Genomic DNA, 57022 nt, shown 5'->3' with positions numbered 1-57022 from the left:
GACCGGGTCCGCGAGCTCCCGGTACAGACCCAGGGCCGTCAGGTGGTGCGCCTCGGCTCTCGCCCAGCACTCCTGATCGTCCGTGGCGACAGCGAGCTTGCGCAGGGTGAGCGCGAGGGCGTGCAGGGAACGGGCGCGGCTCAGCCGGCCGACCGCGCTGTCGTCCCCCGAGCTGAGGCGAACGGCCCTGTTGAGCGGCCCCACGGCGATCTCGTACTCGGCTCGCCGCCAGTGGGTGCCCGCCAGCATCCGGTACACCATCGCCCGGTCCACCGGCGTCGCCCCCTCGAAGCGCTCGACGGCCTCCCGCGCGGCGCCGAGCCCTTCCAGGGCGGCCGTGAGGTGGTGGCGGCGCCACTGGTAGGCCACCAGCACCATCGGCAGCAGCCACACGTAGCGCTCCGCGCCTCGCGCGATCGCCAGCCCGATGCAACCGCGGACCGTGTCGTACTCGGTGTCGAGCAGTTCCATGGCCCGGTCCTGGCCGCCGGGTTCGGCCACCGTGACCTCGTCCGGTTCCCCCACCGGCAGCGTCCGTCCCGCGTCGAGCAGCCGGTCGCAGGCCCGGACGTTCTGCAGCTGGTGTTCCAGGACCTGGCGCACCGTCGCCTCCTCCAGCTCCCGGCACGGGCCGGGGGGAAGGGGCTGGATGCGGTAACGGGCGAAGTTCCTGACCAGGTCGTGCAGCCGGTAGCGGTCGTCACGCAGTTCCACGAGGTTCGCCGCGGCCAGTTCCTCCAGGGCCCGGTCGGCACGGATCGACTCGCCGGCCAGACCGAGGTCCATCACCGCGCCCCAGCCGATGCTGGGGCCGGGGTGGATCGCGAGCTGCCAGAGCAGCCTCCGGGCTTCTTCGGACAGTGCCCTGACCGAGAGGTTGAGCGCCGGCTCGAAGGAGAGATCGCCCTGCGGATCGCACAGCACCTCCATCGTCCGCCGCTCCTCCTTGAGCTGCCTGGCCAGTTCGACGACCGCCCCGAGCGAACGCTCCTCCAGGCGCCCGGCGATCACGGTGAGCGCCAGGGGGTGGCCGGCGCAGGACTTCACCAGGTCGGCGAGCGGCTGCGTGTGGGCCGCACGGTTCCGAGGGTCGATCGGTTCCTGGAGCAACGCCATGGCGCTCTCCTCGTCCAGGCCCTCGATCTGACAGAACTGCACCTCGTGCTTGGCCCGCAGGTCGCGGAGCTTGCTCCGGCTGGTGACGATCACCGTGCTGATTCCCACGCCGGGAAGCAGCGGCACCACCTGCCGGGCGTCACGGGCGTCGTCCAGCACCATGAGCACCGACCGGTGGGCGAGGGCCGACCGCAGTGCGGCGGCCTTGTCCTCCGCGGTGGCCGCCCGGGTGTACGGCGGCAGTTCCGGCAGGAAGCGGTCGAGCACGTGCTCCGGGTCGGCGGGCGGTGTCGCCTCTCCGGCGAAACCGCGGAGCTCGGCGTACAGCGCACCGTCGGAGAACCGGTCCCGGAGCCGCCCCGCGAGTTCCAGGGCCAGGGTGGTCTTGCCGATGCCGGCCATGCCGCTGATCACGATCACCGTCCCGCGCCCCGCCGCCTGGCGTGCCAGCACGAGTTCCACGGTCGAGCGGATCAGATCGCTCCGGCCGAGGACCCGCCGTCCCGGGGCCGGCAACTGGTTCGGCCCTTGGGCCGACCCGGCGATCGACGGGCTGGGGACTTCCCCCCGCACCCAGTCGATGACCCGCTGCAGAGCCGTTCCCGGCGTCCCGAACCGCCCCGTCCACTGTTTGACGATCTTCTCCAGTTCCATCGGCGGCAGCTCCCGGCCGCGGGCCAGTAAGTAGTAGTGGAACGGCCAGTCCTCGTCGGGCAGGCTCCGGTACCACCGCTCGGCCTCGCCGCCCAGCAGCTTCCAGTCCTGCGCCTGCCACGCGGCTTCGAGCTGCCGCCGGACGGCGGCCAGTCGGGCCGCACCCAGCTTCAGCCGGAGGGCGGCGAATGCCTTCCCCGGGATTCCCCTGAGCGGCTCCTCGTCCGAGAACTCCGCCAGGGCACGGCTCAGCACCTCGACCTGTTCCGGCCAGGGGAGCCGTTCGGCCCGCTCCAGCGCGTCGAGGAACCGGAGGTAGTCCACGCTCTCGCGCGGGACCCGGAGAACGCAGAAACCGGAGCCGGTCTGCGGAAGGTGCTCTTCTCCCAGCACCTTCCGCAGGTCGGACATCGCCCGCTCCACCAGTTGGCGGCTGTAATCGGGCCGTTCGGGCCACAGGAAACCGAATACCTCCTTGCGGCTGCACCGGAGGTCCGTCGAAGTCACCAGCAGCCCGAACAGCGCCGCCGGCTTGGTCGGACCGAAGATCCTCTTGCGGCCCGGAACTTCAAGGTTGACCACGCCGAGTACGCGCCCGTCCACGCCCGCCCCTCCCTCATCACCCATCGACGGCGGCCACTTTCGCGGTGCCCGTCGGATTCTGCGCACACCCGGCGCCCGGCCCGCACGAATTCACTCCTTCACGCCCCCTCAGTACCGCCTCAGCTCCTCCTCAGCTTCGGCTCCTCCACCGTGCTCGACAGCCGGGCACGATTGCACCAGCCGCTCCCCGGGAGAGGCAGAGAACCCTTCACGCAGAAAGGCGCGTCCATGGGCAACCGTCAGCGCAACCGTCACCAGTTCCGCCGCAAGCGGCCTTCCGACTACCCGCCCCTCAAGCACCGTTCGACCGGAACGGCCGAGCCGGAGACCATCGCGGAACCGCCCGAGGTCGAGCCGGAGGCGCCGTCGCCCGCCGGCGGCTGAGCCCCTGACCGCCGGGTGCCCTCTTCCGGGCGGGCACCCGGCCGCGGCGGCCGCGGTCCGCCCGAGTACCGGGCGGACGCGGTCGTGCCGTACCGCGCCATGCCGAAAGCACAGCAACTCCGTACAAAAGTGGGGCGCATGGGGCAGCTTCCCGCAATGCCCCTTATTGCCGGTATGCCCGAATCCAGATGCCCCCGCCCCTTCCCGATCCCCTCACCCTCAGTGAAGCGAGAAAGGACAGCAATGACGGCTGTCGCTCCCAGCAGCGTGTTCGCTGCCGTGGCCAGGTACTTCGCCAACCCCCGCGCCCAGGAGGACGTGCGGCTGACGGTGCCGTCACCCGATGCCGGCGGACCCCCGCTCTCCCTCACCCCCGACGACGCCCTGGCCGCTCTCTACGGCCCGGCCCCGGAACCCGAGCCGACCGCCGCGATCTGGCGGGCGGCGGTACTGGCCGCGGCCACCGACACCGGGGCGACGGGCGGTCACCGGCTCCTGCTGGTCTGGCTGATGCTGCCCCGACTCTCCCCCACCGCCTACCGCATCTGCCGCCGGCTGCGCGCGGACCGGGCCGACATCGAGGCGGAGATGGCGCTCACCCTGCTCGCCGAACTGCGCACCGCCGACCCCGCCGCGCCGCCCCCCGCCGAACAGCTCCTCAAGGCCGCGCGCGGCAACGCGTGGCGGCTCGCCCGCACCGGTCTCAAGGAAACCGCTTCCGCGTTCCTGGAGAACCTCGGGGACGACTCCCGGCTGACCCCGTACGAGGAACCCGAGCCCCCGGCGCGACACAACGGCACGGAGGTGGAGATCAGCCGCCCGGACGGACCCGCCGGCCTGCGCACCCCGCTGCGCTTCACCTTCCCCGCCGACCACCTCGGTCGAGAGGCTCTCCGCCGCCTCGCCGGCGGGTCCGCCGCACCCGAGAACCGGCACCCGCGCCAGGCACCCCGCCCCGCGTCCGTCATCACCGCGTCCGCGCGCCGTACCGGGAGGCACTGGTGAGCACCGGCCCGCGGAGTCCCCTCAGCTTCGTCGAGATGTTCGAGCTGCCGACCGTGGTGGACGTGCGAACGGCGGCCCGTGCGCTCGGTGTCTGCCCCGCCACCGTCTACCGGATGCTCCGGCGCCAGGTCTTCCCCTGCCCCGTGCTGCGGGTGGGCGGGCGCTACCGGATCCCGACCATCGAACTGATGCGTGCGCTCGGGGTGGACGAACACCCGGTCTACTCCATGGAACTCCACCGGCCGGCCGAATGCGTCCAGGAGGCGTTCGCGTTCTGAGCGGGCGCGGACGCGGGCGCGGCCGTCCCCCTCCCGCGCGATGCCGACTCCGCCCGCGACACCCCCGGGCACCACGTCGGCCGGCGGCACCCGTCCTCGCTCCTCCCCAGCCCGGAGGGCCCCGGCTCCTACCGCGCCTGGCCGCGTTTCACCGCCGCCGCCCTCGGCTTGCCGCGGGACGTCGACGCGGGGAGGGCTCCCCTGGTAGCCGCCTCCACGACCGGCCGGATGTCACTCGAAGGGCTGGCCCGACACCCGAGTCCGTTCATCGGACGGCCGCGGTGATCCGCTCGCGGCCGGACGCTGCCGGGAACGCGCCGCCCACTACACGGGTGCCTACGGCGGCCACCAGGACATCACCATCGACGGACTGCCGGATCCGCTGCCGCAGCTCGTGCGGGCCGACCCCGTCCACGACGGGGACCACGAACCGCTGCTCCCCGCGGTCGGCGGGGCGGACGCCGTCGTCCGCCCCGACCTGTTCGCGCGCTTGTGCACCGTCATCGGCCCCGCTCGCGGCCGAGTCGGTACCGGTGTCCAGCACGCACCGGTGTCCCGCGGCGACGGCCTGCCTTCCGGGCCGCACTTCCCTCGGACACCTGCCCGCCGGGCACGGGCCGGCCTGCCCTCCGATCCGGCCGGGGTGAAGGGCATCGTGTGGAAGGGGCAGGAGGCGGAACCGGCACCGGAGCGCGGAGGACCCGGCCGACGTCCGGGCCGGCGGTTCCGCGGGTCTAGATGTAGCCCTCGCGGAGGGCGTAGGCCACCGCGTGGGCGCGGTTGCGGAGTTGGAAGCGGGTGGTGACGGTGTGGATGATGTTCTTGATGGTGCGCTCCGAGTAGAGGAGTTTGACGGCGATCTCGCCGGTGTCCATGCCGTCGGCGACGAGGCGGAGCACGTCGACCTCGCGGGGGAGCATGCCGTAGTCGGCGGGGCCGGTCTCCGGGGTGTCGCCGGTGCGTTGGCGGCCCATGCAGCCGATCAGTTTGCCGAGCAGGTCGGGGGGCAGGTCGCCGTGGCCGCGGGCGGCGGTGCGGACGGCCTGGCGGAGGCGTTCGCCGGTGACTTCGCGGCGCCACAGGATGGTGGTGACGCCGAGTGAGACCACGTTGAGGAGTTCGGGTTCCTGGATCCGGTCGAGGACCAGGACCACCCGGGTCCGGTCGGCCTTGACCAGGCGGGAGAGGCCGGCCAGCGCCGCCTCGTCGAAGGTGTCGGCGACCAGCAGGGCCACCCGGGTGCCGGCCGGCTGGTCGTCGTCGTCGAGGAGGGTGATCTCCGGACACTGCCGGAGGTGGCTGACGACTCCGGCCCGGGAGAGCGGGTCGAGGGCGTGGACGGCGACCGGGATCGGCCGGGCGGTCTGCGCCTGGACCGTTCGGGCGGTCTGCGCGGGGACCTTTCGGGCAGTCTGGTTCGGGATCGTTCGGGTCGTCGTCGCGCGGACGTCGTCGGCGTACTGAAGCACGGCGTGGATTCCTTTCGTTGCGCTCGACGGGGCTCCGCCGCCCCCCACAGGCGGCGGCGCACCGTCTTGAACCGGTCGGCTGGCGTCGTCCGCACACGACGCCGTCTCTCCTCCTCCTGCGGCCCGGCTGGCACCGCGGGAGCTCCCGTGTCCGCCGGAGGGCCGGCGGACCTGTGCACCGGGGGCCACGCTATCCGCCTCCGGTCAATAAAAGATTGACGGACGCATACGCACCTCATCGGTTCCCGTGCGGGCGGGCGGATTTTTCTTATTCCGGCCCGGCGGGGGCGATCCGCGGCGCGGCGGAATCGAATGCGGGCGGAGCGGCGGAGGGCGGGATCGGGCCCCGGCGGTGGAATTGCACCCGCCCCGGCGCACCGGTCCGTTACCGGGGACCGCTACCGTCTGACGATGACGGAAATCGGAGAGCCCCGCGGTACGTCGGTCCCGGAACCGGACGGCGGGGAGCCGCTGCGGCTGGGCCTGCTGGGGCCGGTGCAGGCCTGGCGCGGGGAGCGCGAGTTGGAGCTCGGACCGCCGCAGCAGCGGGCGCTGCTGACCGCGCTGGCGCTGCGGGCCCGCCGGATCGTGTCGGTCGACGAGCTGCTCGACGCGCTGTGGGAGGAGCCGCCGGCCCGGGCGGCGACGGTGGTGCGGACGTACGTGTCGCGGCTGCGCCGGGTGCTGGAGCCGGCCCGGGCGGCGGACCGGGCGCAGCCGACGGTGCTGGTCTCCTCGGGCAGCGGCTACGTGCTGCGGCTGCCGGCGGACCGGGTGGACGCCGAGGTGTTCGAGAACCGGGTGGCGGCGGCGGGCCGGGCCCGGGCGGCGGGGGATCCGGCGGGGGCGCTCGGGCTGCTGCGGGAGGCGTGCGGGCTGTGGCACGGCGAGCCGCTGGCCGGGCTGCCGGGGCCGTTCGCCCAGGCGCACCGGGCGCGGCTGGTGGAGCGCCGGCTGAACGCCGTCCAGGCGTGGCTGGAGGCCGAGTTGGAGGCGGGGCGGCACGCGGACGTGATCGGCGAGCTGACCGTCTGGGTCAGCCAGTACCCGCTGCTGGAACCGATGCGCGAGCTGCTGATGCTGGCGCTGTACCGCAGCGGGCGGCAGGCCGAGGCGCTGGGCGTGTACGCGGACGCCCGGCGGACGCTGGTGGAGCAGTTGGGGGTGGACCCGGGGCCGCGGCTGCGCGAGCTGCACCTGGGGGTGCTGTCGGGTGACCCGCGGCTGGCGGCGCCGGTCGCGGAGCCCGCGCCGGTGTTCGAGCCGGGGGGCGGTGCGGGCGGTGCGGGCGGGCCGGGGGGCGGTGCGGCCGGGGTGGTGCTGGTGCCGCCGGCCCAGCTGCCCGCCGACATCTCGGACTACACGGGCCGGGACGAGCTGTGCGCGGCGCTCTGCGCGGACCTGGCGCCGGACGGTCCGACGATGCCGGTGGTGGGGGTGTCGGGCCTGGGCGGGGTGGGCAAGTCGACGCTGGCGGTGCACGTGGCGCACGCGGTGGGCGGGCAGTACCCGGATGGCCAGCTGTACGTGAACCTGCGCGGCGCGGGGGCGTTCCCGGCCGATCCGGGCGAGGTGCTGGCGGGTTTCCTGGGCGCGCTGGGGGTGGCCGACGCGGCGGTCCCGCAGGGGACCGCGGAGCGGGCCGCGCTGTTCCGGTCGCGGCTGGCGGGCCTGCGGGTGCTGATCGTGCTGGACGACGCGCGGGACAGCCGGCAGGTCGGTCCGCTGCTGCCGGGGAGCCGGTCGTGCGCGGTGCTGGTGACCAGCCGGGCCTGGCTGGCGGGGATGCCGATGACCCGGCAGGTCGGGCTGGAGCCGCTGTCGGCGGAGGAGTCGGTGCGGCTGCTGACGGCGATCGCCGGGGAGGCCCGGGTGGCGGCCGAGCCGGCGGCGGCCCGGCGGGTGGCGGCGGCCTGCGGGTTCCTGCCGCTGGCGGTGCGGACGGCGGCGTCCCGGCTGGCGGCCCGGCCGGCCTGGCAGCTGTCGCACATGGCGGACCGGCTGGCGTCGGAGCGGCGGCGGCTGGCCGAGCTGGCGACCGGGGAGCTGGCGGTGGCGGCGTCGTTCCGGCTCAGCTACGACCAGTTGGACCCGGAGGCGGCGCGGGCGTTCCGGCTGCTGTCGCTGGCGGACGGCCCCGGGGTGTCCTCGGCGGCGGCCGCGGTGCTGCTGGAGCTGCCGGAGCCGGCGGCGGAGCGGCTGGCGGAGTCGCTGACCGACCTGGGGCTGCTGTCCTGCCCGTTCCCGGGCCGCTACCAGTACCACGACCTGCTGCGGCTGTTCGCCCGCGAGCTGGTCCGGGAGGTGGACGGGGAGGCGGCCGGGCGGGCGGCCGTCGAGCGGCTGCTGCGGCACTACCTGGCGGCGGTGGCGGGCCTGTACCGGGTGGTGCGGCCGGGCTACCCGTTCCCGGACCTGGTGGCGGCGGAGGTGCCCGAGCCGGAGTTCGCCGGGCCCGCCGAGGGGCTGCGCTGGATCCGGCAGGAGGTCGCCGCCGTGCTGGCGGTCGCCGGGCAGGCCGTCCGGGACCCGGAGGGGCCGCTGGCGGTGGTCGCGGACCTGACGCTGGTGCTGATCCAGCTGATCGACCTGGGCATGGCGGTGCCGGAGCTGTGCGAGCTGGCCGGGCGGGTGGCCGGGGCCGCGCAGGCGGCGGGCCTGGCGGAGGCCGAGGTGCGGGCCCGGTACACGCTGATGTGGGCGCAGCGGGAGTTCCAGCGCACCAGCCAGGCGCGGGCCGAGGCGGTCCGGGTGGTGGCGCTGGCCCGGCGGACGGGGCAGGCGGCGCTGCTGCCGGGCGCGCTGATCGTGCTGGCGCTGACCGGGATCCCGCACGGCGCGGACGAGGAGGTGGCGGCCCGCTGCGAGGAGGCGGTGGCGTTGAGCGCGGAGCTGGGCAACCCGTCCGCGCACGCCTTCGTGGAGGGGATGGCGGCGCTGGCGGACCTCGCGGTGGGCCGGGCGGAGTCGGCGCGGCGCCGGGCCGAGCGGAGCCTGGCCGCGTTCAAGGGGCTGGGCGACTTCGTCGGGCAGGTGCACATGCTGTACGCGCGGGCGACGGCGCTGCACGAACTGGGCCGGTTCGAGGCGGCGTGCGAGGACTACCGGGAGTGCCTGGCGGCGCTGCGGACGCTCGGCGCCTGGGACCGGGTGCCGGGCGTGCTGGTGGGCCTGGCCGAGTCGTGCCGGGCGGCGGGGCGGCCGGAGCAGGCGCTGGAGGCGGCCGAGCAGGCGCTGGCGATCGCCCGGAAGGTCGGCCTGGAGCACCGCCGGGCGAACGCGCTGGCCGCGATCGGGCGGGCGCTGTTCGACCTCGGGGAGCACGACCGCGGGCGGGCCTGCCTGGCGTAGCGGGGGCGGGCCGAGGACGGGTCGGGGGCGGGTCGGCTGGCCGGGTCGGCGGGCGGGCCGGGGGCCGGTCGAATTCGCGGGCGGGTGCCCGTCGCGAACAACTCCGCCGCAAATCCGTTATCTTCCCGAGATATCCGCCGCAGGCTGTGCAACGATCATCACGGATCTATTTCGACGGGGGCGGCCAAGTCTCGAATAGCCGTTCAGTGGATCAATCGACCGGAACGGGTTCGGGTTCACCGGACTTCGGTCGCGGAAGGCGGCCCGGACCGGGCGCGGACGAATACCGGCCGGATTCCGGGCGGGCCGGGCGCCCCCGGGGCTCCCCGGCGCTCCCCGGGACCGCCGGAGCGGGGCCGGCTGCCCCATCGGGCAGTGTCGGCGGGCGGCGGGGACGGGCCGCGGGCGGTTCGTTGACACTCCCCTTGTGGTCTAGTCCACTGTGAGGTGACCAGGCCCTCCACGCTGCCGCCGCGGCCGCCCCTCCCCGCTCGACCGCCGGGCGCCGCCCCGCATCTGACGATCAGACGGAGATTCCCACACCATGCAACGAGTCTGCCTCGCCCTGCCCACCATGCGGGCCTGTCCCGGCACCATCGTGGACCTCGCCGAGGAGGCGGCCTACGCCGTCGAGACGTTCGGGGCCGAGGTCCACCTCCTCGTCCTGGACACCACCGTGGACGCCGAGTTCGCGAAGAACGCGGACGCGGTGGCCGCGCTGGTCCCCGCCCCCGGCGTGTTCGTCCACCACCTCGGCAACGAGGCGCAGCGCGCGTTCTTCCTCGACGTGGCGCGGCGCTCGGGCAGCGCCGACCCCGAGCTGATGCTCGACCTGATGCTGCCGTCGGACGTCGCGTACGGCTCCTGCGTCAACCGGATCTTCCTGGGCGCGGCCGCCCTCGGCTGCACCTCGGCGCACCTGCGCAACGACGACTTCGACTACCAGGTCGTCGACGGCGCGAAGATGTTCCCGATCCACCACGAGCTGCTGTCGCTCGGCAAGCCGGCCGGCGAGGCGCTGGCCGGGGTGGCCCGCTCCGAGCTGGACCCGGCGGACGCGGAGAAGCCGGTGATGCTGGTCAGCGCGTCCTTCATGGGCGAGCTCAACGTGGACATCGGCGAGATCAACGAGCTCGACCCGGAGGTCTACCGGGACCTGGTGCGGCTGTGGACCCCGCGGGTGTGGACCCGGGAGCAGCAGGACGCGATGGTCGAGATCTCCTTCAAGGGCGCCGAGCACGACTCGTTCGACCCGGCGGACTCGGTGCTCGGCGTGCCGGACATCTGGGACGTCTACATGTGCAACGTCGCCATCGACCACCGGGGTTACGAGGTGCTGCCGCTGGTGCCCTCGCTGCGCACGATCGGCGCCGACTACGCGCTGCTGCACGCGCTGGTGCACGCCAAGCTGCCCGCCGTCATCCACAAGCGGCACATCGTCAACTACTACACGCCGGAGCGCCGGGTCGGCGCCGGGTTCGTCTCGTACCAGCTGCGCTTCGTGAAGATGCTGCTCTCGATGCTGTACCTGTACCCGGTCTACGGCCAGATGATCGACCTCGGCCGCGACCTGCTGGACGAGCGGCACGAGCTGCGGGTCGAGCCGATCCTCGGCCTGGTGCGCAGCACCATCGACCTGGAGCGGGACACCAACGAGCAGTGCCTGGACGAGGTGGACCGCCTCTACCGCAAGCTGGGCGGCAAGTACGCCGAGCTGGCGGACGTGGTGGCCGGGCAGCGGCAGCAGCTGCTGGACGAGGCGCGCGAGGACGCGATCCGCTGGGCCGCGCTGATCGAGGGCTGGGCGCCGATGGTGGCCGCCGCCCGCGAGCGGGGGCTCGCCGGGTGAGCGGGGACGGGGAGTTCCTGATCCGGCGACTGGCCGACGGGGACTGGGACGCCGTGGTCGCGCTGGAGCACGACGCCTACGCGGCCGACGGCCTCTCCGAGGGCGAGCAGGCACTGCGGTCCCGGGTCGCCTGCTCGCCGGAGACCTGCTTCGTGCTGGAGCAGCGCGACACCGGCGCCGTCCGCGGCTACCTGCTGAGTCTGCCGTACCCGCCGCTGCGCTGCCCGGACCTGGCCGTCGCGGAGGCCGGGGCGTTCGCCTCGGACAACCTGCACGTCCACGACCTGGTGCTGGCCGAGGAGCTGCGCGGCCGGGAGCTGGCCGCGAACCTGATGGAGCACGTGCAGGCGCGGGCCGTGGAGGCGGGCTTCGCGCAGGTGTCGATGGTCGCGGTGCGCGGCTCCGACATCCTGCTGCGCTTCTACGGCTACCGCGCGCACCGGGAGGTCGCCGTGCCGGCGTCCTACGGGCGGCGGGCGGTCTACATGTCGAAGCCGCTGGCGGACTGAGCGGCCGCTGCGGCGCGCAGGAGCCCGACCGGTTCGCCGGTCGGGCTCCTCGTCGTGCGGTCGGGCGGGGGTCAGGACCAGTGGTGCCGGCGGACGGTGAACGGGCGGTCCCCGTCGGCCGCGACCGCCGCGCGGAACGGGCCGGGCACGGGGACGTCGGCGAGCCGGAGCGGGCCGGGGCCGAGCGGTCCCGGGTCGGCCAGCCGCAGCGGGGAGGGGCCGGCCAGCGGGAGGCCGAGGCCCTGGGCGAGCCGGCCGCCGTACACCTTGACGCAGGCCTCGCGGCGGCACCAGAGCCGGGTGAACTGCTCGGCGCCGTCGGCCGGGTCGGCGGCGTCCAGGACGAGGGCCGCGTCGGCGGGCGGGAAGTGGCGGCGGGCGATCCGGGCGCCGACCCCGGGCGGGCGGAGCTGTTCGACGTCGGCGCCGACCCGGCGGCCGGTGGCGACGGCGAGCAGGCCGAGGGCGCCGGAGGCCGACCAGTTGACGTCGAAGCCCCCGTCGGCGGTGACGGGGGCGGGTCTGCCGTGCGGGCCGCGCCGCCAGACGAGCGCCTCGGGCGGGACGGCGAGCCGCTCGGCGACCAGCAGCCGGACGGCGCCGCGGACCACGGCGAAGCGCTCGCCCTGCCGGGGGTCGCGGGCCCGGTCGGCCCGCTCGCGCTCCTCGGCGTCGAGCAGGCCGTACAGCCGGCGGACGACGGCCGGGGGCTGGTCGGTGGGGATGCTCCAGACGTCGATGACGTCGGTGACGTCGGGAGCATCGGTGGTGGCGGGGTGTACGGCAGGGTTCACGGCAGGGTGAGGGTGCTGAGCCGGCCGAGCAGCGGGTCGTGGTCGGCGAGCAGCAGCGGGCCGGCGGGCCCGGGGGCCGCGAGGCGGTCGGCGAGCAGGCTCCAGAGGCCGGTGAAGGGCTGTCCGGGGCGGGCCGCCTCGACGCCCGCGGCCTCGACGCCTGTGGCCTCGGCGTCGCCGTGCGCGGCGAGGCCGGCGGAGAGCAGCAGCCGGGCGTCCGGGCCGAGTCGGCGGTGCCGGTCGAGGACGGTGCGCAGCGCCGCGGCGCCGTCCGGCTGGTCCTCGCCGTGCGGGCGCAGGCCCGGGCCGGGCGCCTCCTCGCAGACCAGCAGGACGGCGCGGTGCTCGGCGGGCAGTTCGACGGGTGCGGCGGGCCGGTAGTGCAGGGCGCTCTGTTCGGCGAGCACGATCACGGCGCGCCGGCAGCCGCCGGTGCGGTGGTGGGCGGCGGCGATCCGCAGGGCGGTGAAGGCGGTGGCGCTGCCCTGGTCGCAGACGGCGAAGGCGGTGGGCTGGCCGGGGCAGTGGCGGCTGAGCTGGAGCGAGGCGGGCGCGGCGGGCCGGACGTCCGGGGAGGAGAAGGCGAGGATCAGCAGGTCGGCGGGTTCGCCGTCGGGCAGTGCCCGGGCGAACAGGCCGGCGGCGAGCTCGGCGTAGTCGTGTCCGGCGCCTTCGGCGAACAGGTCCTCGCGCAGCGGCAGGCCGTACGGGCGGACCAGGTCGGCGGTGTAGGTCCGCAGGTCGGGGTGGAGCGCGGCGGCGGCGTGGCCGTCGGCTCCGGTGGCGACCGCCCTGGTCACGCGCAGGCCGCGGGTCTCGGCGGGCATCGGGTCAGTCCTCGTCGACGTGGTGCCCGACGACGTAGTCGGTGAGGCTGTCGACGGTGCGGAGGTCGTCGATGGCGAGGTGCTCGACGTCGACCTGGATGGCGAGCGTCTCCTCGATGTCGAGGACGAGTTCGACGATGCCGGAGGAGGTCAGGCCGTAGTCCTCGAAGAAGCAGGCGTTCGCCGGGACCTCGGCGAGTTCGACGCCCAGGACGCGCGGCAGGACGTCCTCGATGCCGCGCCGGATGCGGTCGCGCACCTCGGGGTCGGCCGGCGCGGCGGCGGGCTCAGCGGCGGGCAGGGCGGTTTCTGGCATGGCGGGACCGTCCGGTGATGGTGGTGGAGGAGGGGAGGAGCGGGAGCGCGGCGGCGGGTCAGTGCTGGAGGACCATGGCCGCGAAGGTGGCGCCGACGCCGGCGGCGGCGATCAGGTAGTGGTCGCCGGGCCGGAGCGTGCCGCCGGTGGTGGCGGTGTGCAGGTTGACGAAGGCGTCGGCGGCGAAGCTGTGCCCGACCGAGGCGACGTTGCCCAGGACGACCCGTTCGACGGGGTGGCCGAGCTGTTGGCAGATCAGCCGCCAGGACGCCTGGTTGACGTTGTGCGGGAGCAGCAGCGCGAGGTCGGAGAGTTCCAGGCCGGCCTGGTCGAGCGCGGCGTGGATGGTCTCGATCATGGTGGGCTGGTACTCGCGCTGGTAGCGGAGCATCAGTTCCGGGTCCTCGGCCGGGCGGCCGTAGAACTCGGGGCGCTGGCGGACGGTGTAGGAGAGCACCCGGTCGTGCGGGCCGTCGGCGCTGACCAGGCAGGCGGTCGCGGCCTCGGCGAAGATCGTGGTCTCCGGGAGGAGTTGGGCGTCCCGGGTGAAGGTCTTCTCGCCCGCGACGACCAGCGCCAGCGCCGTCGGGTCGCCGTCGTCGGCGAGCAGCCGGCCGGCCAGGTCGACGGCCAGCAGCGAGGCGGCGCAGGCCTGTTGGGTGACGGTGAACGCCTCGGCGTTGGTCAGGCCGAAGCGTTCGCGGAGCTGGTGCAGGGGGTTGAGCGGGTAGGGCACGGCGACCGGTGTGTTGCGGGCGTGCAGCAGGTACCGGATCCGGTGTTCGTTGCCGCGCAGTTCGGGCAGGGCCCGGACGGCGGCGTCCAGCAGGTCGAGCAGCGTCCCGTCCGGGTCCAGGCGCACCTGGTCCAGGCCGTGGAAGCGGCGGAAGAGTCGGAGTTGACGTGGGGTAAGGCCGATCCTGGCGCCCACGTCCTCGATCGGTTCGAGTCGCGGGGGGAGGTGGACGGCCACTGCCTCCAGTGCGGTCACCCCGGTTAGTATTCCCACGCTCCGTGGGTCGCACAAGCGATCACCGATCCGGAGCCCCCTCCCTCACCCCGTTGCCGTCGAGCCGGTGGAGCCTTCCGATGACTGATTCCCAGCCTTCCTTCGTGCACCCAGCATCCGCTTCCGGGCTGCCCTCCGTGCCGCCCGCCGGGCCGTCCGGCGCCTTGGACGCCGGTCTGCTGGCCGCGCTGGCGGAGGCCGCCGACGCTCTGCCCGAATGGGCAGAGTCGCTCGCCCCCGCGGACCGACTCGACGGCGATCTCGCCCTGGACGAAAGCGAGTTCGCCGTGCTGGACGTGCTGCTGCGGGAGCGCTTCGGCGCCGACCTGGCCGGGCTGCGGGCCGGTCTGGACGTGGCCGGGCTGGCCGCGCTGACCGTCGGCGACCTGGCGGAGCTGGTGCGCCGATGAGCCGCTTCCTGCTGGCCGTGCCGCCGCTGGCCGGGCACGTCAACCCGGCGGCCGGGATCGCCGACGAGCTGGTCGCGCGCGGCCACGAGGTGGCCTGGACCGGCACCGAGACGATGCTGCGGCCGCTGCTCGGCCCGGACGCCCGGGTCTTCGGCACCGGCAACCGGATGTTCCGGGCGATGGGCGGCCACGGCCTGGCCTCGCTGCGCTCGCTCTGGGAGGGCTTCGTCGTCCCGTACGCCAAGTTCACCCTGAAGCCGCTGGACGCGGTGGTGCGGGAGTTCCGGCCGGACGCGCTGCTGGTCGACCAGCACACCCCGGCGGCCGCGCTGGTCGCGCACCGGTACGGGCTGCCGTGGGCGACGCTGGCGCCGGGCGCGCTGGAGCTGGGCCGCCCGTACCGGCACCTGCCGGGGGTCGAGGCGTGGACGGCGGGCCTGCTGGCCGGGCTGTGGGAGCGGGCCGGGCTGCCGGCGGACGAGTTCACCGACCCGCGCTTCTCACCGCACCTGGTGCTGGCCACCACCGGCCGGCCGCTCCTCGGCGACCTGCCGCAGCGCCCGGAGCACGCCCTGGTCGGGCCGGTGCTGACCCCCCGTCCGAAGGACCCGGCGTTCCCGTGGGAGCGGCTGACGCCGGGGCGGCGCACCGTACTGGTCACCATGGGGACGATGTCGGACGCGGTCGGCGCGGACTTCCTGCACCGGACGGTGGCGGCGCTGGGGCAGCTCGGCGACGGCGTGCGGGCGGTGGTGGCCGCGCCCCGGGGGGCACTGCCGGCTGCCCTTCCGGACTCCGTCACGGTGGTCGATCGGGCACCGATCCTGGAGCTGCTGTCCGGCGGCCGGTTGGACGCGGTGCTCTGCCATGGTGGGATGAACACCGTGGTCGAGTCGCTGGCGCACGGTGTCCCCGTGCTGGCGGCGCCGATCCGCAACGACCAGCCGTTCGTGGCGCGGCGGGTCGCGGAGGCCGGGGCCGGCCTGCGCGTCCCGTTCGCCCGGGTCAGTCCGCCGGTGATCGCCGAGCGGCTGCGGCGGGTGCTCGACGAGCCCTCCCACCGGGCGGCCGCCGAGTCGATCGGTCGTCAACTGCTGTCCGGTGGCGGGGCGTTGGCCGCCGCCGACCGGATGGAAGCACTGGTCACCAGCTGACCCCCTCTGCCCCTGATACCGCCGCGCGTCCGCCGACCCCCGTCCATCAGCGGGGATCGGCGGGCGCGGGCCCCCGCACCCCATCCCAGCCCGGGAGCTCTGGTTGATCGAGACCAAGGGACTTCGCAAGTCCTACCCGTCCGGAAAGCACGGCCGCACCGTCGTCGACGCCGTCCGCGGCATCGATCTGGACGTCCAAGCGGGCGAGATCTTCGGCTTCCTCGGCCCGAACGGCGCCGGGAAGACCACCACGCTGCGCATGCTCGCCACGCTGATCCGCCCGGACGGCGGCCGGGCCCTGGTGGCCGGCGCCGACCTGCTGGCCGACCCGGCCGAGGTCCGCCGCCGGATCGGCTACGTCGCCCAGGGCGGCGGCACCGCCGACGCGGTCAGCGGCCGGGAGGAACTGGTCATGCAGGCCCGGATGTACGGCCTGCGCAAAGCCGACGCGCTGCGCCAGACCGAGGACGCCCTGAAGGCCTTCGAGCTGACCGAGTTCGCCGACCGCCACTGCGGCACCTACTCCGGCGGCCAGCGCCGCCGGGTGGACATCGCGCTCGGCGTGATCCACTCCCCCAAGGTGCTGTTCCTCGACGAGCCGACCGTCGGCCTCGACCCGGCCAGCCGCGGCCAGGTCTGGGCCGAGATCAAGCGGCTGCGCACCGAGGGCATGACCGTCGTGGTGACCACCCACTACCTGGACGAGGCCGACGCGCTCTGCGACCGGGTCGCGATCGTCGACCACGGCGAGGTCGTCGTCGAGGGCACGCCGGAGGCGCTCAAGCGCGAGATCTCCGGCGACGTCGTGCTGCTCGGCCTCGCCGCGGGCGACGCCGAGCCCGCCGCCGACGCTCTGCGCGGGCAGCCCGCCCTGCACCGGCTGGAACGGAACGAGGACGGCCTGCGGCTCTACCTGGACGACGGCGCGGCGGCGATCCCGCAGCTGCTGAGCGTCCTGAACGGGGCGGGCATCGTCCCCGGCACGGTGCAGCTCCAGCGGCCGAGCCTGGACGACGTCTTCCTGGCCCGCACCGGCCGCTCCATCGAACAGTCCTGACGAGAAAACCCTGGGGTTCCTTCCGTGAAGCTCGCCCGTGACACCTGGCTGGTCTTCCAGCGGCAAGTGCTGCTGATGTGGCGCACACCGATCTGGATCGTCATCGGCATCACCCAGCCGGTCTTCTACCTGCTGCTCTTCGCCCCGCTGCTGAAGAAGGTGCTCGCCCCGATGGGCGCCACCACCTACGCCGAGGCGTACCAGATCTACGTCCCCGGCCTGCTGGCGGTGCTCTGCATCTTCGGCGGCCTCTACACCGGCTTCAGCCTGCTCGGCGAGCTGAAGGCCGGCATCATCGAGCGCTCCCGGGTGACCCCGGTCAGCCGGCTCGCCCTGCTGCTCGGCCGGGCCCTGCGCGAGACGCTCGGCCTGCTCGTCCAGGCGGTCATCATCACCCTGGTCGCGCTGCCGTTCGGCCTGCGGGTCGACGTGCCGAGCCTGCTGCTGGCGTACGTGCTGCTCGGCCTGCTGGCGCTGATGACCTCCGCGATCTCGTACGGCATCGCGCTGGCGCTGCCCAACGACGCCGCGATGGCGCCGGTGGTCAACACCATCGCCCAGCCGATCGGCCTGCTCTCCGGCGTGCTGCTGCCGCTGGCGCTGGCGCCGGTGTGGCTGCAGCGGGTCGCCGAGTGGAACCCCTTCTACTGGGCGGTGGAGGGCATGCGGGCGCTGTTCTCCGGGCACCCCGGCGACAGCGTGGTCTGGCAGGGGCTGCTGATCGTCACGGCGCTGACCACCGCGGCGGTCTGGTACTCGGCCCGGCTGTTCTCGGCCCGGATCCGGTAGCCGCGCGCACCGAGAAGAGGGGGGAGGGGCCTCGGCCCCTCCCCCCTCCGCCGTGTCCGGGCTCAGCCTGCGGCGGCCGCCGACCGGATAAAGGCGGCCAGCCGGGCCACGCCCGCCTCGATCTGCCGCGCGCCCAGCGCGCTGATCGACAGCCGCAGCCGGTGCTCGCCGCCGCCCGCCGGGTAGAACGGGGCCATCGGCGTCCAGAGCACCCCGTGCTCGCGGGCGCAGCGCTCCATCGCCGCCTCGTCGGCGGTGAACGGCACCCGCAGCACGGCGAAGAAGCCGCCCTCCGGCTCGTTCCAGGAGACGCCGAGCGCGGCCCGCTCGGCCGGCGGGAAGTGCCGCTCCAACTCCCCTAGCAGGACGGTCATGTTGGCCGCGTAGTGGGCGCGGGCCGGGGCGTTGGCAGCCCGCAGCCGGCAGTCGTGCCGCAGCAGCATGCCGCCGATCACGGCCTGGCTGAGCGCCGGGGTGTTGACCGTCGTCATGCTCTTCAGTTTGGCCAGCTCGTCGGCGAGCAGCGTGCTCCGGCCGTCCGGGGCGAGCACCCGCTGGTCGGCGACGACGTAGCCGAGCCGGGCCCCCGGGAAGCAGGTCTTGGCGAAGGAGCCCAGGTAGACGACCTGGGCGCGGCGATCGAGGGCCTTCAGCGTCGGGCGCCCGCCGGGCCCGGCGTCCTCACGGGTGAAGAAACCGTACGGGTTGTCCTCGATCACCAGCAGCCCCTCCTCGGCCGCCGCCTCCAGCAGCCCGGACCGCGCCTCGACCGGCATGCTGGTGCCGGACGGGTTCGCGAAGTCCGGGACGACGTACAGCGCGCGCGGGCGGCGCCCCGAGGCCCGGACGGCGCGGGCCGCCTCGCGCACCGCCCGCGGGTCGGGCCCGCCGGCCGGGCCCTCCGGGACGGGCACGGTCGCCAGGTCGAGCAGCCGGGCCGCGCCGGTGACGCCCACGTAGCAGGGCGAGCTGACCAGCAGCACGTCCTCGGGCGTCGCGCAGAGCGCGCGCAGCACCAGCAGCATGCCCTCCTGGGCGCCGACCGTGAGCACCAGCGACTCCGGGGCGACGCGCAGGCCCTCGTCGTTGGCGAGGGTGCGGGCGACCAGGTCGGCGATGATGCCCTTGGTCGGGCCGTACTGGAACAGCGCGGTGCGCACGGCGCCGCCGCCCAGGCCGCGTTCGGCGAGGTGGGCGAGGAAGGTGTCCAGGTAGCCGTGCACGTCGTCGGGCTCGAAGAAGCCCTCGTGCGGGCGGCCGGGGGCGAAGGAGAGCGCGGCCGGGTAGCGCTCGGTGACCTCGTTGAGGAAGGTCATCGCGTCCAGCAGCGGATCGGCCAGGCTGGCGTGCAGGTCGCCCAGCGGGAGGGTGGTGGTGGCCTGCTCCGCGGTGGTGGTCGCGCCGGTCTCGGTGGTCGTGGTCATCGGAGGGCCTCGCGGAGTCGGTGGGCGGCGTACTGCTGGGCGTCGCGGCCGTCGTCCAGGACGCCCGCCATCGCGAAGAAGCCGTGCGGCATGCCCTGGTAGCGGCGCAGCTCGACCGGGACGCCGGCCGCGCGCAGCGCCTCCGCGTACGCCTCGCCCTCGTCGCGCAGCGGGTCGTACTCGGCGGTGATCACGGTCGCGGGCGGCAGGCCGGCCAGCGAGGCGGCGCGCAGCGGGGAGGCCAGCGGGTTCGCGCCGTCGGCCGGGTCAGTCAGGTAGTGGCCCCAATACCAGGCCACCGAGCGGCGGTTGAACAGCAGCGGGTCGTCGTGCTCGCGGACGGACGGGGTGTCCGCGGCGTGGTCGGTGTTGGGGTAGACCAGCAGCTGGTGCCGGAGCGCCGGGCCGCCGCGCTCCCGGGCGAGCAGCGTCAGCGCGGCGGCCAGGTTGCCCCCGGCGCTGTCGCCCGCCACCGCCGTCCGGGCCGGGTCGGCGCCGAGTCGGGCCGCGTGCGCGGCGATCCACTCGGCGGCGGCGGCCACGTCGTGCACGGCGGCCGGGAAGGGGTGCTCGGGGGCGAGCCGGTAGCCGACCGAGACGGTCAGGCAGCCGACCTCGTTGGTCAGCCGGCGGCAGATCGCGTCGCTGGTGTCCGGCGAGCCGAGGGTCCAGCCGCCGCCGAACAGGTAGAGCAGGACCGGGAGTTCGGCTCCGGCGCTGGTGTCCGGGCGGTGCAGCGGGCGGTAGATCCGCAGCGGCAGCGGGCCGCCCGGGCCGTCGACGGCCAGCTCCTCGACCGAGCCGACCGGCTCCGGGTTCCCGGCGGCGGCCCGGATGTCGGCGAGGTCCGCGGCCCGGGCCTCCGCGAGGCTACGGGTGTACAGCGGCGGCGTACCGGCCGCGGCGCGCTGCTGGCGCAGGGCCTCGGCCTGGGGGTGCAGTGGCAAGGGAGCTTCCTGGGTTCGGGCCGCGCCTCGGTGGCGGCGGCGGAGGGGTGGTGACGCGGGAGGGTCGGGTGCGCGCGGCGGCGGCGGATCGCCCACGGCCCGCCGGGCACCGGCTCTCGGCCTCCGGCCTCCGGCCTCGGGTCGGCGCCGGAGCGCGGGGGGCACGGCGCTGCGGGCGGGATGTGCTCGCAGCCGGATCCGACGCGCGGACCGGCGCGGGCGCGGCGCGGTGGGCACGAGGCTACGGGGTGCGGGCCCGCCCGGGGGTCGGGGGTCCGGGCCGGTGACGAGCCGGCGAAGGGCCGGTGACGACGGGTCAGGGGTGGGTGACGGCGGTGGGGTCGAGGTCAGCGAGGCGGGGGCGGCCGAGGAGGGCGAGGGTGTCGTCGAGTTCGGCCTTGAGGAGGTCGAGGGCCTGGGCGACGCCGTTCTCGCCGTCGGCGGCGAGGGCCCACAGGATCGGGCGGCCGAGGAGGACGGCGCGGGCGCCGAGGGCGACCGCGAGGGCAACATCCGTGCCCGTGCGGACACCGCCGTCCAGGAGGACGGGCAGGTTCGGGGGCGCGGCGGCGGCCACTTCGGGCAGGGCGGCGAGGGACGGGAGGGCACCGTCGAGTTGGCGGCCGCCGTGGTTGGAGACCAGGACGGCGTCGGCGCCGTGTTCGGCGGCGAGGCGGGTGTCCTCGGCGGTGAGGATGCCCTTGAGGACGATCGGGAGGCGGGTGCGGTCGCGCAGCCAGGCGAGGTCGGCCCAGGTCAGGGTGGGGTCGAACTGCTCCTTGGCGTGGTCGGCGATGCCCGAACTGCCGTGCTCGGCGCGGTGGCTGGCGGCCATCACGGCCTGGTCCACGTTGACGGCGCGGACGTGCGGGGGGATCGCGAAGCCGTTGCGGGCGTCGCGCAGGCGGCGGCCGATCCGGGGGGCGTCGACGGTGAGGACCAGGGCGCGGTAGCCGGCCGCTTCGGCGCGTTCGACCAGGGCGGCGAGGGCGTCGCGGCGGCGCAGCCAGTAGAGCTGGAGCCAGAGCGGGCCGGTGGCGGCGTCGGCGATGGATTCCAGGGTGCGGCTGGCGAAGATCCCGGCGACCAGGAGGGCGCCGGCCCGGCCGGCGGCGCGGGCGGTGGCGACCTCGCCCTCGGGGTGGAACAGCTGGTGGTAGGCCATCGGGGCGATGCCGATCGGGGTCTCCAGCCGGCTGCCGAGCAGAGTGAGGCCCTGGTCGGTGGCGGAGACGTCGACCAGGGCGCGGGGGCGCAGCCGGCACTGTTCGAACCGGGCCCGGTTGGCGGCGAGGGTGCGTTCGGCGCCGCTGCCGCCCTGGACGAAGTCCCAGACCTCGGCGGGGAGCCGGTCGCGGGCCGCGCGTTCGAAGTCCGCCAGTTCCAGTGCTTCCAAGGGTCTGCCTTTCCGGGCAGGCCACGGTCGGGCCCGCTCCGGCCCGGCAGCGTAGGAGGCCACCCCCCTAATGGTCTAGACCTTGCTTCGGCTCGAACGCCTGTGTAATCGTCAGGAAGCCGAAGCGGCCACGTCAGCCGTGCCCGGCGTCCTTGCAACCTCCCCTTCGTGGAGTGGTGTTGACCGGATCTCCTTCTCCCATCCCCCAGCCGTACGAGGCTCCGCACGACTGGGTGGACCGCTACCTGCTGGCCGGCCCCGCCGACCAGGAGTGCCTGCGCTTCGGCGCCCCGGTGGACCGGGCCGCGCTGCGCGCGCTGGTCGCCGAGCAGGCCGCCCGGCTGTCCGCCGCCGGCCTGCGCCGGGGCGGCACGGCCGCGCTGCGACTGGCGCCCTCGCTGGGCTACACCGCCGCGCTGCTGGCCTGCTGGCAGCTGGGTGCGCAGGCCGTCCTGCTGGACCACCGGCTCACCGACCACGAGGTCGCGCTGGCCGTCGAACGGCTGGCGCCCCAGGTGCTGGTCGAGTCGGCGCACGGCCCGGCGGCGGCGATGCGCGGCTTCGCCGAGACCGACCCGGTGCCGGTGGCGCTGCCCGGCGGCCGCCCGGCGGCGACCGGGCACGCCCTGGTGCAGCTCAGCTCGGGCTCGACCGGCCCGGCCAAGGTGATCGCCCGCACCGCCGCCGACCTGCTGCGCGAACTCGACTGCTACGCACGGCTGGAGGCGTTCCCGAAGGCCGGCGAGCGGGTCGTCCTGCTCTCCTCGGTGGTGCACGTCCTCGGCCTGGTCGGCGGACTGCTCAACAGCCTGTACGCCCGGGTGCCGCTGACCGTCCCGGCCCGGATGACCACGGCCGGAATCCTGGCCGCCGTCGCCGCGGACGACCGGCCGACCACCGTGATCGGCGTCCCGTTCCACGCCGAGCTGCTGGCCGGCGCGGCCGACCCGCCGCCGCTGCCGCAGCTGCGCCGGATGATCGTGGCCGGCGAACTGGTCCGCCCGGGCCTGCCCGCCGCCTTCACCGGTCGGTACGGCGTGCCGCTGGGCACCATGTACGGGATGACCGAGCTCGGCGTCATCGCCACCGACCTCGACGGCGACCTGCACCCCGAGGCCGCCCCCGTCCACGGCATGGACCTGCGCGAGGACGGCGGCGAACTGCACATCGCGATGGCCGCCTCCCCGTACCCCGGCCTCACCGACCCGACCCGCTGGTCGGACGGCCGACTGCACACCCGCGACGCGGGCCGGGTCGACCCGGCGACCGGCCGGATCACCGTGCTCGGCCGGCGCGACTCGCAGGTCTCGATCGGCGGCCTGAAGGTCGACCTGAACGAGGTCGAGCACACCCTGGCCGCCCTGCCGGAGGTCCGCGAGGCCGTGGTGGTCTTCGCGGACGGCGCGATCGAGGGCTACCTGACCGTCGAGGAGAGCGGTCCCGGCGGGGACGCCGAGGCCGCCGTCCGGGCCGCGCTGGTCCGCGAGCTGGCCGCCTTCAAGCGGCCCCGGCAGCTCTCCTTCCTCCCGGCGCTGCCGCGCACCGCCACCGGCAAGCTCGTCCGCGACACCGCCGCGCTGCGCGCCGCCAGCGCGGCGGCCGGCCCGGCCGCCGCGTCCTGAACGACCGCACCGCAAGCACCCCGACCGCACCCGCACCCGCACCGACCACCCCGACCCAGCACGAGGAGCACACCATGCAGCAGCGCATCCAGGAGTTCGTCATCGCGGCGCTCGCCGAGATGAACTACGACACCGACGAGGTCACCGGCGACACCGACCTCGGCCCGGCCGGCCTCGACCTGGAGTCGCTGGCGCTCGCCGAGCTCTCGGTCCAGGTCGAGGACGAGTACGGGATCAAGTTCGAGGTGGAGGAGATGGAGAGCACCGCGCTGATGACGCTCGACCAGTTCACCGCCGACGTGGCCCGCCGGGTCGCCGCCAACTCCGCCGCCGCCACCGCCGGGACCGCCGCGTGAGCAGCACCGTGCTGCCGGGCCGGGCCGAGGTCGTCGCGATGCTCGCGGCGTTCGGGCAGCGCGCCCCGGAGAGCGTGCCCGACAGCCTCGGCTCGCTCGAACTCACCTGGCTGACCGCCGAGTTCGAGCAGCGCTACGGCATCGAGCTGGACCTCTCGGACGAGCAGTTCGCCGCCGTCCGGACGGTGGACGACGCCGTCGCGGTGCTGGGCGCGGCCGTACTGGCCGCCCTGCCCGAGCGCGGGACCGCGCCCGAGCCCGGCGGGGTCGCCCGGTCATGAACAGCAGCGCACCGCCGGCCGGGGGGCCGGTGTTCACCGGCCTCGGGGTGCTCAGCGCCTTCGGCGCCGGGCTCGCCCCGCTGGCCGAGGCGACCGCGGCGGGGACCGGCACCGGCTTCGCCGAGGTGACCCGGTTCGACACCGCCCGGCGCGGCACCCGGCGGGCGGCCCTGCTGGCCGGTCCGCCGCCGCCGCTCGCCGACGCGGTGCTCGGCGCCGTCGCCGACGCCTGCACGCAGGCAGAACTCACCGACGGCGCACCGCTGTTGCTCGCCCTGCACAGCGACCAGCACACCCGCGGGACCGCCGCGAAGGTGGCGGCCGGCGCCGCCGCGCTCGGCCTGGCCGGGGTGGCCCGGGTCTACACCGGCGCCTGCGTGGCCGCCGCCACCGCGGTGGCCGACGCGGCCGCCCTGGTCGGCTCCGGCCGCCACCCCCGGGTGGTGGTCGCGGCCGGGCACCTGGTGGAGCCGGGCGTCTTCGCGGCCTTCGACGCGGGCCGGGCGCTGGCCCGCGACGGCGTGCTGCGGCCGTTCAGCGCCGGGCGCGGCGGCACCCTGCTCGGGGACGCCGCGGCGGCCGTGGTGGTCGAGGCGGCGGACGCCGCCGCCGGGCGCGGCGCCCGTCCGCTGGCCCGGCTGGCCGGCTGGGGCCGCTCCGGCGACGCGTACCACGTGTGCCGGCCGCGGCCGGACGGTTCGGGCGTGGCCCGGGCGGTCCGGTCGGCGCTGGCCCGGGCCGGGGTCGCCCCGGCCGAGGTGGGGTACGTCAACGCCAACGGCACCGGTTCGCCGATGTCCGACCTGGCGGAGGCGCGGGCGCTGCGCGAGGTGTTCGGCGACGCGCTGGCCGAACTGCCGGTCAGCTCCAGCAAGTCCGTCCACGGGCACGCCCTGGAGGCTTCCGCGCTGCTCGAACTCGCCGTCACCATCGGCGCGTTGGGCAGCGGACGGCTGCCGGTCAACGCCGGCTGGCTGGGCCCGGACCCGGAGGTCGAGCTGAACCTCGTGCTGCCCGGGCCGCGCCCGGGCGCCCGTCCCCGCTACGCGCTGAGCCTCAACTCGGCGTTCGGCGGCGCCAACACCGCACTGCTGGTGGGTGCCGCGTGAACCCGCTGCGCACCCTCGCCACCGCGCGCTGGAACCCCGGCGACCCGCCGCCCCCGCCGCTGCCCGGCTTCACCGCCTCGACCTTCAACCCGCTGGTCGCGGCCGTGGCCGACCGCTGCCTGACCGCGCACCACGGCGCCCCCGGCGCACCCGGCGAACCCGGGACGCCCGGGGAACCGCGCCGGACCGGCCTGCTGCTGGCCAGCGCCTCCGGCGACCGGGCCACCGCGCTGGCCATCGACGCCGGTGCGGAGCGGCACCGGATGCCGCCGCTGCTGTTCTTCCAGTCCAACCCGAACGCCGTCCTCGGCCACGTCGCCGCCCGCTGGGGCCTGACCGGCCCGGTGGTCGCGATCAGCCCCCTCGCGGCCGCCGTGCCCGGTGAAGTCCCGCCGGACGCGCTGGAGTTGGCGGCCATGCTGCTCGCGGACGGCGACGCCGACCAGATCCTGGTGATCGCCGCCGAACAGGCCGAACCCGCCACCGAACAGGCCGGACAGGACGGGCAGGCCACCGGGGAGGCCCCGGGCGCCGACCACGCCACCGCCGTCCTGGTCACCACCGCCTGAGCCCGCCGCGCACCGCCCTTCCGCCCACCCCCGCCCCCGTCCACCCCCGTCCGTACGCGTCCCCGGACGCCGCACCGCACCCGCATGGTCAGCACCATGGGAGGGATCCATCACCGTGAGCATCCGCAGCATCCGCAGCCTGCTGGCGAACGACCCGGCCGTCGGCGCCGGGAACGCGCTGACCAGCAGGATCGCCCTGGGCCTCGGCCTCGACGACCCGCGGCTGACCTTCGACACCCCGGTGGACGGGCACCCCGCCGGCCAGGCGCTGACCCTGCGCGAGGCCGACCGGGCCGTCCGGGCCCGGGCCGCCGCGCTGCACGCGCTAGGGATCGGCGGGCGGGACGTGGTGGTGGTGTACGCGACGGCGGCCGCCGACCAGGTGCTGTCGTTCCTGGCGCTGGCCCGGCTCGGCGCGATCCCGGCGCTGCTCAACCCGGGGGTGGAGGGCGAGCGGGCGGCCCGCTACATCGCCCGGCTCGGCGCGGCCGGGATCCTCACCGACCCCGCGCACCGGGCCGAGCTGGCCGGGCACGACCCGGCGGCGCCGGTGCTGGCCGACGCCGCCGACCTGGGCGCGGCCGACCCGGACGCGGCGCCCGAGCCGTACCGGCACCACGCGGACGACCCGGTGGCGATCACCCACTCGTCCGGGACCACCGGGATGCCGAAGGCCGTGGTGCACTCGCACGCCAGCCTGTACGCGTCGATCCGGCACCGCGCCGCGCTGCCCCGTCCGCAGGGCATCGACCGGGTGCTGAGCGTGCTGCCGGCCGCGCACGCGGCGACGCTGATCGCGCTGAACCTGGCGCTCAGCTTCGACTCCCAGCTGCACCTGATCTCGCAGCAGACCGGCCCGGCCGTGCCGGACACCATCGAGCGCTGGCGGCCGCAGAGCGTCTTCGGCTTCGCCACCACCTGGGCCGACCTGGCCCGGCAGGACCTCGCCGCCCGCGACCTGTCCTCGGTCGGCCTGTGGTGGAACACCGGCGACTGCGCGCACGAGGCGCACATCCGCCGGCTGATCGCCCAGGGCTCGCGCGAGACCGTCACCCGGGAGGGCCGCGGCCGGCTGGCCGGCTCGGTGTTCGTCGACGGCCTGGGCTCCTCCGAGATGGGCCACTCGCACTTCCACATCACCCACGCGCCCGGCACCGAGAAGTACGGCCGCTGCGTGGGCCGCCCGCACACCTTCGTCGACTGCGAGGTGGTCGGCCCGGACGGCGCGCCGCTCGGCCCCGGCGAGGTCGGCGAACTCGCCACCGCCTCCCCGACGTTGGCGCTCGGCTACTGGAACGACTCGGTCACCACCTACCGGACCAGGCTGCGCGGCCGGTTCCTCACCGGCGACCTGATGTACCGGGACGAGGAGGGCTACTACTACCACGTGGACCGGCTGGTCGACGCGGTCGACCTCGGCGGCGGGCGGCGGCTGTACACCGCGATGTCCGAGGAGCGGGTGCTGGCCGACGTCCCCGGCGTGCAGGACTGCACGGTCGTCGCGGTGAAGGACGGCGACCGGGTGGTCACCGACGTGCTGCTGCTGCTCGCGGCCGACGCCGAGCGGGGCGCCGACCGGGACGCCGTCCGGAGCGCCGAGGTGCTGGCCGCGCTCGACCCGGACACCGCGGCGACCGTCCGCTCGGTCCTGGTGGTCGACGAGGCGGACATCCCGCTCGGCCCGACCGGCAAGGTCCGCAAGGTCCTGCTGCGCGAACGCCACCTGGACGCCATGGCCAGCGCGGCGGCCGCGGCCCCGGCGACCGCCCGATGACCCGGGTCGGACGGCCCGGCTCCGTCGTCACCGGCATCGGCCTGGTCACCTCGCTCGGCCGCAAGCCCGGCGAGGTGTTCGAGGCGCTGGCCTCCGGGCTCAGCGGCATCACCGCCGTCCCGGCCGACCACGTCGCGCACGGCTGGCTGCCCGCCGCCGGGATCGCCCCGCACGTCGACGGCCGCGAGGTGCTGCCGCCGACCGAGACCCGCTGCGTGGACCGCTTCGCGCTGCTGGCGATGGCCGCCGCGGACGACGCGCTGGCCGACGCCGGACTGCTCGTCGGCCGGGACGTCGACGCCCGCCGCACCGCCGTGGTGATCGGCACCGGCGGCGGCGGCCTGGAGACCTACGAGCAGCAGGCGACCCGCCGCCAGGAGCGCGGCCGTCCCGGCGTCAGCCCGTACATGCTGCCCGGGATGCTCTCCAACATGGCGACCGCCCGGATCGCCATCAAGCACGGCATCCGCGGCTTCAGCACCGCGATCGTGACCGCCTGCGCGGCCGGCGCGCAGGCCGTGGCCGAGGGGCTGCGGCTGATCCGGGCCGGTGACGCGGACGTGGTGGTGTGCGGCGGGACGGACGCCTCGCTGCACCCGACGATCGTCTCCGCCTTCACCAACGCCCGTGCGCTGGCCCAGGGTTGGGACGACCCGGCGCAGGCGTCCCGGCCGTTCGACACCCGCCGCAACGGCTTCGTGCTGGGCGACGGCAGCGCCGTGCTGATCCTGGAGAGCCCCGAGCACGCCGCCGCCCGCGGCGCCGCCGGGTACGCCGAGCTGATCGGCTGGGGCTCCAGCACCGACGCCCACCACCCGACCATGCCCCGCCCCGACGGCACCGGCGCCGCCGACGCGATGCGCACCGCCCTGGCCAACGCCGGGCTGGAGCCGTCCGCCATCGGCTACGTCAACGCGCACGGCACCGGCACCAAGCTCGGCGACGCCGCCGAGTCGGCCGCGCTGAACGCCGTGTTCGGCGCCCACCGGCCCGCCGTCAGCTCCACCAAGGGCGCCACCGGCCACCTGCTGGGCGCGGCCGGGGCGGTGGAGGCCGCCGTCACCGCGCTGGCCGTGGCCCGCGGCCTGCTCCCGCCGACCCTCAACCTGGACGAACCCGACCCGGCCTGCGACTTGGACCACGTCCGCGGCGCCGCCCGGCCGGTCCGGGTGCGGGCCGCGCTGAGCAACGCGTTCGCGTTCGGCGGCCACAACACCAGCCTGGTCTTCGGGCCGACACCCACCAGCACCGCCAAGTAGGCCGTCCGGCCCCGCGCCCACGGCCGTCCGGCCCCGCTCTTGAGGCGGCCGGGCCGCCGTCGACGAGGCCGTCGCGGCCCGCCGCCCCCGCTCGCCACTCCACTTGCCAGGGAGCCCCGCCTTGTCCATCCAGACGATCACCCACGTCGAGTACCACTGCGCGGACGCCGCGCTGACCGCCGCCGAACTGCAGGACCGCTTCGGCTTCCGGCGCGACGCCGACCAGCCCGAGTGGAAGCCCGGCGTGCGGGCCGTCCACCTGCTCCAGGGCAGCATCCGGCTGCGGCTGCTCTCCAGCGAGCTCACCGACCACCCGGTCGCCGACTACGTGGAGCGGCACGGCGAGGGCGTCGCCGTGCTGGCGCTCGGCTGCGCCGACCCGGCGGCGGCGCTGGAGCGGGCCGAGCGGCACGGCGCCGAGGTGCTGGACCGGGCGGGCGCGCTGATCGCCGGGTTCGGCGACACCGCGCTGCGCTTCGTCCCGCTGCCGGAGGCCCCGGAGCCGGTCGGCGGCGAACTGCTGGACGCCCTCGACCACGTCGCGATCTGCGTGCCCGCCGGGCGGCTCGCCGAGTCCGTGCGGTTCTGCGAGGCCGCGCTCGGCATGCGGCTGATCTTCGGCGAGTACATCGAGGTCGGCGAGCAGGCGATGGACTCCAGCGTGGTGCAGAGCCCGTCCGGGGACGTCACCTTCACCCTGATCGAGCCGGACACCAGCCGCCGGGCCGGCCAGATCGACACCTTCCTCGCCGACCACGACGGCGCGGGCGTCCAGCACCTGGCGCTGCGCACCGACGACATCGCCACCGCCGTCCGCACCGCCCGCGCCAACGGCGTCGAGTTCCTCTCCACCCCCGGGACCTACTACGACGGCCTGGCCGAGCGGCTCGGCGGCACCGCGATCCCGGTCGAGACGCTGCGCGAGCTGGACGTGCTGGTCGACCAGGACCACGGCGGCCAGCTGTTCCAGATCTTCGCCCGCTCCACCCACCCCCGGCGGACCTTCTTCCTGGAGGTCATCGAGCGCCAGGGCGCGGGCACCTTCGGCACCGCCAACATCAAGGCGCTGTACGAGGCGGTCGAGCGCCAGCGCGCCGCCGCCGCGCTCTGACCCGGCACCGCCTCTCCCGCCAGGCCCCGACCCGACCGCCCTCCGAGGAGGACCGCCCCATGACCGTCGCCCCCGAGTTCGTGCTGACCCCGGCCGAGACCGCCCTGCTGCCCACCCCCGAGGAGGTGGCCGGCTACCGCGAGCACGGCTGGTACCTCTCCGGCAAGCTGTTCACCGACCAGGAGCTCGACACCCTCCAGGCCGCCACCGACGACTACTACGAGGGCCGGCGCGACCGCGACCTCGCCGTCCGGCCGCCGCGGCTGGCCGCCTGGGAGCCCGCGCACGGCCCGGTCCAGCGGCACAACGACTACGTGCACTACGAGAGCGACCCGATCGGCGCGATCCTGCGTAAGCCGCTGATCGGCGCGGTCGCCGCGGTGCTCGCCGGGGCCGAGGAGATCCGGATCTTCCAGTCGACCCTGATCTTCAAGCCGCCGGTGCCGGAGGAGCCCTCCAACCAGGTGCCGTGGCACTTCGACAAGCACTACTGGCACACCTCCACCTCGGAGGAGATGCTGACCGCGTTCATCCCGTTCCACGACTGCGGGGTGGAGAACGGCACCATCACCATGGTCGACGGCAGCAACCGCTGGGAGGAACTGCCCTCGCAGGAGGACGCCACCCGGCACTTCGCCCAGCGCGACCGCTCCGAGCTGGAGTCGATCCTCGCCGCCAACGCGCACCACAACGGCGCAGAGGTCCGCAAGGTGCCGGTGGTGATCCCGCGCGGGCACGTCAGCTTCCACCACTGCCGGACCTACCACGGCAGCGGCGCCAACCTGGCCGACTTCCCGCGCCGGGCGATCTCGCTGCACCTCCAGGACGGCGCCAACGAGTACCGGTACGCCACCCGCCCGGACGGCAGCGCCGCCTCGTACAACCACGACGTGCTGGTCCGCCGGACCGCCGACGGCCGCCCCGACTACGCCGACCCGGAGATCTGCCCGGTCATCTGGCGGGGAGCCCGGTGACGGGCCTGCCCGGCCCCGACACCGGCCCCGACGGCACCGGCCTCCGCTCCGACGCGCCCGACCTCGACGCGCCCGACGCGCCCGACCTCGACGCGCCCGACCTCGGCACGCTCGCCGGGCGCTACCGGATGCTGCGGCTGATCCGCGGCTTCGAGGAGCTGGCGCTCGGCCTGGTGAAGGCCGGCGAGATCACCGGCGGCATCCACCCGTACATCGGGCAGGAGGCGGTGGCGGTCGGCGTCTGCGCCGCGCTGCGCCCGCAGGACCGGATCACCTCCACCCACCGCGGCCACGGCCACGTGCTCGCCAAGGGTGCCGCCCCGGACCGGCTGCTGGCCGAACTGCTGGGCCGCACCGGCGGGTTGAACCGGGGACGGGGCGGCTCGATGCACGCCGCCGACTTCTCGCTCGGCATCCTGGGCGCCAACGGCATGGTCGGCGCGGGCGGCGCGATCGCGGTCGGCGCCGCCTGGTCGGCCCGGCAGTCCGGGCAGGACCGGGTCGCGGTCGCGTTCTTCGGCGACGGCGCGCTCAACCAGGGCGTGCTGCTGGAGTCCTTCAACCTGGCCGCGATGTGGAACCTGCCGGTGCTGTTCGTCTGCGAGAACAACGGCTACGCCACCACCCTGCCGGCCGCCACCGCGGTGGCCGGCAGCGGCACCGGCCGGGCCGCCGCGTTCGGGATCCCCGCCGCCGAGGTGGACGGGATGGACACCGAGGCGGTCCGCGCGGCGGCCGCCGAAGCCGTCGGGCGGGCCGCGGCCGGCGGCGGCCCCGGCTTCCTGGAGTGCCACACCTACCGCTTCGAGGGCCACCACACCATGGAACGGCTGATGAAACTGCGCTACCGCACCCCGGAGGAGGTCGCCGACTGGCGCGCCCTCGACCCGCTGCCGCGCGCCGCCGCGCTGCTGCCGCCCGGCCGGGCCGCACGGCTGGACGCCTCGGTCGCCGAACAGCTGGACGCCGCCCGGCAGTTCGCACTCGGCTCCGAACTCCCCTCCCCCGAAGGCGCGTCGGAGCACCTCTACGCGGACGGGCTCCGTCCGAGGGCGGGGTCGCGCGGATGAGGCTCTCCTACACCAAGGCGCTCAACCGGGCGCTCACCGACGCCCTCGACGCGGACCCGGCGGTCTGCGTGTTCGGCGAGGACATCGGCGCCGGGATGGCCGGCCCGACCCTCAACCTGCTGGACCGCTTCGGCCCCGGGCGGATCGTCGACACCCCGCTCTCCGAGCAGGCGTTCACCTCGATGGCGATCGGCGCCGCGCTGACCGGGCGGCGGCCGGTGATCGAGTTCCAGATCCCCTCGCTGCTGTTCCTGGTCTTCGAGCAACTCGTCAACCAGGCGCACAAGTTCTCGCTGATGACCGGCGGGCAGGCGAGCGTCCCGCTGACCTGCCTGGTGCCGGGCTCCGGCTCCCGGGACGGCTGGGCCGGGCAGCACTCCGACCACCCGTACAGCCTGTTCGCGCACGCCGGGATGAAGACCGTCGTCCCGGCCACGCCCACCGACGCCTACGGGCTGCTCCGCTCGGCGATCGCCGACCCGGACCCGGTGGTGGTCTTCGCCCCGGCCGGCGCGCTGCCGGTGCGCGAGACGGTGACCTGGGAGCTGGCGCCGATCCCGCTCGGCTCGGGCCGGATCCACCGCGAGGGCGGCGACGTCACCGTGGTCGCCGTCGGCCACCTGGTGCACGACGCGCTGGCCGTCGCGGAGGAACTCGCCCCGCAGGTCTCCGTCGAGGTGTTCGACCCGCGCACGCTGTACCCGTTCGACTGGGCCGGGCTGGCCGCCTCGCTGGAGCGCACCGGCCGGCTGGTGGTGATCGACGACTCCAACCGCAGCTGCGGCATCGGCGGCGAGATCATCGCCACCGCCGCCGAGGAGATGCGGCTGATCGCCCCGCCCCGGCGGATCACCCGCCCGGACGGCACCGTGCTGCCGTTCGCCCCGGCCCTGGACCGCGCCCTGCAACCCGGACGCGACCAACTACGGCAAGCCATCGCATCGGTGATGAAGCATCAGCACGCGTGGGCACCGCACGGCGAGGACCAGGGCCGTTGAACCTGACCGCCGAACTCACCTCGCTCAGCCCGGCGTTGCGCTCCGCACTGGAGTCGTCCGGCGACGACCGGATCTTCTACGACCTGGCCGGCATCGCCCGCCGCTACCGCACGCTGCGGGACGAACTCCCGGGCGTCGCCGTCCGGTTCGCCATGAAAGCCTGCCCGGTCGACGAGGTCCTGGCCGAACTCGCCGCGCTCGGCGCCGGGTTCGACGCCGCCAGCCCGAACGAGATCGTCCAGGCGCTGCGCACCGGCACCCCGCCCGAGCGGGTGCACTACGGCAACACCGTCAAGTCGGACCGGGGCATCGCCGAGGCCCACCGCCTGGGTATCCGGGACTTCGCCACCGACAGCCTGGCCGACGTCGCCGCGATCGCCGAACACGCCCCGGGCGCCCGGGTGTTCTGCCGGCTCGCGACCAGCGGCGAGGGCGCGCTCTGGGGTCTGAGCCGCAAGTACGGCTGCTCGGCGGCGGACGCCGTCCGGGTGATGGCCGCCGCCCGGGACGCCGGCCTGGCCCCGGGCGGGCTCTCGGTGCACGTCGGCTCGCAGCAGCTGACCGCCGAAGCCTGGGCGGCCGCCTTCGACCTGCTCGCCGACGCCATGGTCGAGCTCGAACGCGACGGCATCCGGCTCGACCACGTCAACCTCGGCGGCGGCCTGCCCGCCCTCGGCTACGCCGACCGGTACGGCACCGCCCTGGCGCCGCCGCTCGACGACATCTTCCGCACCGTCCGGCAGGGCCTCGACCGGCTGCGCCGGCTGCACGGCGGCGACCTGCGGTTCGTCCTGGAGCCCGGCCGCCACCTGGTCGCCGACCAGGGCGCGATCCGCACCCACGTCTACCGGCTGACCGACCGCCAGCAGCCGGACGGCGAGCGGGAGCACTGGCTCTACCTGGGCTGCGGGAAGTTCAACGGCCTGTACGAGATGGACCAGGTGCAGTACCGGCTGGTCTTCCCGACCCACCCGGACGAGGACCGCGTCCCCGCCGTGATCGCCGGCCCGACCTGCGACAGCGACGACACCTTCCCGCACGGCGGCGCCACCGGCCGGGTGCCGGTGCCCCGGGCGGTGGCCTCCGGCGACCCGGTGTGGATCCTCTCCAGCGGTGCCTACGCGGTCAGTTACCTCACCCAGGGCTTCAACGGCTTCGACCCGCTGCCCTACACGGTGCTGTCGGCCGACGCCTGACCGGCCACCGCCCCCGCTGCCGCTGTCGGCTCCGGCCCGAACGCGTCCGCGAGGCTGGTCAGGACGGAGCCGGACCACCCGCCCGACTCATCCGTCTCATCCTCCCGGAACACGCTCGCCGGGACGGCCAGCAGGCCGTGCTCGGCGAGCAGCGCCTCGGCCGGGAGCGGCACCGGGAAGAAGTAGTTGCCCGCCGAGGTGCGGGCGGCGGCCGGTACCGCCGCCCGCACCTCGGCGGGCAGCCGGGCGAACAGCCGCTCGGCCCGGTCGGCCAGCGCCGCGGCGACCAGCCGCGGCGTGTCGGCGTGCTGGGCCAACAGGCTTTCGGCGAGCCGGAGTTGCTCCTGCCCGGGCGGGTCGGCCCGGAAGGCCCCGGCGGCGGCGGTGTCGTCCGGGCCGAGCAGCACGACGCCGAAGGTGCGCGGGTGCAGCCAGCCCTTGGTGACCGAGTGCAGCAGGACGGCCCGGCCGCTCGCCAGCAGCCGCCGGGTGCCGGGGGCGAACGGGACGGCGAGGTCGTAGACCGCGTCGATCAACAGGCGGCGGTGCGGCGAGCCCGCCAGCCAGCCGAGCAGGTCGTCGCACTCGGCGTCGGTGAGGTGGCGGCCGAGCGGCTTGCTCGGGTTGGCGAGCAGCAGGTACTCGGGTCGGTCCCCGTCCGGCCGGGCCCGCGGCAGCGCGGGGGCGGGCAGCGTCGGGTAGCGGCCGGGGGCGAGTCCGGCGGCGCGGGCCAGGTCGAAGTAGACCGGGTAGACGTCGGCGGGCAGCCAGAGCCGGCCGCCCAGGCCGTGCAGGTGCCGGAACAGCAGGTCGAGCCCGTGCCGGACGCCCCGGCCGACCATCGCCCGGCGCGACCACTCCTCCGGCAGGCCGTAGCGGCGCAGCCAGGTGCGGGCCAGGTCGCAGCGGTAGACCGTCCGGCCGTCCGCCTGCACCTCGGCGTCCGGCGCCGGTGGGCGCAGCGGGGCGAGCGCGCGGTAGACGTTGGTCTCGGCGGCGTCGAGCAGGCCGGGGTCGGCGGCGAGCAGCCGCGCCCGGTACGTCTGGAACTCCTGGTGCCTCATGCCGCCGCGCCTTCCGTGCCGATCTCGCTGGCCCGGTCCTCCAGGGAGGCGTAGCAGCGGCCGTCGGCGAGGACGTTCCAGCTGCGGACGAGTCCGTGGGTGCGTTCCCAGAGCAGGCTGGGCTCGGTGTAGGCGGCGATCCGGATCGGGTGGCCGGCCCAGTCGCCCCGGTAGACGGGGGCGCCCCAGGGGAGGCGGTCGGCCTCGGTGAAGCCGTGCCGGTCGGCGAACCGGGTGACGACGGCGAGCGGGACCTGGTGGTCGCGGCTCCAGCGGTTGGCGGCGTGGTCGTGGTAGAGCGATTCGGTGCTGGTGGAGACGTACAGCTCCTTGAAGCAGACCTCGTCGACGCCGTGCGCGGCGGCCCAGGTCAGGTAGTCGGCGACGCCCGCCTCGTCCTCGACGCCGCCGCGCTGGAGCACGCAGATCAGCCGCAGCCGCAGGCCGGGCCAGCGGTCGCGGCCGGTGCGCCAGGTGTCGGCGACCGCGCCGACGGGGGTGCGCAGCGCCATCAGGCGGGCGCTGGTGTCGTCGTCCTGGTGGTGCCGGGAGACGGCGAGGACGCTGAGACCGGCGTCGGCGAGGGCGGCCAGCCGGTCGGCGCGGTCGGCCGGGTCGAGGGCGGCCAGGGTGTGGGCGTTGCTGATCAGGACGGTCTTGGGGAAGGCGGCGGCGCAGGCGGCGACCAGGCGCAGTTGCTGGTCGAACGGGAGCAGGGTGGGCTCGCCGCCGCCGGTGATCACGGCGCGTTCGGCGCCCGCGGCGCGGCCGCGCTCCAGCCAGCCGGTGACGGTGTCCCACGGGACGCGGGCGGGCGGCTGGTCGCTGGAGATGGAGGCGGCGGAGAAGCAGAACGCGCACTTGGCCTGGCAGGCGGCGGCGACCGGCAGGACGGAGACCGAGCGCGGGCGCAGCGCGGCGTAGGGAACCGGGTGCGGGTGCAGGCTCAGCGAGGCGGCCATCGCGTCCTCGACGGTGGTCGGCCGCAGCGCGTCCGCCCCCGCCGCCGGGTCGAGTTCGTGGACGGCGGTCAGCCGGATCCGGTCCCGGCGCAGCTCCAGGCCGAGGCCGGTGACCGGGTTGGGGGCGAGCGCGCCGGGGTCGACGGCGGTCTCCAGCACCAGCAGGCGGTCACCGGGTATCGCGAGGCGTTCCAGCAGCCGTCCGGCCTTGGCGGTGCCGATGGCGAGTTCGGCGCGGGTCAGCAGGTGGAAGCGGTCCGGGTAGGTGCTCTCCGGGATGCCGGCCTTGCCGTAGGTGTGGGCGTACTTGTCGAAGCCCTTCGCGAAGTTCGACAGCACGATGACGTGGAAGCGCTGCTGGTCCGTGCGGTTCATGGCGGCCATCATGCCCCCGGCCGGCGTCCCGGGGGAACGGGGTTTCCGCCGCCGGGAGGCCGGCTGCCCGGCGGCGGAGGGCCGTCGGGTCAGGACACGTTGACGTTGACGTCGTCGAGGACGAAGGAGGTCTGCTTGGTGTAGTCCTCGGTGCCGGTGAACTTGACGGTGACGCTCTGGCCCGCGTAGCCGGCCAGGCTGAGGGTGCGCTGCTGGTAGCCGGCGGCGGCGTTGGTGTTGCTGTAGGTGGCGAGGGTGGTGCCGTTGGCGGTGACGGTGAGGGTGTCGAAGGCGGTGGTGGTGGAGGCGGCGCTGTCGATGTGCAGCCAGAAGCTCAGCGTGTAGGCGGCGCAGCCGGCCGGGAGGGTGACGGTCTGGGCGAGGGTGTCGGTGGTGGCGGCGCCGTTGCCGTCGAGCCAGGCGTCGTAGCCGCCGGTGTGGGCGGGCTCGGCGGCGGCGGAGTTGATCGTGCTGGTGCCGGTGCTGTTGGTCTCGGTCCAGCCGGCGGTGGAGCCGGTCTCGAAGCCGGGGTTGGTGATCAGCTGGGCGGCGGTGCAGCCGCCGCCGGTGCCGCCGCTGCTCTGGGCGAGCCAGGCGGTGGTGTTCAGGGCGAGGGCGGCGTCGGTGCCGGCCGGGTCGTTCCAGCCGTCGTAGAGGGTGTTGCCGGACTGTCCGGTGCCGTCGTCGATCGGCGAGGAGTCGCCCCAGACGGCGACCCGGCCGGCGCCGAAGGTGGAGGTGGCGAAGGCGGCGCCGGTGGTGCCGCTGTAGCCGGTGCGGTAGAGCAGGCCCTTGACGTTCGGGTTGTCGGCGGGCTTGAGGGTGAAGGTGGTGCCGTTGCGGATGATCGAGCCGGTGACCTTGCCGAAGGAGCCGTTCAGCACCGGGTCGGCGGCGTCGGTGATCGCGCGCGGGTTGTCGGTGGTGATGTTCAGCAGGTCGACGGAGAAGCCGAACGGGTCGGTGCTGTCGACGCTGTTGGTGGTGAGCAGGTCGTTGATGATCGCCGGGGAGTCCCAGCCGTCGTTGTTGCGGTCGCTCTGGGTGTGGTCGGAGACCAGGAACAGGCCGCCGCCGTTCTGGACGAACTTCATCACGGCGGTCTTCTCGGCGTCGCTGAGCCTGATGTTGGGCTCGGGCAGCACGAACTCGTCGAAGTTGGCGAGGTCGAGGGCGGCGCCGGTGCCGTAGCTGATGGTGCTGCCGGCCGGGAGGGTCTTCAGGCTGTAGCCGCCGGTCTTCTGCAGGGCGACGCCCCAGGCGGAGATGGCGCCGGTCCAGGAGGTCTCGGTGGTGGGGTTGGCGTTCTGGACGAGCGGGTCGGGCTGGCTGGTGGAGATGATCCAGTCCGCGTTGCCGGCGGTCTCGCCCTTGCTGTTGTCGAACAGCACCCGCTTGGGGGCGGCGGCGGTGGCTGCGGCTGCGGTGCCGGTGGAGGCGCTGGTGGCGGCGGCCGGCTGGACGGTCGCGGTGAGGGCCGCGAGCAGCAGGCCGGTCGCGGCGAGCGCGGCCGGGCGGAGGGCCCTGGAAGTCCTGGTCATCTGTCGATCTCCTCGTACCGTGATGGGGTGTCACTGAGGGGTGCTACGCGCGTAGTTGCGCGGGACACCGTCCCATGGTGAGGTAAGCGCAGCTTGAACGGAACACGTCGAACCGGCGGAGCGTCCACCACCCGGCGGAAGACGCGCGGGTGCCCGCCGCGGACGCTCAGGCGACGTCCGCGACGGGCACCCGGTGGAGCGGCCCGGTCCACCAACCGGCCGCCCCCGCTCGGGGGGTGGGGCCTACTGCGGGGTGAGGCGGAAGGACTGGGCCGCGCCGCCGGTGCAGGCCCACTGCTGGAGGCGGGCGCCGTCCGCGGTGGAGACGTCGGTGACGTCCAGACACTTGCCGCTGTTGCGGTTGACCAGCGTCCAGGTGCCGTCGGCCTGCCGGACCGGCCTGAACTGCTGGTTGGCGCCGCCGGACCACTGCCAGGTCTGGAGCTTGGCGCCGTCGGCGGTGGCGGCGGCGGTGACGTCCAGCACCTGGGCGCCGGCGGCGGCGTTGCGGTTGGTGACCCGGTAGTAGCCGCTGTCGGTGGGGGTGAACTGCCACTGCTGGTTGGCCCCGGTGCCGCAGGCCCACTGCTGGACGGCGGTGCCGTTGGCGGTGCCCCAGCCGGTGGCGTCCACGCACTTGCCGGAGTTGGCGTTGGCCAGCGCGTACCAGGCCGCGCTGTCGACCGTCCCGCCGCTGCCGCCGCCGGTGGGGGCGCCGGGCCAGGTGAAGGTGGCGACCGCGCCGGCCGGGAGGTCGTAGACCAGGGAGCGGCCGCCGTCGCTGATCGAGAAGTGCTGGGCGGAGCCGGTCGCGTTGAGCACCACCGCGCCGCGCGAGCCGTCCGGGTTCAGGAAGGCGACGTCCTGCAGGCCGCCGCTGCCCTGGCTGGTCGAGCCGATCCGGTGCGCGCCCGGCTTGGCGAACCTGGAGATGTGGCCGAGCACGTAGTACTCGGCGTTCTTGGTGTACGTGCCGTTGGCGATCTCCAGCACGCCGTTGCAGGTGGTCGAGCAGTTGCCGTACTGCGGGCCGCCGTTGGCGTCCAGCGCGATGTTCCACAGCACGGCGGTGCGGCCGCCGCTGCGCAGGTTGCGGATGACCAGGTTCTCGGTCTGCCACTTCAGCGTGCCGGCGAAGGTCTGCGCCGGGGTGGCCGCGTCGGTGCCGGTGCACTCGGTGAAGAACACCGCCTTCCCGGTGTCCGCGACCTGCTGCTCCGCCTCCGGCTGCCCGCCGTAGCAGTGGAACGCCGCGCCCTTGAGCCGGGCCACCGAGGCGTCCTGGGAGAGCACGGCGAGCGGGAACCCGGCGTCGTCCCAGTTGTGGTCGTACGCGTAGAGCTCGGTGGGCAGGCCGGCCGCGGTCAGCCTGCCGTCCAGCACCTTGACGAAGTCGGCCTGCTGGGCGGCCGTCATCCCGGTGGACGGGTAGGTGGTCTGGAACTTCGGCTCGTTGGCCACCGTCAGGTCGCTGATCGGGGCGCCGGCCGCACCGTACGCCTGGACCGCCTTGACCAGGTAGTCGGCGAAGTCGCCGTAGTTCTCCGGCTTCAGGCTGCCGCCGTTCAGCGAGTTCGAGGTCTTCATCCAGGCGGGCGGCGACCACGGGGTGCCCATGATCCGGATGTTCGGGTTGACCGCGCGGGCCTGGGCGATCGCGGGGAGGATCTCCTGCTGGTCGCGGGCGATCGAGAACGCGCCCCTGGTGTCCTCGTACGAGTAGAACGGCAGGTGCGCGACGAAGTCGGAGGCACCGAGCGGCTGGCGCAGGTAGTTCAGGCCGATGCCGCCGCCCGAGGTCGCGAACAGGTCGTTCATCAGCGCCGACCGGGTCGCGGCGGGCAGCCCGGCCACCAGGTGGGCGGAGGACTCGGTGAACGCGGCGCCGAAACCGACCAGCGGCTGCCGGACGTCGCCCGCGCCGACCGCGATGTCCTGCGCCTGCGGGGCGGTGGCGGAGAACGCGGCGGAGGCGGCCGGGGCGAGGCGGCTGGCGCCGTCGGCGGTGGTGATCCAGACCTGGGCGGTGGTGTCGGCCGCCCGGGCGGCCGTTCCGCCGACGGTGGCCAGGCCGGTGGCGGCCAGCACGAGGGCGGCGGCGGCGCCGAGAGCGCGTCGGTACATCGGGATCCTCTCCCCCTGCCTTCATGAAACGAAATGAAACATTTCTGCAATCCGTGCGTGCGTTCAGGAAAGGGCACCGGCTTTCCCCGTGTCAAGATTCCTGCACCCCTTGCGAATTCGGAGTTGTATGATCGCCGCCGTGAAACGAAACGATGAAACACATGGGTAGGCCCAGGTCGACCAGGGTCACCGTCCGGGACATCGCGGCCGCCGCCGGGGTCTCCCCCGCCACCGTCTCCCGCGTCCTGACCGGCCAGGCCGTCGTCGCCGAGGAGACCCGGGCCGCCGTCCGCGCCGCGATGGAACGCCTCGGCTCCCCCGAACCCGCCGCCGCCCGGCGGACCACCGCCCGGCCCGGCGCGGTCTTCGTCCGCTGCCCCTACCTGCTCACCGACTACTTCGGCACCATCGTCACCGCCGTCGCCGAAGCCCTCGAGCGGCACGGCCGGGAACTCATCCTCAGCGCGGGCTCCTCCGCCCAGCACAACGGGGCGCTCGCCGCGCTGCCCCGCCGCCGCGACCTCGCCGGCGCGCTGCTCGTCCTCCCCGTCGAGGAGGGCGCCGACCTGGAGCGGCTCCGCCGCCAGGACCTCCCGTTCGTCGTCATCGACCCGCGCACCCCCGTCCCCCGGGACATCGCCGCCGTCTCTGCCTCCCACTTCACCGGCGCCCGCAACCTCACCGCCCACCTGGTCGCCCTCGGCCACCGCCGGATCGGCTTCATCAACGGCCCCGCCGACTGGCTCGCCTCCACCTCCCGCTTCGCCGGCCACACCGCCGCCCTCGCCGAAGCCGGCGTCCTCGTCCCCCCGGAACTCGTCACCAGCATCGAACCCACCAGCGACTGGGGCCACACCGCCGCCGCCCGCCTCCTCGACCTCCCCGACCGCCCCACCGCCCTGGTCGCCTTCAACGACAAGGCCGCCATCGGCGCCCTCCGCGCCGCCCACCAGCGCGGCCTCCGCGTCCCCACCGACCTCTCCATCGCCGGCTTCGACGACGACTACCTCAGCCGCACCTCCATCCCCACCCTCACCACCGTCCGCCAACCCCTCGAAGAACTCGGCGGCCTCGCCGTCAGCCTCCTCCTCCGCCTCGTCGAAGGCACCGCCGTCGAAGCCCTGCACGTCGAACTCGCCACCGAACTCATCGTCCGCGACTCCACCGCCCCGGCCCCGGGCCACTGACCGCGCGCACCGCCCGCGCCGCGGAACGGATCAGCCGTGCCCCGCTCCCCCGCCGGACCCGGCGGGGCCGTCCGGGAGAGGAGCCCGCTACTCGTCGAACCAGCGGAACCAGATCGGCCTGCCCGCGTCGGCGCGGCGCTGCTCGGGCGTCGTCATCGACTCCTCGTGGGCGAGCCAGTCGAGGTACCACTCCGCGAAGGTCGCGGGCCGGCGGTCGTCGTTCAACAGCGGGTTCAGGCGGTCGCACGTCGCACGTCCGTCGAACCACATGGTGCCGCGCATGGGCCCGCTGACCACCAGGAGCGTGGAGAAGCCGCAGCCGTGCTCGAGGAGGAAGACGGCTCCGGTGTCCCGGGCGTCATCGGCCGCGTCCACGGCCTCCAGCCAGGCGTCGTGATCGGCTTGGTACGCGGCGTCGGAGGCGTAGTCCGCCCGTTCCGGCCTGCTGTCCCAGACCTCTTCGCTCGCCCGGTGGCCCCCGCCTCCCGCCGTGCGTGGAGGGCAACGGTCCGGTCCCGCACCTCGTTCCAGTCCACTGTTCGCATGCCCGGCAAGATAGCCGGTCGACCGACCACGCACCGGCGGCGGGCCCGGGCGGCAGGTTGCCGAGGGGCCGTCAGGAAGCCGCCGTGTTTGGGGATCCGCGCACGGGTCATCCGAGCCACCGAGCGAATCGAAGCGGGGCGGTCCCGGGCGGGCGGCCCCCGTGGCGTCGGGAGGCAGCGGATGTCCAGTGGTCTGGTCGTGGCGGTCGTCGTGATCGCCGTGGTGGTGGCGGCGGCGCTCGGTGCGTTCGCCGTCCGCCAGCGGCAGCGGCACCCCAGCCTGAGTCGGCGGTTCGGGTCCGAGTACGGGCGCACCGTCGCCCGGCACGGCGGGGACACCGCGGCGGCGGAGCGCGAGCTCGCCCAGCGGGTGGCGCGGCACCGGGAGTTGACGCTCAGCCCGTTGAGCGATGCCGAGCGGGCCCGGGCCGAGGAGCAGTGGGCGGGGGTGAAGGCGCGTTTCGTGGACGACCCCCGGCAGGCGCTGGCCGACGCGGAGGCGCTGCTGAGCCGGGTGGCCCGGGACCGCGGCTACCCCGACTCGGACGTGGACGCGCAGATCGACACCGTCTCGGTCGACCACGGCGAACACGTCGAGTCCTTCCGGGAGTTGAGCGCGCTCTCGCGGAAGGACGACGCGGACACCGAGGTGCGGCGCGCGGCCCTGGCCCGGGCCCGGGAGCTGTTCACCGCGCTGGTCGGCACCGGGACCGTACCGGAGCCCGCCCCCGCCCCCGCCCGCGGCCGCGGCCCGGCCGAGGCGCCGGCCGGGCGGTTGTCGAAGCGGCGCGAGCACCAGCAGCACGCCTGAGCAGCGGGCCCGGACACCCCACCGTTCCCCGAGGAGGAGGACAGCATGACCACAGACGACACCACCACCACCGGCCGGTTCGCCATCCAGGAGCCCGCCGGCCAGGCACCCGCCGGCCAGGCACCCACCGGCCAGGCGCCCGCCGGCCCCCGGGCCGACGCTCCGGCCGGCCTGGCGAAGGCCCCGAAGGCCGCCGAGTCCGCCCGCCCGCGCTCGGCGGCCGGGAACCCGCCGGGGCTGAGCGGTCCCGGGCCGCTGCTGCCGCCGGAGTCGGCCGCGCGGCTGACCGACCGGCTGGAGCGGGCGGTGGGCGGTTTCGTGGACGATCCGGTCCGGGCGGTCCGGGCGGCGGACGAGGCGCTGGACGAGACGGTGCGCCTGCTGGCCGACGGCCTGCGCGAGCGCCACGCCGCGCTGCGCGGGGCGTGGCAGTCCGAGGACGCGGACCAGGACCGCACCGAGGCGCTGCGGCTCTCGCTCCGCTCCTACCGCGACCTGCTGCGGCAGCTGCTCGCGGCGTGACCCGCACGGAGGAGGGCCCGGCCGCCCGGTGGGTGGCCGGGCCTTCCGGCCGTCCCGGCGCGGCGCGGGACGGGACGGGACGGCGCGGGACGGCACGGAACGGGGCTGCGGTCAGGGGCAGTTCTCGTCGATCTTGTACTGGAGGGCCCTGGGGTAGTCGTGCCGGCTGAGCCGGACCCGGGCCAGGACCGGGGCGCGGTTGAGGTCGTCGGCGGGGTCGGCGAGGGCGGCGAGGAGGGCGTCGAGTTCGGCGTGGGTGGTGAGGTCGACGCCGCGCATCGGGTCCTTCTCGGTGCCGAAGACCTCCGCCAGCTTCTCGTAGCGCCACGGGTGCAGCACGTTGTAGAAGTCGGCCCCGTCGTCGGACGGCCGGGGCCGGCCCCGGTAGTAGCAGGGGCTGACCAGCATCTGTTCGATGCCGTAGAAGCCCTCGTTGTCGAGGACGAAGACCACCGGCCGCAGGTGGTGCCGGACGTGGGTGGAGAGTTCCTGGCAGGTCTCCTGGAACGAGCCGTCGCCGACGAAGACCAGCGGGCGTTTGGGCGGCTGCTGGCGGCCGAGTGCCACGCCGGTGGCCGCGCCGACGGAGTAGCCGATGGACAGCCAGCTGTTCTGCGCCAGGTAGCCGGCCCGTTCGGTGATCCGCAGGTTCATCGAGCCGAGCAGGGCGAACGCCGCGTCCGAGACCACCGTGAAGGGCGAGGGGGCCTGCGGGTCGCCGCCGGTGGCCTGGTGCTCCAGGAAGTGGTTGACGCGTGCGAAGAAGCTGTCGTAGGTGAGTTCGGTCCGGTCCGGGTGTTCGGAGGTCAGCGAGTCGAGGAAGTCGGCGGTGCTGGCCGGGACGTCCAGGCCGGCCGCGCGGGCCAGCGCGAAGTGGTCGGCGGGGAACGTCCGGCCCGCCAGGGCGGCCCGCAGCGCCGGGACGAAGCGGCCGAGTTGGACGTCCGGGAAGTACAGGGCGCCGACGCTGACGCCGCCGCGGGCCGCCACGATCCAGTCGTCGCCGATGGACTGCTCGCCGTTGAGGTTCTTGGAGGTGGACCAGGTGCCCAGGCCGATCCGGCAGCCCGCGTTCTTGAAGGTGGCGCGGATCTCCGGCAGGCTCGCCTTGCCGTTGTAGACGCCGGCGAACCGCGGGTGCCGTTCGGACACCACGGACTTGGCGCCGACCGTGGTGCAGAACTGCATCTCGGTGGCCTCCACGAACTCCAGCAGTTCCTGTTCCAGCCGTCCGCGCACGAGTTCCTCGCCCGCCCAGACGATCGGCGTGCCGAACTTCGTGATCAGCTCGACCGCCGCCGCGACGGCCTTCTCCAGGATGTCCCGGTTCCGTGCGGTGAACGGCCGCTGGTGGGCCCGGAGCAGTCCCTCCGGGGCGTCGCAGGGGGCGTGCCAGAGGTCCTCCATGACCTCCAGGTAGACCGGTTTGCGCTCGGTCAGGCAGGCGGTGATCGCGCTGTCGATCTGCGAGGGCGCCAGGCCCGGGTTGGAGAGGACCTGCGCGTCGGCGGTGACCTGGCGGTAGACCTCCAGGTTGCTCTCCCGGCGCGGGCTCATGTGGGTGGTGAGCAGGCCCACCGCCTGGAAGTTGAGCCACTGCTCGTAGGACGGCGCCCCGTTGATCGCGATCAGCGGGACGTCCTCGACGTACGCGCCGCCGACCGCGTTGAGCAGGTTGAACGCGCCCACGCTGTACGTCACCGCCACGGCGGCGACGCCCTGTTCGGGCTGGTCGGCGTCGGCGTCGGCGAGCCGCACCCGGGCGTAGGCGTCGGCGGCGCAGCCGGCTCCCAGCTCGGTGGGGGTGCCGACCCAGCGGACCGCGGTGGTCTCCTGCATGACCGTCAGGAAGGGGCCGAGCAGGTCGCCCGGCACGCCGAAGACGTGGCGGATGCCCAACTGTTCGAGCCTGGTGGCCAGGTAGCGGCCGACCGTCCATTCGTTGGCGCTGTTCATCGGTGCGGTTCCTCCTCGGGTGCCGGCGGGGCCGGTCACCTGCCGCCACCGGCCCGACACCCAACGTAACCGGCTGGTCGCGCCCGCCGCCAACGGGCTTCGGCCTTCCGGCGGGCGGATCGTGTGCCGTCGAACGAATCTCCGGCGCCCCGCCCGCGAAGCGCCGACGGGCCCGGTCGCTCCCCGCGCGGGGAGCGACCGGGCCCGTCCGCCGGAACGGCTACCGGAACCGCTAGCCGACCGAGGAGTACGCGATGATGCCGCGCCGCATGCCGTCGACCGCCTTGCGGGCGGTCTTGCGCAGCTCGGTGTTGTCGCCGGCGGCGTCCTGGATCTGGCCGAGGACGTCGATCAGCTGCTTGGTCCAGCGGACGAAGTCGCCGGCGGGCATGTCGGCGTCGCGCAGGACGGCGTCGAGGTCGTGGCCGAGGGCCCAGCGGTAGGCGGTCCAGGCGAAGCCGAGGTCGGGTTCGCGCTGACCGACGCCCTCGGCGGTGGAGATCTTGTGCTGCTCCTCCAGGTCGTCGAGCCGGCTCCAGATCCGGACCATCTTGCCGAGCGCCTCCTTGGCGCCGCCCTCGGGGACGCGCGGGGCGGTGGCGTCGTCGGACTGGCGGGCCTCGTAGACCAGCGCGGAGGCGCAGGCGGCGAGTTCGGCGGCGGCGAGGCCGTTCCAGACGCCCTCGCGGATGCACTCGGAGGCGAGCAGGTCGAGTTCGCCGTAGAGCCGGGCGAGGCGCTTGCCGTCGTCGGTGACGGTGTCGGCGCTGAGGTAGCCGAGGTCGGCGAGCAGGCCGCAGACCCGGTCGAAGGTGCGGGCGATGGTGTGGGTGCGCGAGCGCATCCGGCGTTCGAGGAGTTCGGTGTCCCGGTGCAGGCGGTGGTAGCGCTCGGACCAGCGGGCGTGGTCCTCGCGCTCGTCGCAGCCGTGGCAGGGGTGCTGGCGCAGGGCGGTGCGCAGCCGGCTGATCTCGGGGTCGTCGGCGGCGGCGGCCCGGCCCTTGCGGTAGCGCTCGGGTTCGAGGTGGCCGGCCTTGGTGCGCAGCGCGGAGGCGAGGTCGCGGCGGGACTGCGGACTGCGCGGGTTGAAGGACTTGGGGATCCGCATCCGGTCCACCGCGGCGACCGGGTACGGGAAGTCGATCATCGCGAGGCGCTTGACCTGGCGTTCGGCGGTGAGCACGACCGGGCGCGGCCCGTCCTGGAAGTCGGGGTGCCGGTGGTGGCCGCTGCGGCCGCTGCGGCTGTCCGGCGGCAGGCCGGGGTCGAGGACCAGCGCGAGGCCGGCGAACTTGCCGGTCGGGACGTGGATGATGTCGCCGGGCCTGAGCTGCTCGATCGCCTCGACGGCGGCGTTGCGGCGCTGGCTGGAGCCCTCGCGGGCGAGCGCGTTCTCGCGGTCCTTGAGGTCGCGGCGCAGCGCCATGTACTCGTCGAAGTCGCCGAGGTGGCAGGTCATCGACTCGCGGTAGCCGTCCAGGCCCTCCTCGTTGCGCTGCACCTGGCGGGCGATGCCGACGACCGAGCGGTCGGCCTGGAACTGCGCGAAGGAGGTCTCCAGCAGTTCGCGGGAGCGGTGCCGCCCGAACTGGCCGACCAGGTTGACGGCCATGTTGTACGAGGGGCGGAAGGACGACTTGAGCGGGTAGGTGCGGGTGCCGGCCAGGCCGGCCAGCGCCTCCGGGTCGAGGCCGCGCTGCCACAGCACGACGGCGTGGCCCTCGATGTCGATGCCGCGGCGGCCGGCCCGGCCGGTGAGCTGGGTGTACTCGCCGGGGGTGATGTCGGCGTGGGTCTCGCCGTTCCACTTGACCAGCTTCTCCATGACCACCGAGCGGGCGGGCATGTTGATGCCGAGGGCGAGCGTCTCGGTGGCGAAGACCGCCTTGACCAGGCCCTGGACGAACAGCTCCTCGACGACCTCCTTGAACCGGGGCAGCATGCCGGCGTGGTGGGCGGCGATGCCGCGCTCCAGGCCGTCCAGCCACTCGTAGTAGCCGAGGACGTGCAGGTCCTCGTCGGGGATGTCGCGGCAGCGCTCCTCGACGAACTGGCGGACCTTGAAGCGGTCGGCGTCCCGGTTCAGCCGCAGGCCGGAGTGGAGGCACTGCTGGACGGCGGCCTCGCAGCCGGCCCGGCTGAAGATGAAGGTGATCGCGGGCAGCAGGCCCTCGGCGTCCAGCCGGTCGATCACGTCGACCCGGCTGGGCGTCCAGACCCGGCCGGGGCGGCCGGCGGGCATCGAGCGGCCCCGGCCGCGGGCGAACCTGTCCCGGCCGCGGTCGGCCTCCGAGCGGGCCAGCCGGACCAGCTCGGGGTTGACGGCCTTGGCCGGGTTCTTCAGGCTGCCCTTGGGGCGGCCGTCCCGGTCGGGGCTGGCGAACAGGTCGTACATCCGGTTGCCGGCCATCACGTGCTGCCAGAGCGGGACGGGCCGGTGCTCGGAGACGATCACCTCGGTGCCGCCGCGGACGGTGTCCAGCCAGTCGCCGAACTCCTCGGCGTTGGAGACGGTCGCGGAGAGCGAGACCAGCGTGACCGACTCGGGGAGGTGGATGATGACCTCCTCCCAGACGGCGCCGCGGAACCGGTCGGCGAGGTAGTGCACCTCGTCCATCACCACGTAGCCGAGGCCGTCGAGGGCGCTGGAGCCCGCGTACAGCATGTTGCGCAGGACCTCGGTGGTCATCACGACGACCGGCGCGTCCCCGTTGACCGAGTTGTCGCCGGTGAGCAGGCCGACCTTGGCCTGGCCGTAGCGCTTGACCAGGTCGCCGTACTTCTGGTTCGACAGCGCCTTGATCGGCGTGGTGTAGAAGCACTTGCGGCCGCCGGCCAGCGCCAGGTGGACGGCGAACTCGCCGACGATGGTCTTGCCGGAGCCGGTCGGGGCGGCGACCAGCACGCCCTTGCCCTCCTCCAGCGTGCGGCAGGCGCGGAGCTGGAAGTCGTCCAGCGGGAAGTCGTACAGCTCCCGGAAGCCGTGCAGGGCGGTGGCCTGCTCCCTGGCGCGCTCGCGCGCGGCGGCGTACCGCTCGGCGGGGCTGAGCCCCTCCTCGGCCTCCGCCTCGGCGCGGGCGGCGGCGGCGCGGGCCGCGGGGTCGAGCTGCTCTTCGGGCGCGGGGTTGGTGGGCACTGGCGTCACCTGTTCTTCCCGTGAGTGTGGCCGGACGAGAACGCAGACGGCGACGCCTGCGGCTGCGGGGCCGTGGCCCGGAGGGGCGACGGGGCGCAGCGGGTGCGTGGGGTGTGGTGATCGAGCATCTCAGCCTGAGATTACCCGTCTGGAGTGACATCAACATCAGACTTTCCCGGCAGTTCCGCGCTGGCATGCGCAGGTCAGCGGGCGGGCGGCGGGGGTTCCGCGGGACCGGCCGTGGGGCTGGCCGCGGGCCGGCGGGAAAACCGGGTGACGGTCGAACGGGTGTGCCGCTAGCGTCCTGCCGTGGCCAAGTTGAACCAGATCATCGCCGTGGAAAAAGGCGTCAAGTCGAAGTCGTTCCAGGAGCTGACGCAGTCCCACCAGGACCTGCAGAAGGCCCCGCTGCTGGCGGGCCTGTCCCGGACGTACCAGCCGAAGGACGAGGAGGGCGAGCAGCTGCCCCCCGAGTCGACCAGGGTGCAGGTCAAGGCGGAGGACGTGCTGCGGACGACGGCGGCGACGCTGACCCGGCTGTTCGACGTGACCGCCACCAAGGACTGGGCGAACACCGAGGCCCGGGCCGACGTGGTCGTCGACGGGCGGACGCTGGTGGCCGGCGCCCCGGTGACCTACCTGCTGTTCCTGGAGAAGCAGCTCACCGACCTGCGGACGTTCGTCCGCAAGCTCCCGGTGCTGGACGCCGCCGAGTCCTGGTCGCTGGACCCCTCGACGGACGCGTGGAAGACCGAGGCGGTGCGGACGATCCGCACCCGCAAGGTGCCGCGCAACCACGTCAAGGCGGAGGCGACCGAGAAGCACCCGGCGCAGGTCGAGGTGTACTACGAGGACGTGCCGGTCGGGTACTGGACGACGGTCAAGTTCTCCGGCGCGCTGCCCGCGCGGCGGGTGAACGAGCTGCTGGAGCGGGTGGAGAAGCTCCAGCAGGCCGTGCAGTTCGCCCGCGAGGAGGCGAACGGCGCGGAGGTCACCGACCGCCGGGTCGGCGACGCCTTCTTCGGCTACCTGTTCGGGTAGCCCCATGATCGCCCCGGGTGAGACCGGGGTGGCGCGAAGAGCGCAAGCTGACACTCAGGCTCGAAGCTGACTTCGGGGAACGGTGGGGGTTCGAATCCCTCCCCCGGCACCACGTGCCGGGGTGGCCCAACCGGTAGAGGCACCCCGTCAGACTCAGACTCTCGCTCACGTCTCAGCATTCGCCGCCGAGCGCCGGATCGACCGGACGGGGCCAATAGCGTCAGATGGGGGTTCGACTCCCTCCTGCGCCTCTCCATGGCGCGGTAGCTTCAATGGTAAAGCGAACGCTTTGAGCATGATCGCCGTCCTTAAACGTGCCGGCGCATAACAATTGGGTGGCACACAGGGGCCCGGGAGCCGGATAGCGCTCCCGGGCCCCGTCACGTTCCCCGGGCACCGCCGCAGGAATCGCGTACGCGTGAACTGTTCACATCCTGAGTTGCAAATGTCTTCATGTGGTCAGCGAAGCAGTGCACAACGATCGCGGTGCGGCCAGAAACGAAGTATTTCGATCAACACTCGGCCGCAGAGCGATCCCGTTCCTACAGTCGTGCCGAACCGATCACAGCCAGGACAGGAGACACGGCGATGGCGAACCTCGAAACCTCGCTCAAGGAAGCCATGACCATCGAAGGCGCCATCGGGGTCGCCCTGGTGGACTACGGCAGCGGCATGGCGCTCGGCACCCTCGGGGACGGCGGCGAGATCGACCTGAACGTCGCCGCGGCCGCCAACACCGACCTCGTCCGTGCCAAGATGCGGGCGATGGAAATGCTCAACCTCCACGACGACGGCATCGAGGACATCCTGGTCACCCTGACCGGCCAGTACCACCTGATCCGGCCGCTCACCACGTCCAGCGGACGCGGCCTGTTCCTGTACCTCGCGCTCAACCGCAGCCGGTCCAACCTCGCGATGGCCCGGCACCAGTTGAAGCGGATCGAGTCGACGCTGGAGGTCTGAGCGCGGGACGGCGGCCCGCGCGCCGCCGGAAAGGGGAGGAAGCATGCCCGTACCGCTGTACCAGGCCAAGGCCGAGTTCTTCCGGATGCTCGGCCACCCGGTCCGGATCCGAGTCCTCGAACTGCTCCAGGCCGGCCCGACCCCGGTGCGCGACCTGCTGCCCGAGCTGGACGTCGAACCGTCCAGCCTCTCCCAGCAGCTCGCCATCCTGCGCCGCTCCGGCCTGGTCACCGCCACCCGCGAGGGCTCCACCGTGGTCTACGCCCTGGCCGGCGCCGACGTCGCCGAACTGCTCCGGACCGCCCGGCGCATCCTCACCGAACTGCTCGCCGACCAGGGCATGCTCCTCGAGGAACTCCGCGCCGCGCACTGACCCGGCACCCCACGTGACCCGGCCCCGCCAGCGGGCGCCAACCCGCGCGGCCGGGTCCGCCCCGCGGCCGGGCGCCAACCCGCCCACGGGAAACCCACCGCGCAGCGCCACACCACCCCGCTGCGCGGTGGCCCCTCCCCCACCCAGCGGGAACACCCCCTACCGAGCCGTCCCGCCAACACCGCCCCGAGCCTCGCCCCCGCGCAGCGGCAAGCACAGCCCAGCGAAGCAGCCCCGCGCAGCGGGCGGCGGGCGGCGGGCGGCGGGCGGTTCCCGTGTGGCGTTCCGGCCCCGCCGGCGAGGCGTCAGCGGGTGATGAGCCGGGCCAGCCCGTCCGCGAGTCGCACGTACTCCTCGGGGCGGTTGTAGAGCTGGGCGCTGATCCGGAGGATGCCGCCGCCCTGCCAGGGGCGGACGGCGATGCGGGTGTTGAGGGCTTTGCGGACGGCGACCATCAGGGCTTTCGCGGCGTGTTCCTGTTCGGCGACGCCGGGCGGGAGGCGGACGGCGCGCATGCCGAGGCCGGGGACTTCGGGGAGGGCGCGCAGGCCGGCGCGTTCGACGAGCATCCGGCGTCCGTGGGCGGCGAGCCGGTCGTTGTGGTCGCGGAGTTGTTCGGCGCCGATCCGCTTGAGGAGGTCGAAGCCGGCGGGGGCGGCGAGCCAGGGGGTGTAGTCGAAGGTGCCGCGCCATTCGACGCGCCAGGGGAAGCCGCGGTCGTGTTCCCAGGAGAACATCAGCGGGCGGACCCGGGGCCGCCAGGGCCGGTCGATGGCAAGGACGGCGGCGGCGCGCGGGGCGAAGGCCCACTTGTGGAGGTTGCCGACCCAGAAGTCGGCGCCGCCGGCCGCGCCGCCGAGGTCGACGGGGAGGGCGCCGGGGGCGTGGGCGGCGTCGACGATGGTGATGATGCCGCGGGAGCGGAGTTCGGCGAGCAGGGCGGGCGAGGCGATGGTGCGGGCGGTGGGTGAGGTGATCAGGTCGAGGACGGCGACCTTGGTGCGCGGGGTGACGGCGGCCAGGACGCGTTCGGCGACGGCGGCGTCGTCGGGGGCGTGCGGGGAGATCCGGACGCAGCGGACCACGGCGCCGGCTTCGGCGGCGCGGCGCTCGGCGGCGCGGGTGACGACGCCGTAGCCGTGGTCGGTGACCAGGATCTGGTCGCGTTCGTCGAGCGGGACGGTGTCGAGGGCGATGGCGACGCCCTCGGTGACGTTGGTGATCAGGGCGAGCCGTCCGGGGTCGCCGCCGAGGGCGGTGGCGACTTCGGCGCGGGCCCGGCCGATCCGGTCGGGGGCTTCGAGGAAGAAGCCGTCCGGGTCGCGTTCCATGTCGGCGCGGAGTTTGGCCTGGTAGCGCTGGACCGGGACGGGGACGGCGCCGTAGGAGCCGTGGTTGAGGTGGGCGCTGCCCGGGTCGAGGGTGAACAGGGTGCTGCTGCCGCGCAGCGGCGAGAGGTGCTCGACGCCTTCGGTGTCCGGTGGGCCCGGGTGTGCCGGTGTCGTGCGCGGGTTCCCCGGGTTCTTCATCTCCACCCTCCAAATGCTGTGTGACATTTCACACTGCATACTTCTAGCCGAACGGGGGCCAACACGGCAACCATCGGCGGGTGACTCACACCGACCCCTACCTCGCGCTGAGCGCCGCCACCGGCCGTTTCAGCTACGGTGCCCCCCGCGCCGTCACTCTCGCGTCCGACGCGAGCCGCGCCCTCTTCCTGCGCTCCACCGGCTCCACCGACCCGGTCGAGCGCCTCTGGCTGTACGACCTGGCCACCGGCCGGGAGCAGCTGGTCGCCGACCCGCTGGTGATCGCCCCGGAGCGCACCGGCGACGCCTCGGCGCTGCCGCCGCTGGAGCGCCGGCTGCGCGAGCGGATCCGGCTGTGGGCCCCGGGCATCGGCTCGTTCGCGGCCACCGGCGACCTCGCGCAGGCCGTCTTCGCCCTGGACGGCCGGATCTTCCGGTGCGACACCGCGACCGGCACCAGCACCGAACTCCCGGTGGTGGCACCGGCGTTCGACCCCCGTCCGAACGCCGACGGCTCGGTCGTGGCGTACGTCGCGGACGGCGCGCTGCACCTGACCCCGGGCGGCCGGGTCAGCCCGGAGGACGGCGCGCTGTGGGGCGTCGCCGAGTTCGCCGCCCAGGAGGAGCTGGGCCGGCTGCGCGGCCACTGGTGGGCGCCGGACGGCACCGCCCTGCTGGCCGCCCGGGTGGACGAGTCCGCGCTGCCGCTGCGGCACTTCGCCGACCCGGCGCACCCGGAGCTGGCCCCCGAGTCCTTCGCCTACCCGCAGGCCGGCGGCCCGAACGCGGACGTCCAGCTCTGGGTGCTGCGCCCGGGCGGCGCCTCGACCCGGCTGGTCTGGGACACCGAGCTGTTCCCGTACGTGATGGCGGCCGGCTGGGAGGGCGACGGCGAGATCCTGCTGACCGTCGCGGACCGGCTGCAGCAGAACGTGCTGCTGCTGACCGCCGACCCGGCGACCGGCGGGACCCGCGAACTGAGCCGCACCGAGGACGAGTTCTGGGTCGACCCGCTGCCCGGCACGCCGCTGCGGCTGGCCGACGGCCGGGTGCTGACCTCCTCGGACACCCCGGCGGCCCGCGGCGTCGCGCTGGACGGCAAGATCCTCACCGACGAGCGGCTCCAGGTGCGCCGGGTGGTCGGCCCGTGGCGCGACGGCCGGCTGCTGATCGAGGCGGGCGACGGCGACCCGGCCGACCAGCACGTCTTCCTGCTCGACCCGAACACCGGGGCGCTGGAGAAGCTGACCGAGGGCGCGGGCGTGCACGGCGTCGCCGCCCACGCCGAGGACGTGCTGCTGCTCACCTCCGCCTCGCTGGACGGCATCCGCCGCGAGCTGCGGACCGCCGCGGGCAGCACCGACTTCCCCGACCTGGCGGCCGAGCTCCCGTACCGCCCCCGGCCGCAGCTGGCCCGGGTGACCGACCTCGGGCTGCCGACCGCGGTGCTGTACCCGCGCGGCCACCGCGGCGGCAGCAAGCTGCCGGTGCTGCTGGACGTGTACGGCGGCCCGGGCTTCCAGGTGATCGCCAACGAGCCGCGCCGCTGGCAGCTCAAGCAGTGGTGGGCCGACCAGGGCTTCGCCGTGGTGACGGTCGACAACCGGGGCACCCCGTTCGTCTCGCCGGACTTCACCCGGGCGATCTTCCGCCGCTTCTCGCAGGTCGCGATCGACGACCAGGTGGCCGCCCTGCAGGCGCTCGGCGCCGTCCACCCGGACCTCGACCTGGAGCGGGTCGGCGTGCGCGGCTGGTCGTACGGCGGCTACTTCGCGGCGCTCGCCGTGCTGCGCCGCCCGGACGTCTTCCACGCGGCCAGCGCGGGCGCCCCGCCCACCGACTTCCGGCTGTACGACACCGCGTACACCGAGCGGTACCTGGGCCTGCCGCAGGAGAACCCCGAGGGCTACGCGGCGGACTGCCTGATCGACGACGCGCCGGCGCTGACCCGTCCGCTGCTGCTGATCCACGGCCTGGCGGACGACAACGTGCACCCCTCGCACACCCTGCTGCTCTCCGAGGCGCTGACCCGGGCCGGGCGGGCGCACAGCGTGCTGCCGCTGCCGGGGACCAGCCACATGCTGCCGGACGGCGGCCTGGAGCGGGTCGCCGAGCAGGAACTCGAATTCCTGCGCAGGGAGTTGGGTGCCACCCCTTCCCTGTAGTGGATGACATGTGAAATATTACCGGCCATCCGTTTATCCACCCTTTAGAGGAGCGGGTCACTTGCGCAGGCTTCCCACAGCCCTCATGGCTGCGCTGACCACCAGTGCGATAGCACTGACCATCACCCCCGCCTTTGCCCAACCCTCCAAGCCCTCCGTCGAGTTGACGGCACAGCAGGGCGCGGACGGCAAGGAGGCCCCGCCCTCCCCGCTGCCGCCGCAGGAGAAGGCCCGGCAGGCCCTCAAGGCCCAGGCCCTGGAGCAGGTCAACCAGGGCAAGGTCGCCAAGGACGGAAAGTCGGCGCCGGCCAAGGTCAAGGTCGGCAACGACTACGTCCAGCTGGCCAACAAGCGCACCGACAAGGTGTTCGTGATCCTGGCGCAGTTCGGCGACCAGGTCGACAACACCACCCAGTACAACGGCCAGGCCCGCTACGGCGGCACCCCGGGCCCGAAGCACAACGCGATCCCGCAGCCGGACAGGAGCGACACGCACACCTACTGGGAGAGCGACTTCAGTCGCGACTACTACCAGAAGATGTTCTTCGACTCGACGCCCGGCGCGAACTCGATGCGCAACTTCTACCAGACCCAGTCCTCGGGTCGGTACGACATCCAGGGCACCGTCACCGACTGGGTGACCGTGCCGTGGAACGAGGCCCGCTACGGCTCCAACAAGGGCCCGCAGGGCGGCGGCGCGTGGACCCAGACCCAGGAGTTCATCCGGGACGCCACCAAGGCCTGGTACGACGGCGAGATCGCCAAGGGCCGCACCGCGGCGGACGTCAAGGCGGAACTGGCGCAGTACGACACCCAGGACCGCTACGACTACGACAAGGACGGCAACTTCGACGAGCCGGACGGCTACATCGACAACCTGGTCGTCGTCCACGCCGGCGTCGACGAGACCTGGGGCGGCGGCGCGCAGGGCGGCGACGCCCTGTGGGCGCACCGCAGCTGGGCCTTCTCCGACCCGACCGGCCAGACCGGCCCGACCGGCAACAGGATCGGCGGCGTCCCGCTGGGCGACTCCGGCCTCTACGCCTACGACTACGTGCAGGCGGGCGAGAACAGCGGCGTCGGCCTCTTCTCGCACGAGTACGGCCACAACCTCGGCCTGCCCGACCTGTACCCGACCAGCGGCGGCGACAACTCCGTCAGCTTCTGGTCGCTGATGTCCTCCGCCTCGTACCTGGGCAAGGGCAAGAACACCACCGGCGAGTACCCGGGCGACCTGGACGCCTGGAGCAAGCTGCAGATGGGCTGGCTCGACTACGACGAGGCCCAGGCCGCCACCCGCTCCAGCCACACCCTCGGCGTCAGCGGCTACAACACCGACCAGGCGCAGGCCGTCCTGGTGCACCTGCCGCCGAGCACCACCACCACCTCGCTGGCCACCCCGTTCGAGGGCGGCAAGCAGTGGTGGAGCGACACCGGCGACAACATGGACGCCGCGCTCTCCCGCACCGTCGACCTGACCGGCGCCACCGGCTCGGCCTCGCTCGACGCGGCGACCTGGTACGACATCGAGCAGGACTACGACTTCCTCTCGGTGGAGGCGTCCACCGACGGCGGCAAGACCTGGGCGGCGCTGCACGGCACCGTCGACGGCCAGCCGATCGGCGACACCACCGGGCTGACCCCCGGACTGAGCGGCACCTCCAACGCCTGGCGGCAGCTGCACATCCCGCTCGACGCCTACCTCGGCAAGAGCGTGCAGGTGCGCTTCCACGTCACCTCCGACTCCAACACCCACGGCAAGGGCGTGCTGGTCGACGCGGTCAAGCTGACCGCCGACGGCTCGGTGCTGCTGAGCGACGGCGCGGAGAACGGTGACAACGGCTGGGCCAAGGTCGGCTTCTCGATCATCCAGGGCAAGGACGCCGTCAAGGAGCACCCGCGGGCGTACCTGGTGGAGAACCGCCGCTACGCCGGCTACGGCGCCTTCCTGAAGACCGGCCCGTACAACTTCGGCTACTCGGGCGTCACGGGCAAGAGCAACGTGATCGACACCTACCCGTACCAGGAGGGTGTCCTGGTCTGGCTGTGGGACACCGCCTACGAGAACAACAACACGATCGAGCACCTGGGCGGCGGTCTGATCCTGCCGGTGGACGCGCACCCGCAGGCGCAGCGGTTCGCCGACGGGTCGGTCACCAACGGGCGGTCGCAGCCGTACGACGCGACCTTCTCGCTGAAGCCGACCACCTCGTTCACCCTGCACAAGGCCGGCGTGGCCACCGTGGTGCCGTCCAAGCCGGCGGTGCCCGCGTTCAACGACCACACCGGGGTGTACACCGACCCGGCGATCCCGCAGCTCGGGGTGAAGGTGCCGGACACCAACACCAAGATCGAGGTCGTCCGGGAGACCCAGGGCGGCAAGCTCACCACGATCAAGGTGGGTCCGGCCTCCTGACCGGAGCCTGATCCGCGGAGATCCGCAGGACCCGGTGGCCGGCAGCTTGTAAAGCGTTCTTTCTAAAGCTAGCTTTAGAACATGAGCGACGAGCTGTCGGCCATCCGGCTCACCGACCCGCGCGCCCTGCGCGCCTACGCCCATCCGACCCGGATGGCCCTGGTGGGCCTGCTCCGCCTGCACGGGCCGCTGACCGCGACCCGGGCGGCGGAGCTGCTCGGCACCGAATCGGTGGCGAGCTGCTCCTTCCACCTGCGCCAGCTCGCCAAGTACGGCCTGGTGGAAGAGGCGGGCGGCGGACGCGGCCGGGAGAAACCCTGGCGGGCGACCGCCGCCTTCACCAGTTGGGACGCCTCCCCCGCCGACCCCGAGCAGGCCGCCGCCACCGAGGCCCTGCAACGCGCCGTCCTGGACGGCTACCTCGCCCGCGCCACCGACTGGCTGCTGCACCGCGGCGCGGACGGCGCCGAGTGGCGCGAGGCCGCCGGCTTCGGCGACACCGCCGTCCTGGTCACCGCCGCCGAGCTCGCCGAACTCGACGCCCGCGTCGAGGAGTTGCTCCGCCCCTACGTGGAGCGGCTGACCGCCCCCGGCCCGCGCCCCGAGGGCGCCCGCACCGTCCAACTGGTCCGGCTCGCGCTGCCCACCGACC

The 57022-nt window shown here is 74.3% G+C and carries 49 protein-coding genes (2 of these 49 running past the window's edge); 31 read left to right on the top strand and 18 right to left on the bottom strand.

Features of this window, described 5'->3' with window-relative positions:
- Positions 1 to 2373: the 5' portion of an AfsR/SARP family transcriptional regulator gene (locus tag KSE_RS33420; RefSeq protein ID WP_014139815.1), read on the bottom strand. It extends 399 nt beyond the left edge of the window; the window shows 2373 of its 2772 coding nt (coding positions 1-2373); it begins with the start codon at positions 2371 to 2373; its stop codon lies off the left edge, out of view.
- 228 nt (positions 2374 to 2601) lie between these two features.
- Here KSE_RS33420 and KSE_RS43130 point away from each other — a divergent pair, with 228 nt between their 5' ends.
- The 3 genes from KSE_RS43130 (at position 2602) to KSE_RS33410 (ending at position 4040) form a co-directional block, all read left to right on the top strand.
- Positions 2602 to 2757, top strand: a complete 156-nt coding sequence (locus tag KSE_RS43130; RefSeq protein WP_157850074.1) for a hypothetical protein — start codon at positions 2602 to 2604, stop codon at positions 2755 to 2757.
- Between the two features lie 243 nt (positions 2758 to 3000).
- Positions 3001 to 3762, top strand: coding sequence for a hypothetical protein (locus KSE_RS39035; protein ID WP_148283201.1), 762 nt, complete (start codon positions 3001 to 3003; stop codon positions 3760 to 3762).
- A complete protein-coding gene (locus KSE_RS33410; RefSeq protein ID WP_014139812.1) occupies positions 3759 to 4040 on the top strand; it encodes a helix-turn-helix domain-containing protein in 282 nt (93 codons plus the stop codon). The genes KSE_RS39035 and KSE_RS33410 overlap by 4 nt, the downstream gene beginning before the upstream one ends.
- A 265-nt stretch (positions 4041 to 4305) precedes the next feature.
- Here the strand turns inward: KSE_RS33410 and KSE_RS33405 are convergent, their stop codons facing one another.
- Together KSE_RS33405 and KSE_RS33400 are read right to left on the bottom strand one after the other, a co-directional pair.
- Positions 4306 to 4584 carry a hypothetical protein gene (locus KSE_RS33405; protein WP_041293916.1) on the bottom strand — a complete coding sequence of 93 codons (279 nt, stop codon included), beginning with the start codon at positions 4582 to 4584 and terminating at the stop codon, positions 4306 to 4308.
- A 190-nt stretch (positions 4585 to 4774) separates the two neighbouring features.
- Positions 4775 to 5509 carry a helix-turn-helix transcriptional regulator gene (locus tag KSE_RS33400; protein WP_014139810.1) on the bottom strand — a complete coding sequence of 245 codons (735 nt, stop codon included), beginning with the start codon at positions 5507 to 5509 and terminating at the stop codon, positions 4775 to 4777.
- A 411-nt stretch (positions 5510 to 5920) separates the two neighbouring features.
- Here KSE_RS33400 and KSE_RS33395 point away from each other — a divergent pair, with 411 nt between their 5' ends.
- From KSE_RS33395 to KSE_RS33385, 3 genes are all read left to right on the top strand, one after another.
- Positions 5921 to 8860 carry an AfsR/SARP family transcriptional regulator gene (locus tag KSE_RS33395; RefSeq protein ID WP_014139809.1) on the top strand — a complete coding sequence of 980 codons (2940 nt, stop codon included), beginning with the start codon at positions 5921 to 5923 and terminating at the stop codon, positions 8858 to 8860.
- 544 nt (positions 8861 to 9404) lie between these two features.
- Complete coding sequence (locus tag KSE_RS33390; RefSeq protein WP_014139808.1) at positions 9405 to 10709, top strand: DUF6271 family protein; 1305 nt, start codon at positions 9405 to 9407, stop codon at positions 10707 to 10709.
- Positions 10706 to 11218 carry a GNAT family N-acetyltransferase gene (locus KSE_RS33385; protein ID WP_014139807.1) on the top strand — a complete coding sequence of 171 codons (513 nt, stop codon included), beginning with the start codon at positions 10706 to 10708 and terminating at the stop codon, positions 11216 to 11218. Before KSE_RS33390 ends, KSE_RS33385 begins: the two co-directional genes overlap by 4 nt.
- 71 nt (positions 11219 to 11289) lie before the next feature.
- Here KSE_RS33385 and KSE_RS33380 read toward each other — a convergent pair whose 3' ends face one another.
- Genes KSE_RS33380 through KSE_RS33365 form a run of 4 tightly spaced genes read right to left on the bottom strand, consistent with a single transcriptional unit; the run spans position 11290 to position 14146 of the window.
- The gene (locus KSE_RS33380) at positions 11290 to 12012 is read right to left on the bottom strand and encodes a 4'-phosphopantetheinyl transferase family protein (RefSeq protein ID WP_014139806.1); all 723 of its coding nucleotides are present in this window, start codon (positions 12010 to 12012) and stop codon (positions 11290 to 11292) included.
- Positions 12009 to 12839: a hypothetical protein gene (locus KSE_RS33375; RefSeq protein WP_014139805.1), complete on the bottom strand. Its 831-nt coding sequence runs from the start codon at positions 12837 to 12839 to the stop codon at positions 12009 to 12011. Before KSE_RS33375 ends, KSE_RS33380 begins: the two co-directional genes overlap by 4 nt.
- A 4-nt stretch (positions 12840 to 12843) precedes the next feature.
- Positions 12844 to 13155, bottom strand: a complete 312-nt coding sequence (locus KSE_RS33370) for an acyl carrier protein (protein WP_051055494.1) — start codon at positions 13153 to 13155, stop codon at positions 12844 to 12846.
- A 58-nt stretch (positions 13156 to 13213) separates the two neighbouring features.
- Entirely contained in the window at positions 13214 to 14146 is a 933-nt protein-coding gene (locus KSE_RS33365; RefSeq protein WP_014139803.1) for a 3-oxoacyl-[acyl-carrier-protein] synthase III C-terminal domain-containing protein, read from the bottom strand.
- A gap of 98 nt (positions 14147 to 14244) precedes the next feature.
- Between KSE_RS33365 and KSE_RS33360 the strand changes: the two genes are divergently transcribed.
- The 4 genes from KSE_RS33360 (at position 14245) to KSE_RS33345 (ending at position 17574) form a co-directional block, all read left to right on the top strand.
- Positions 14245 to 14574 carry a hypothetical protein gene (locus tag KSE_RS33360; RefSeq protein WP_014139802.1) on the top strand — a complete coding sequence of 110 codons (330 nt, stop codon included), beginning with the start codon at positions 14245 to 14247 and terminating at the stop codon, positions 14572 to 14574.
- Positions 14571 to 15728, top strand: a complete 1158-nt coding sequence (locus KSE_RS33355; RefSeq protein WP_014139801.1) for a glycosyltransferase — start codon at positions 14571 to 14573, stop codon at positions 15726 to 15728. Before KSE_RS33360 ends, KSE_RS33355 begins: the two co-directional genes overlap by 4 nt.
- 103 nt (positions 15729 to 15831) lie before the next feature.
- Positions 15832 to 16785, top strand: a complete 954-nt coding sequence (locus KSE_RS33350; RefSeq protein WP_014139800.1) for a daunorubicin resistance protein DrrA family ABC transporter ATP-binding protein — start codon at positions 15832 to 15834, stop codon at positions 16783 to 16785.
- A 24-nt stretch (positions 16786 to 16809) separates the two neighbouring features.
- The gene (locus KSE_RS33345) at positions 16810 to 17574 is read left to right on the top strand and encodes an ABC transporter permease (RefSeq protein ID WP_014139799.1); all 765 of its coding nucleotides are present in this window, start codon (positions 16810 to 16812) and stop codon (positions 17572 to 17574) included.
- A 62-nt stretch (positions 17575 to 17636) separates the two neighbouring features.
- Here the strand turns inward: KSE_RS33345 and KSE_RS33340 are convergent, their stop codons facing one another.
- From KSE_RS33340 to KSE_RS33330, 3 genes are all read right to left on the bottom strand, one after another.
- On the bottom strand, positions 17637 to 18998 hold the full coding sequence (locus KSE_RS33340) for an aminotransferase-like domain-containing protein (RefSeq protein WP_014139798.1): 1362 nt from the start codon (positions 18996 to 18998) through the stop codon (positions 17637 to 17639).
- Positions 18995 to 19945, bottom strand: coding sequence for an alpha/beta hydrolase (locus tag KSE_RS33335; RefSeq protein ID WP_014139797.1), 951 nt, complete (start codon positions 19943 to 19945; stop codon positions 18995 to 18997). The genes KSE_RS33340 and KSE_RS33335 overlap by 4 nt, the downstream gene beginning before the upstream one ends.
- A gap of 316 nt (positions 19946 to 20261) precedes the next feature.
- On the bottom strand, positions 20262 to 21341 hold the full coding sequence (locus KSE_RS33330) for an alpha-hydroxy acid oxidase (RefSeq protein ID WP_014139796.1): 1080 nt from the start codon (positions 21339 to 21341) through the stop codon (positions 20262 to 20264).
- 176 nt (positions 21342 to 21517) lie between these two features.
- Here KSE_RS33330 and KSE_RS33325 point away from each other — a divergent pair, with 176 nt between their 5' ends.
- The 12 genes from KSE_RS33325 to KSE_RS33270 all read left to right on the top strand — a co-directional run bounded on the left by KSE_RS33325 (position 21518) and on the right by KSE_RS33270 (position 33660).
- Positions 21518 to 22963: a class I adenylate-forming enzyme family protein gene (locus KSE_RS33325; protein WP_407927476.1), complete on the top strand. Its 1446-nt coding sequence runs from the start codon at positions 21518 to 21520 to the stop codon at positions 22961 to 22963.
- Between the two features lie 74 nt (positions 22964 to 23037).
- Positions 23038 to 23319 carry an acyl carrier protein gene (locus KSE_RS33320; protein ID WP_014139794.1) on the top strand — a complete coding sequence of 94 codons (282 nt, stop codon included), beginning with the start codon at positions 23038 to 23040 and terminating at the stop codon, positions 23317 to 23319.
- Positions 23316 to 23600 carry an acyl carrier protein gene (locus KSE_RS33315; protein ID WP_014139793.1) on the top strand — a complete coding sequence of 95 codons (285 nt, stop codon included), beginning with the start codon at positions 23316 to 23318 and terminating at the stop codon, positions 23598 to 23600. Before KSE_RS33320 ends, KSE_RS33315 begins: the two co-directional genes overlap by 4 nt.
- Positions 23597 to 24709, top strand: coding sequence for a beta-ketoacyl synthase N-terminal-like domain-containing protein (locus KSE_RS33310; protein ID WP_014139792.1), 1113 nt, complete (start codon positions 23597 to 23599; stop codon positions 24707 to 24709). The genes KSE_RS33315 and KSE_RS33310 overlap by 4 nt, the downstream gene beginning before the upstream one ends.
- Entirely contained in the window at positions 24706 to 25278 is a 573-nt protein-coding gene (locus KSE_RS33305; protein WP_014139791.1) for a hypothetical protein, read from the top strand. The genes KSE_RS33310 and KSE_RS33305 overlap by 4 nt, the downstream gene beginning before the upstream one ends.
- 115 nt (positions 25279 to 25393) lie before the next feature.
- Positions 25394 to 27052 (top strand): class I adenylate-forming enzyme family protein, encoded by a 1659-nt coding sequence (locus KSE_RS33300; protein ID WP_014139790.1) that lies wholly within the window; start codon positions 25394 to 25396, stop codon positions 27050 to 27052.
- Positions 27049 to 28311 (top strand): beta-ketoacyl-[acyl-carrier-protein] synthase family protein, encoded by a 1263-nt coding sequence (locus KSE_RS33295; protein ID WP_014139789.1) that lies wholly within the window; start codon positions 27049 to 27051, stop codon positions 28309 to 28311. The genes KSE_RS33300 and KSE_RS33295 overlap by 4 nt, the downstream gene beginning before the upstream one ends.
- A 121-nt stretch (positions 28312 to 28432) precedes the next feature.
- Positions 28433 to 29422 carry a 4-hydroxyphenylpyruvate dioxygenase gene (gene hppD, locus KSE_RS33290; protein ID WP_014139788.1) on the top strand — a complete coding sequence of 330 codons (990 nt, stop codon included), beginning with the start codon at positions 28433 to 28435 and terminating at the stop codon, positions 29420 to 29422.
- 59 nt (positions 29423 to 29481) lie between these two features.
- Positions 29482 to 30396, top strand: a complete 915-nt coding sequence (locus KSE_RS33285) for a phytanoyl-CoA dioxygenase family protein (protein ID WP_014139787.1) — start codon at positions 29482 to 29484, stop codon at positions 30394 to 30396.
- A complete protein-coding gene (locus tag KSE_RS33280; protein WP_014139786.1) occupies positions 30393 to 31466 on the top strand; it encodes a thiamine pyrophosphate-dependent dehydrogenase E1 component subunit alpha in 1074 nt (357 codons plus the stop codon). Before KSE_RS33285 ends, KSE_RS33280 begins: the two co-directional genes overlap by 4 nt.
- The gene (locus KSE_RS33275) at positions 31463 to 32464 is read left to right on the top strand and encodes an alpha-ketoacid dehydrogenase subunit beta (protein WP_014139785.1); all 1002 of its coding nucleotides are present in this window, start codon (positions 31463 to 31465) and stop codon (positions 32462 to 32464) included. The genes KSE_RS33280 and KSE_RS33275 overlap by 4 nt, the downstream gene beginning before the upstream one ends.
- Positions 32461 to 33660: a type III PLP-dependent enzyme gene (locus tag KSE_RS33270; RefSeq protein WP_014139784.1), complete on the top strand. Its 1200-nt coding sequence runs from the start codon at positions 32461 to 32463 to the stop codon at positions 33658 to 33660. Before KSE_RS33275 ends, KSE_RS33270 begins: the two co-directional genes overlap by 4 nt.
- On the opposite strand, the gene KSE_RS33265 is transcribed toward KSE_RS33270, so the two are convergent.
- From KSE_RS33265 to KSE_RS33250, 4 genes are all read right to left on the bottom strand, one after another.
- Positions 33633 to 34724 (bottom strand): aminotransferase class I/II-fold pyridoxal phosphate-dependent enzyme, encoded by a 1092-nt coding sequence (locus KSE_RS33265; protein ID WP_014139783.1) that lies wholly within the window; start codon positions 34722 to 34724, stop codon positions 33633 to 33635. The genes KSE_RS33270 and KSE_RS33265 overlap by 28 nt on opposite strands.
- Positions 34721 to 36061 (bottom strand): radical SAM protein, encoded by a 1341-nt coding sequence (locus KSE_RS33260; protein WP_033259154.1) that lies wholly within the window; start codon positions 36059 to 36061, stop codon positions 34721 to 34723. Before KSE_RS33260 ends, KSE_RS33265 begins: the two co-directional genes overlap by 4 nt.
- An 89-nt stretch (positions 36062 to 36150) precedes the next feature.
- Positions 36151 to 37602, bottom strand: coding sequence for a hydrolase (locus KSE_RS33255; RefSeq protein ID WP_014139781.1), 1452 nt, complete (start codon positions 37600 to 37602; stop codon positions 36151 to 36153).
- Between the two features lie 243 nt (positions 37603 to 37845).
- Complete coding sequence (locus KSE_RS33250; protein ID WP_014139780.1) at positions 37846 to 39726, bottom strand: RICIN domain-containing protein; 1881 nt, start codon at positions 39724 to 39726, stop codon at positions 37846 to 37848.
- Between the two features lie 161 nt (positions 39727 to 39887).
- Between KSE_RS33250 and KSE_RS33245 the strand changes: the two genes are divergently transcribed.
- The gene (locus KSE_RS33245) at positions 39888 to 40913 is read left to right on the top strand and encodes a LacI family DNA-binding transcriptional regulator (RefSeq protein ID WP_014139779.1); all 1026 of its coding nucleotides are present in this window, start codon (positions 39888 to 39890) and stop codon (positions 40911 to 40913) included.
- Between the two features lie 87 nt (positions 40914 to 41000).
- Here the strand turns inward: KSE_RS33245 and KSE_RS33240 are convergent, their stop codons facing one another.
- Positions 41001 to 41288: a hypothetical protein gene (locus tag KSE_RS33240; RefSeq protein ID WP_051055491.1), complete on the bottom strand. Its 288-nt coding sequence runs from the start codon at positions 41286 to 41288 to the stop codon at positions 41001 to 41003.
- 351 nt (positions 41289 to 41639) lie between these two features.
- On the opposite strand from KSE_RS33240, the gene KSE_RS33235 reads away from it, so the two are divergent.
- A complete protein-coding gene (locus tag KSE_RS33235) occupies positions 41640 to 42269 on the top strand; it encodes a hypothetical protein (RefSeq protein ID WP_014139777.1) in 630 nt (209 codons plus the stop codon).
- A gap of 45 nt (positions 42270 to 42314) precedes the next feature.
- Complete coding sequence (locus tag KSE_RS39030) at positions 42315 to 42791, top strand: hypothetical protein (RefSeq protein WP_014139776.1); 477 nt, start codon at positions 42315 to 42317, stop codon at positions 42789 to 42791.
- A 111-nt stretch (positions 42792 to 42902) separates the two neighbouring features.
- On the opposite strand, the gene KSE_RS33225 is transcribed toward KSE_RS39030, so the two are convergent.
- Together KSE_RS33225 and KSE_RS33220 are read right to left on the bottom strand one after the other, a co-directional pair.
- The gene (locus KSE_RS33225; protein ID WP_014139775.1) at positions 42903 to 44747 is read right to left on the bottom strand and encodes an alpha-keto acid decarboxylase family protein; all 1845 of its coding nucleotides are present in this window, start codon (positions 44745 to 44747) and stop codon (positions 42903 to 42905) included.
- Between the two features lie 232 nt (positions 44748 to 44979).
- Entirely contained in the window at positions 44980 to 47883 is a 2904-nt protein-coding gene (locus tag KSE_RS33220) for a DEAD/DEAH box helicase (RefSeq protein WP_014139774.1), read from the bottom strand.
- 309 nt (positions 47884 to 48192) lie between these two features.
- Between KSE_RS33220 and KSE_RS33215 the strand changes: the two genes are divergently transcribed.
- The 3 genes from KSE_RS33215 (at position 48193) to KSE_RS33205 (ending at position 50260) form a co-directional block, all read left to right on the top strand.
- Positions 48193 to 48924, top strand: coding sequence for a DUF7873 family protein (locus tag KSE_RS33215; RefSeq protein ID WP_014139773.1), 732 nt, complete (start codon positions 48193 to 48195; stop codon positions 48922 to 48924).
- 588 nt (positions 48925 to 49512) lie between these two features.
- Complete coding sequence (locus KSE_RS33210) at positions 49513 to 49887, top strand: hypothetical protein (protein WP_014139772.1); 375 nt, start codon at positions 49513 to 49515, stop codon at positions 49885 to 49887.
- A gap of 43 nt (positions 49888 to 49930) precedes the next feature.
- Entirely contained in the window at positions 49931 to 50260 is a 330-nt protein-coding gene (locus tag KSE_RS33205; RefSeq protein ID WP_014139771.1) for an ArsR/SmtB family transcription factor, read from the top strand.
- Between the two features lie 305 nt (positions 50261 to 50565).
- On the opposite strand, the gene KSE_RS33200 is transcribed toward KSE_RS33205, so the two are convergent.
- Positions 50566 to 51789: an aminotransferase class V-fold PLP-dependent enzyme gene (locus KSE_RS33200; RefSeq protein WP_014139770.1), complete on the bottom strand. Its 1224-nt coding sequence runs from the start codon at positions 51787 to 51789 to the stop codon at positions 50566 to 50568.
- Between the two features lie 80 nt (positions 51790 to 51869).
- On the opposite strand from KSE_RS33200, the gene KSE_RS33195 reads away from it, so the two are divergent.
- The 3 genes from KSE_RS33195 to KSE_RS33185 form a co-directional block, all read left to right on the top strand.
- On the top strand, positions 51870 to 53954 hold the full coding sequence (locus KSE_RS33195) for a S9 family peptidase (RefSeq protein WP_014139769.1): 2085 nt from the start codon (positions 51870 to 51872) through the stop codon (positions 53952 to 53954).
- A gap of 85 nt (positions 53955 to 54039) precedes the next feature.
- On the top strand, positions 54040 to 56370 hold the full coding sequence (locus tag KSE_RS33190; RefSeq protein WP_014139768.1) for an immune inhibitor A domain-containing protein: 2331 nt from the start codon (positions 54040 to 54042) through the stop codon (positions 56368 to 56370).
- 81 nt (positions 56371 to 56451) lie between these two features.
- Positions 56452 to 57022 carry the 5' portion of a winged helix-turn-helix domain-containing protein gene (locus KSE_RS33185; RefSeq protein WP_014139767.1) on the top strand. Its footprint extends 38 nt past the window's final position, so 571 of the gene's 609 nt are visible here — the first part of the coding sequence; its start codon is at positions 56452 to 56454; the stop codon falls past the right edge of the window.

This window comes from Kitasatospora setae KM-6054 (genome assembly GCF_000269985.1).
Taxonomy (GTDB): domain Bacteria; phylum Actinomycetota; class Actinomycetes; order Streptomycetales; family Streptomycetaceae; genus Kitasatospora; species Kitasatospora setae.
Note: the sequence above shows the minus strand (reverse complement) of the source record. Positions and strands in the feature narration are given on the sequence as shown.

What these genes read in the sequence shown, in the direction of transcription:
- KSE_RS33250 (WP_014139780.1), bottom strand. Translation starts at nt 39,726, where the DNA reads ATGTACCGACGCGCTCTCGGCGCCGCCGCCGCCCTCGTGCTGGCCGCC.
- KSE_RS33375 (WP_014139805.1), bottom strand. Translation starts at nt 12,839, where the DNA reads ATGCCCGCCGAGACCCGCGGCCTGCGCGTGACCAGGGCGGTCGCCACC.
- KSE_RS33275 (WP_014139785.1), top strand. Translation starts at nt 31,463, where the DNA reads ATGAGGCTCTCCTACACCAAGGCGCTCAACCGGGCGCTCACCGACGCC.
- KSE_RS43130 (WP_157850074.1), top strand. Translation starts at nt 2,602, where the DNA reads ATGGGCAACCGTCAGCGCAACCGTCACCAGTTCCGCCGCAAGCGGCCT.
- KSE_RS33370 (WP_051055494.1), bottom strand. Translation starts at nt 13,155, where the DNA reads ATGCCAGAAACCGCCCTGCCCGCCGCTGAGCCCGCCGCCGCGCCGGCC.
- KSE_RS33225 (WP_014139775.1), bottom strand. Translation starts at nt 44,747, where the DNA reads ATGAACAGCGCCAACGAATGGACGGTCGGCCGCTACCTGGCCACCAGG.
- KSE_RS33390 (WP_014139808.1), top strand. Translation starts at nt 9,405, where the DNA reads ATGCAACGAGTCTGCCTCGCCCTGCCCACCATGCGGGCCTGTCCCGGC.
- KSE_RS33260 (WP_033259154.1), bottom strand. Translation starts at nt 36,061, where the DNA reads ATGAACCGCACGGACCAGCAGCGCTTCCACGTCATCGTGCTGTCGAAC.
- KSE_RS33320 (WP_014139794.1), top strand. Translation starts at nt 23,038, where the DNA reads ATGCAGCAGCGCATCCAGGAGTTCGTCATCGCGGCGCTCGCCGAGATG.
- KSE_RS33190 (WP_014139768.1), top strand. Translation starts at nt 54,040, where the DNA reads ATGGCTGCGCTGACCACCAGTGCGATAGCACTGACCATCACCCCCGCC.
- KSE_RS33360 (WP_014139802.1), top strand. Translation starts at nt 14,245, where the DNA reads ATGACTGATTCCCAGCCTTCCTTCGTGCACCCAGCATCCGCTTCCGGG.
- KSE_RS33295 (WP_014139789.1), top strand. Translation starts at nt 27,049, where the DNA reads ATGACCCGGGTCGGACGGCCCGGCTCCGTCGTCACCGGCATCGGCCTG.
- KSE_RS33205 (WP_014139771.1), top strand. Translation starts at nt 49,931, where the DNA reads ATGCCCGTACCGCTGTACCAGGCCAAGGCCGAGTTCTTCCGGATGCTC.
- KSE_RS33395 (WP_014139809.1), top strand. Translation starts at nt 5,921, where the DNA reads ATGACGGAAATCGGAGAGCCCCGCGGTACGTCGGTCCCGGAACCGGAC.
- KSE_RS33355 (WP_014139801.1), top strand. Translation starts at nt 14,571, where the DNA reads ATGAGCCGCTTCCTGCTGGCCGTGCCGCCGCTGGCCGGGCACGTCAAC.
- KSE_RS33310 (WP_014139792.1), top strand. Translation starts at nt 23,597, where the DNA reads ATGAACAGCAGCGCACCGCCGGCCGGGGGGCCGGTGTTCACCGGCCTC.
- KSE_RS33245 (WP_014139779.1), top strand. Translation starts at nt 39,888, where the DNA reads ATGGGTAGGCCCAGGTCGACCAGGGTCACCGTCCGGGACATCGCGGCC.
- KSE_RS33285 (WP_014139787.1), top strand. Translation starts at nt 29,482, where the DNA reads ATGACCGTCGCCCCCGAGTTCGTGCTGACCCCGGCCGAGACCGCCCTG.
- KSE_RS33265 (WP_014139783.1), bottom strand. Translation starts at nt 34,724, where the DNA reads ATGAGGCACCAGGAGTTCCAGACGTACCGGGCGCGGCTGCTCGCCGCC.
- KSE_RS33200 (WP_014139770.1), bottom strand. Translation starts at nt 51,789, where the DNA reads ATGAAGAACCCGGGGAACCCGCGCACGACACCGGCACACCCGGGCCCA.
- KSE_RS33255 (WP_014139781.1), bottom strand. Translation starts at nt 37,602, where the DNA reads ATGACCAGGACTTCCAGGGCCCTCCGCCCGGCCGCGCTCGCCGCGACC.
- KSE_RS33210 (WP_014139772.1), top strand. Translation starts at nt 49,513, where the DNA reads ATGGCGAACCTCGAAACCTCGCTCAAGGAAGCCATGACCATCGAAGGC.
- KSE_RS33235 (WP_014139777.1), top strand. Translation starts at nt 41,640, where the DNA reads ATGTCCAGTGGTCTGGTCGTGGCGGTCGTCGTGATCGCCGTGGTGGTG.
- KSE_RS39030 (WP_014139776.1), top strand. Translation starts at nt 42,315, where the DNA reads ATGACCACAGACGACACCACCACCACCGGCCGGTTCGCCATCCAGGAG.
- KSE_RS33340 (WP_014139798.1), bottom strand. Translation starts at nt 18,998, where the DNA reads ATGACCACGACCACCGAGACCGGCGCGACCACCACCGCGGAGCAGGCC.
- KSE_RS39035 (WP_148283201.1), top strand. Translation starts at nt 3,001, where the DNA reads ATGACGGCTGTCGCTCCCAGCAGCGTGTTCGCTGCCGTGGCCAGGTAC.